This window comes from Verrucosispora sp. CNZ293 (genome assembly GCF_002754655.1).
This window is the reverse complement of record NZ_PEFR01000001.1, coordinates 3,491,622-3,549,292: the sequence shown is the minus strand read 5'-3', so window position 1 is coordinate 3,549,292 and position 57,671 is coordinate 3,491,622. Positions and strand designations below refer to the sequence as shown.

General features: G+C 71.7%; 53 protein-coding genes and 1 pseudogene (2 of these 54 cut by a window edge). 37 read left to right on the top strand and 17 right to left on the bottom strand.

Translation table 11 applies throughout. The annotated features are described in order from the left end of the window. Positions 1-898, top strand: the 3' portion of a protein-coding gene (locus CLT74_RS16040) for an acetolactate synthase (protein ID WP_099847261.1). Its footprint begins 725 nt before the window's first position; 898 of the gene's 1,623 nt are visible here — the last part of the coding sequence; the start codon falls outside the window, past its left edge; the stop codon is at positions 896-898. Positions 899-921: 23 nt separating this feature from the next. Here CLT74_RS16040 and CLT74_RS16035 read toward each other — a convergent pair whose 3' ends face one another. The 3 genes from CLT74_RS16035 to CLT74_RS16025 are packed head-to-tail and all read right to left on the bottom strand — an operon-like array spanning position 922 to position 2,054. Then, complete coding sequence (locus CLT74_RS16035; RefSeq protein ID WP_099847260.1) at positions 922-1,335, bottom strand: PLD nuclease N-terminal domain-containing protein; 414 nt, start codon at positions 1,333-1,335, stop codon at positions 922-924. A gap of 30 nt (positions 1,336-1,365) precedes the next feature. Continuing rightward, entirely contained in the window at positions 1,366-1,668 is a 303-nt protein-coding gene (locus CLT74_RS16030) for a DUF202 domain-containing protein (protein WP_099847259.1), read from the bottom strand. After that, a complete protein-coding gene (locus CLT74_RS16025; RefSeq protein ID WP_099847258.1) occupies positions 1,665-2,054 on the bottom strand; it encodes a DUF202 domain-containing protein in 390 nt (129 codons plus the stop codon). Before CLT74_RS16025 ends, CLT74_RS16030 begins: the two co-directional genes overlap by 4 nt. A gap of 41 nt (positions 2,055-2,095) precedes the next feature. On the opposite strand from CLT74_RS16025, the gene CLT74_RS16020 reads away from it, so the two are divergent. The 4 genes from CLT74_RS16020 to CLT74_RS16005 all read left to right on the top strand — a co-directional run bounded on the left by CLT74_RS16020 (position 2,096) and on the right by CLT74_RS16005 (position 5,188). Next, positions 2,096-2,893, top strand: a complete 798-nt coding sequence (locus tag CLT74_RS16020) for a GNAT family N-acetyltransferase (RefSeq protein ID WP_099847257.1) — start codon at positions 2,096-2,098, stop codon at positions 2,891-2,893. Beyond that, complete coding sequence (locus CLT74_RS16015; RefSeq protein WP_486582333.1) at positions 2,890-3,312, top strand: hypothetical protein; 423 nt, start codon at positions 2,890-2,892, stop codon at positions 3,310-3,312. Before CLT74_RS16020 ends, CLT74_RS16015 begins: the two co-directional genes overlap by 4 nt. 124 nt (positions 3,313-3,436) lie before the next feature. Further along, positions 3,437-4,216: an electron transfer flavoprotein subunit beta/FixA family protein gene (locus CLT74_RS16010; RefSeq protein ID WP_099847255.1), complete on the top strand. Its 780-nt coding sequence runs from the start codon at positions 3,437-3,439 to the stop codon at positions 4,214-4,216. Positions 4,217-4,228: 12 nt separating this feature from the next. Then, positions 4,229-5,188 (top strand): electron transfer flavoprotein subunit alpha/FixB family protein, encoded by a 960-nt coding sequence (locus tag CLT74_RS16005; RefSeq protein ID WP_099852116.1) that lies wholly within the window; start codon positions 4,229-4,231, stop codon positions 5,186-5,188. A 103-nt stretch (positions 5,189-5,291) separates the two neighbouring features. Here CLT74_RS16005 and CLT74_RS16000 read toward each other — a convergent pair whose 3' ends face one another. Continuing rightward, complete coding sequence (locus CLT74_RS16000; RefSeq protein WP_099847254.1) at positions 5,292-6,056, bottom strand: anti-sigma factor; 765 nt, start codon at positions 6,054-6,056, stop codon at positions 5,292-5,294. After that, positions 6,010-6,612, bottom strand: a complete 603-nt coding sequence (locus tag CLT74_RS15995) for a sigma-70 family RNA polymerase sigma factor (protein WP_099847253.1) — start codon at positions 6,610-6,612, stop codon at positions 6,010-6,012. The genes CLT74_RS16000 and CLT74_RS15995 overlap by 47 nt, the downstream gene beginning before the upstream one ends. Before the next feature lie 230 nt (positions 6,613-6,842). Between CLT74_RS15995 and CLT74_RS15990 the strand changes: the two genes are divergently transcribed. The 13 genes from CLT74_RS15990 (at position 6,843) to CLT74_RS15930 (ending at position 24,317) form a co-directional block, all read left to right on the top strand. Further along, positions 6,843-7,673 (top strand): DUF4397 domain-containing protein, encoded by an 831-nt coding sequence (locus CLT74_RS15990; RefSeq protein ID WP_099852112.1) that lies wholly within the window; start codon positions 6,843-6,845, stop codon positions 7,671-7,673. After that, entirely contained in the window at positions 7,670-8,320 is a 651-nt protein-coding gene (locus CLT74_RS15985; RefSeq protein WP_099847252.1) for a class F sortase, read from the top strand. Before CLT74_RS15990 ends, CLT74_RS15985 begins: the two co-directional genes overlap by 4 nt. Before the next feature lie 60 nt (positions 8,321-8,380). Further along, positions 8,381-9,556, top strand: coding sequence for a cysteine desulfurase family protein (locus CLT74_RS15980; protein ID WP_099847251.1), 1,176 nt, complete (start codon positions 8,381-8,383; stop codon positions 9,554-9,556). Between the two features lie 48 nt (positions 9,557-9,604). Further along, the gene (gene mnmA, locus CLT74_RS15975; protein WP_099852110.1) at positions 9,605-10,678 is read left to right on the top strand and encodes a tRNA 2-thiouridine(34) synthase MnmA; all 1,074 of its coding nucleotides are present in this window, start codon (positions 9,605-9,607) and stop codon (positions 10,676-10,678) included. Between the two features lie 150 nt (positions 10,679-10,828). Further along, positions 10,829-11,827: a methionine synthase gene (locus CLT74_RS15970; RefSeq protein ID WP_099847250.1), complete on the top strand. Its 999-nt coding sequence runs from the start codon at positions 10,829-10,831 to the stop codon at positions 11,825-11,827. Positions 11,828-11,863: 36 nt separating this feature from the next. Next, on the top strand, positions 11,864-12,232 hold the full coding sequence (locus tag CLT74_RS15965; RefSeq protein ID WP_199172198.1) for a VOC family protein: 369 nt from the start codon (positions 11,864-11,866) through the stop codon (positions 12,230-12,232). Positions 12,233-12,461: 229 nt separating this feature from the next. After that, positions 12,462-13,466 (top strand): ADP-ribosylglycohydrolase family protein, encoded by a 1,005-nt coding sequence (locus CLT74_RS15960; protein WP_199172197.1) that lies wholly within the window; start codon positions 12,462-12,464, stop codon positions 13,464-13,466. A 73-nt stretch (positions 13,467-13,539) separates the two neighbouring features. Continuing rightward, positions 13,540-15,690: an NAD-dependent DNA ligase LigA gene (gene ligA / locus CLT74_RS15955; protein WP_486582331.1), complete on the top strand. Its 2,151-nt coding sequence runs from the start codon at positions 13,540-13,542 to the stop codon at positions 15,688-15,690. A gap of 145 nt (positions 15,691-15,835) precedes the next feature. After that, the gene (locus CLT74_RS15950) at positions 15,836-18,274 is read left to right on the top strand and encodes an EAL domain-containing protein (RefSeq protein ID WP_099847247.1); all 2,439 of its coding nucleotides are present in this window, start codon (positions 15,836-15,838) and stop codon (positions 18,272-18,274) included. Between the two features lie 258 nt (positions 18,275-18,532). Beyond that, the gene (gene gatC / locus CLT74_RS15945) at positions 18,533-18,838 is read left to right on the top strand and encodes an Asp-tRNA(Asn)/Glu-tRNA(Gln) amidotransferase subunit GatC (RefSeq protein WP_088995614.1); all 306 of its coding nucleotides are present in this window, start codon (positions 18,533-18,535) and stop codon (positions 18,836-18,838) included. Then, entirely contained in the window at positions 18,835-20,310 is a 1,476-nt protein-coding gene (gene gatA, locus CLT74_RS15940) for an Asp-tRNA(Asn)/Glu-tRNA(Gln) amidotransferase subunit GatA (protein WP_099847246.1), read from the top strand. The genes gatC and gatA overlap by 4 nt, the downstream gene beginning before the upstream one ends. Positions 20,311-20,323: 13 nt before the next feature. Beyond that, positions 20,324-21,823 (top strand): Asp-tRNA(Asn)/Glu-tRNA(Gln) amidotransferase subunit GatB, encoded by a 1,500-nt coding sequence (gene gatB, locus CLT74_RS15935; protein WP_099847245.1) that lies wholly within the window; start codon positions 20,324-20,326, stop codon positions 21,821-21,823. A gap of 136 nt (positions 21,824-21,959) precedes the next feature. Further along, a complete protein-coding gene (locus tag CLT74_RS15930; RefSeq protein ID WP_099852105.1) occupies positions 21,960-24,317 on the top strand; it encodes a transketolase-like TK C-terminal-containing protein in 2,358 nt (785 codons plus the stop codon). Positions 24,318-24,432: 115 nt separating this feature from the next. On the opposite strand, the pseudogene CLT74_RS15925 reads toward CLT74_RS15930, so the two are convergent. Then, positions 24,433-26,042 (bottom strand): annotated as a pseudogene (locus tag CLT74_RS15925) (metallophosphoesterase family protein). A gap of 66 nt (positions 26,043-26,108) precedes the next feature. Beyond that, positions 26,109-27,332 carry a PQQ-dependent sugar dehydrogenase gene (locus CLT74_RS15920; protein WP_099847243.1) on the bottom strand — a complete coding sequence of 408 codons (1,224 nt, stop codon included), beginning with the start codon at positions 27,330-27,332 and terminating at the stop codon, positions 26,109-26,111. A 38-nt stretch (positions 27,333-27,370) separates the two neighbouring features. On the opposite strand from CLT74_RS15920, the gene CLT74_RS15915 reads away from it, so the two are divergent. Next, positions 27,371-28,297: a 2-hydroxyacid dehydrogenase gene (locus CLT74_RS15915; protein WP_099847242.1), complete on the top strand. Its 927-nt coding sequence runs from the start codon at positions 27,371-27,373 to the stop codon at positions 28,295-28,297. On the opposite strand, the gene CLT74_RS15910 is transcribed toward CLT74_RS15915, so the two are convergent. After that, the gene (locus CLT74_RS15910) at positions 28,291-28,689 is read right to left on the bottom strand and encodes a PH domain-containing protein (RefSeq protein ID WP_099852102.1); all 399 of its coding nucleotides are present in this window, start codon (positions 28,687-28,689) and stop codon (positions 28,291-28,293) included. The genes CLT74_RS15915 and CLT74_RS15910 overlap by 7 nt on opposite strands. Before the next feature lie 235 nt (positions 28,690-28,924). Between CLT74_RS15910 and CLT74_RS15905 the strand changes: the two genes are divergently transcribed. Next, positions 28,925-31,198: a bifunctional diguanylate cyclase/phosphodiesterase gene (locus tag CLT74_RS15905; RefSeq protein ID WP_099847241.1), complete on the top strand. Its 2,274-nt coding sequence runs from the start codon at positions 28,925-28,927 to the stop codon at positions 31,196-31,198. Here CLT74_RS15905 and CLT74_RS15900 read toward each other — a convergent pair. After that, positions 31,190-32,245: a LacI family DNA-binding transcriptional regulator gene (locus tag CLT74_RS15900; protein WP_099847240.1), complete on the bottom strand. Its 1,056-nt coding sequence runs from the start codon at positions 32,243-32,245 to the stop codon at positions 31,190-31,192. The genes CLT74_RS15905 and CLT74_RS15900 overlap by 9 nt on opposite strands. Positions 32,246-32,629: 384 nt before the next feature. Here CLT74_RS15900 and CLT74_RS15895 point away from each other — a divergent pair, with 384 nt between their 5' ends. The 5 genes from CLT74_RS15895 to CLT74_RS15870 all read left to right on the top strand — a co-directional run bounded on the left by CLT74_RS15895 (position 32,630) and on the right by CLT74_RS15870 (position 40,452). Continuing rightward, positions 32,630-33,907 carry an ABC transporter substrate-binding protein gene (locus CLT74_RS15895; protein WP_099847239.1) on the top strand — a complete coding sequence of 426 codons (1,278 nt, stop codon included), beginning with the start codon at positions 32,630-32,632 and terminating at the stop codon, positions 33,905-33,907. 86 nt (positions 33,908-33,993) lie between these two features. Continuing rightward, a complete protein-coding gene (locus tag CLT74_RS15890; protein ID WP_099847238.1) occupies positions 33,994-34,986 on the top strand; it encodes a carbohydrate ABC transporter permease in 993 nt (330 codons plus the stop codon). Continuing rightward, positions 34,983-35,888, top strand: coding sequence for a carbohydrate ABC transporter permease (locus CLT74_RS15885; RefSeq protein WP_099847237.1), 906 nt, complete (start codon positions 34,983-34,985; stop codon positions 35,886-35,888). The genes CLT74_RS15890 and CLT74_RS15885 overlap by 4 nt, the downstream gene beginning before the upstream one ends. A 53-nt stretch (positions 35,889-35,941) precedes the next feature. Beyond that, positions 35,942-38,350 (top strand): glycosyl hydrolase 2 galactose-binding domain-containing protein, encoded by a 2,409-nt coding sequence (locus CLT74_RS15880; RefSeq protein ID WP_099852099.1) that lies wholly within the window; start codon positions 35,942-35,944, stop codon positions 38,348-38,350. A 23-nt stretch (positions 38,351-38,373) separates the two neighbouring features. Beyond that, positions 38,374-40,452 carry a cellulase family glycosylhydrolase gene (locus CLT74_RS15870; RefSeq protein WP_143697170.1) on the top strand — a complete coding sequence of 693 codons (2,079 nt, stop codon included), beginning with the start codon at positions 38,374-38,376 and terminating at the stop codon, positions 40,450-40,452. A gap of 106 nt (positions 40,453-40,558) precedes the next feature. On the opposite strand, the gene CLT74_RS15865 is transcribed toward CLT74_RS15870, so the two are convergent. Next, a complete protein-coding gene (locus tag CLT74_RS15865) occupies positions 40,559-41,017 on the bottom strand; it encodes a DUF2690 domain-containing protein (protein WP_099847235.1) in 459 nt (152 codons plus the stop codon). Between the two features lie 139 nt (positions 41,018-41,156). On the opposite strand from CLT74_RS15865, the gene CLT74_RS15860 reads away from it, so the two are divergent. From CLT74_RS15860 to CLT74_RS15825, 8 genes are all read left to right on the top strand, one after another. After that, a complete protein-coding gene (locus CLT74_RS15860) occupies positions 41,157-42,170 on the top strand; it encodes a helix-turn-helix domain-containing protein (RefSeq protein WP_143697169.1) in 1,014 nt (337 codons plus the stop codon). 85 nt (positions 42,171-42,255) lie between these two features. After that, a complete protein-coding gene (locus CLT74_RS15855; RefSeq protein WP_099847233.1) occupies positions 42,256-43,050 on the top strand; it encodes a hypothetical protein in 795 nt (264 codons plus the stop codon). Positions 43,051-43,190: 140 nt separating this feature from the next. Next, the gene (locus CLT74_RS15850) at positions 43,191-43,529 is read left to right on the top strand and encodes a metalloregulator ArsR/SmtB family transcription factor (RefSeq protein WP_099847232.1); all 339 of its coding nucleotides are present in this window, start codon (positions 43,191-43,193) and stop codon (positions 43,527-43,529) included. 41 nt (positions 43,530-43,570) lie between these two features. Continuing rightward, positions 43,571-45,277 carry a SulP family inorganic anion transporter gene (locus CLT74_RS15845; protein WP_099852097.1) on the top strand — a complete coding sequence of 569 codons (1,707 nt, stop codon included), beginning with the start codon at positions 43,571-43,573 and terminating at the stop codon, positions 45,275-45,277. A gap of 427 nt (positions 45,278-45,704) precedes the next feature. Beyond that, on the top strand, positions 45,705-46,469 hold the full coding sequence (locus CLT74_RS15840) for an AbfB domain-containing protein (protein ID WP_143697168.1): 765 nt from the start codon (positions 45,705-45,707) through the stop codon (positions 46,467-46,469). An 89-nt stretch (positions 46,470-46,558) separates the two neighbouring features. Continuing rightward, on the top strand, positions 46,559-48,082 hold the full coding sequence (locus tag CLT74_RS15835) for an ATP-binding protein (RefSeq protein WP_099852095.1): 1,524 nt from the start codon (positions 46,559-46,561) through the stop codon (positions 48,080-48,082). Between the two features lie 104 nt (positions 48,083-48,186). Beyond that, positions 48,187-48,558, top strand: a complete 372-nt coding sequence (locus CLT74_RS15830; RefSeq protein WP_099852093.1) for a YciI family protein — start codon at positions 48,187-48,189, stop codon at positions 48,556-48,558. Then, on the top strand, positions 48,546-49,793 hold the full coding sequence (locus CLT74_RS15825) for a DUF6596 domain-containing protein (RefSeq protein ID WP_099847230.1): 1,248 nt from the start codon (positions 48,546-48,548) through the stop codon (positions 49,791-49,793). The genes CLT74_RS15830 and CLT74_RS15825 overlap by 13 nt, the downstream gene beginning before the upstream one ends. Before the next feature lie 22 nt (positions 49,794-49,815). On the opposite strand, the gene CLT74_RS15820 is transcribed toward CLT74_RS15825, so the two are convergent. From CLT74_RS15820 to CLT74_RS15800, 5 genes are all read right to left on the bottom strand, one after another. Further along, complete coding sequence (locus CLT74_RS15820) at positions 49,816-50,412, bottom strand: maleylpyruvate isomerase family mycothiol-dependent enzyme (RefSeq protein WP_099847229.1); 597 nt, start codon at positions 50,410-50,412, stop codon at positions 49,816-49,818. Further along, positions 50,409-50,846 carry an SRPBCC family protein gene (locus CLT74_RS15815; protein WP_099847228.1) on the bottom strand — a complete coding sequence of 146 codons (438 nt, stop codon included), beginning with the start codon at positions 50,844-50,846 and terminating at the stop codon, positions 50,409-50,411. Before CLT74_RS15815 ends, CLT74_RS15820 begins: the two co-directional genes overlap by 4 nt. Next, a complete protein-coding gene (locus tag CLT74_RS15810) occupies positions 50,843-51,190 on the bottom strand; it encodes a metalloregulator ArsR/SmtB family transcription factor (protein WP_099852091.1) in 348 nt (115 codons plus the stop codon). Before CLT74_RS15810 ends, CLT74_RS15815 begins: the two co-directional genes overlap by 4 nt. A gap of 93 nt (positions 51,191-51,283) precedes the next feature. Further along, a complete protein-coding gene (locus CLT74_RS15805) occupies positions 51,284-52,333 on the bottom strand; it encodes a sensor histidine kinase (protein ID WP_199172448.1) in 1,050 nt (349 codons plus the stop codon). Positions 52,334-52,388: 55 nt separating this feature from the next. Next, on the bottom strand, positions 52,389-53,084 hold the full coding sequence (locus tag CLT74_RS15800) for a response regulator transcription factor (protein ID WP_099847226.1): 696 nt from the start codon (positions 53,082-53,084) through the stop codon (positions 52,389-52,391). 163 nt (positions 53,085-53,247) lie between these two features. Here CLT74_RS15800 and CLT74_RS15795 point away from each other — a divergent pair, with 163 nt between their 5' ends. From CLT74_RS15795 to CLT74_RS15780, 4 genes are all read left to right on the top strand, one after another. Continuing rightward, positions 53,248-54,531, top strand: a complete 1,284-nt coding sequence (locus CLT74_RS15795) for a serine hydrolase domain-containing protein (protein WP_099852089.1) — start codon at positions 53,248-53,250, stop codon at positions 54,529-54,531. Between the two features lie 217 nt (positions 54,532-54,748). Next, complete coding sequence (locus CLT74_RS15790; protein WP_099847225.1) at positions 54,749-55,153, top strand: helix-turn-helix domain-containing protein; 405 nt, start codon at positions 54,749-54,751, stop codon at positions 55,151-55,153. 35 nt (positions 55,154-55,188) lie between these two features. Next, positions 55,189-55,608, top strand: coding sequence for a VOC family protein (locus tag CLT74_RS15785; RefSeq protein WP_099847224.1), 420 nt, complete (start codon positions 55,189-55,191; stop codon positions 55,606-55,608). A gap of 11 nt (positions 55,609-55,619) precedes the next feature. Further along, positions 55,620-56,276, top strand: coding sequence for a DUF998 domain-containing protein (locus CLT74_RS15780; protein ID WP_486582329.1), 657 nt, complete (start codon positions 55,620-55,622; stop codon positions 56,274-56,276). 41 nt (positions 56,277-56,317) lie between these two features. Here CLT74_RS15780 and CLT74_RS15775 read toward each other — a convergent pair whose 3' ends face one another. Beyond that, complete coding sequence (locus CLT74_RS15775; RefSeq protein WP_199172195.1) at positions 56,318-57,562, bottom strand: endonuclease/exonuclease/phosphatase family protein; 1,245 nt, start codon at positions 57,560-57,562, stop codon at positions 56,318-56,320. Between the two features lie 101 nt (positions 57,563-57,663). Next, positions 57,664-57,671, bottom strand: partial view of a DUF4037 domain-containing protein gene (locus CLT74_RS15770; protein WP_199172389.1) — the end only. 1,087 nt of this gene lie beyond the right edge of the window; 8 of the gene's 1,095 nt are visible here — the last part of the coding sequence; the start codon falls outside the window, past its right edge; the stop codon is at positions 57,664-57,666.

Genomic DNA, 57,671 nt, shown 5'->3' with positions numbered 1-57,671 from the left:
GCTGCCGCCCGAGCATCCGCTGGCCTTCGCCAAGGCACGCCGGGTGGCCCTGTCCAACGCCGACGTGGTGGTGGTGATCGGCACCCCGCTGGACTTCCGGCTCTCCTTCGGCGACTTCGGCGAGGCGCAGGTGGTGCACATCGTCGACGCGCCCAGCCAGCGCGCCGGTCACGTACAACCCGCCGCCGCCCCCGCCGGAGACCTGCGCGGCATCCTCACCGCCCTCGCCGACCACCCCGGCGACCGGGTCGACCACGACGACTGGGTCGCCCAGCTGCGGACCGCGGAGGACGCCGCGAAGGCACGCGACGCCGAGGAGATGGCGGCCGAGACCGACCCGATCCGCCCGGCCCGGATCTACGGCGAGCTGCGCAAGGTGCTCGCCCGCGACGCGGTCACCATCGGCGACGGCGGCGACTTCGTCTCCTACGCCGGGCGGTACCTGGAGCCGGCCCAGCCCGGTACCTGGCTCGACCCCGGCCCCTACGGCTGCCTCGGCACCGGCATGGGCTACGCGATGGGCGCCCGGGTCACCCACCCGGACCGGCAGGTCTGCGTGCTGATGGGCGACGGCGCGGCGGGCTTCTCGCTGATGGACGTGGAGTCACTGGTCCGGCAGAAACTGCCGGTGGTCATCGTGGTCGGCAACAACGGCATCTGGGGGCTGGAGAAGCACCCGATGCGGGCCATGTACGGCTACGACGTGGCCGCCGACCTTCAGCCCGAGCTGCGGTACGACCGGGTGGTCGGCGCGCTCGGCGGGGCGGGTGAGACGGTCGCGAAGGCCACCGAGCTGGGTCCGGCCCTGCAACGGGCCTTCGACGCCGGGGTGCCGTACCTGGTGAACGTGCTCACCGACCCGGCCGACGCGTACCCCCGTTCCTCGAACCTGGCCTGAACCGGGGCGCCCCGCCCCGGTCGTCACACCTCGGGGCGGGGTTCCTCGCGCGGCGGCTCACCCTCGCGCTTGCGCAGGTCGTCTTCGCGCTTGCGCAGGTCCTCCTCCCAGCGGCGGAAGAGTTCCTGGTCCTCCTGGCGCGAGCGCTCCTCGATCGCGCGGAGGAACTCCGGGTCGTCGTCCGGGGCGAGCGGCCGGGGACGCTCGGCCGGGCGCGCGCCCGGAGCCCAGGATGTCGACCCGCCGACGGCCTTGCGCTCCCGCCCGGCGACGAACCAGGCGATCGAGCCGACCAGCGGGAAGAAGAGGATGATCAGCAGCCAGGCGATCCGAGGGAGGTGGCGGATGCCGTCCTCCTCGGCGGAGAGGCAGCTGATCAGGGCACAGACGGCGAGGACGACCTGCACCAGGAAGAGGAGGATGTACAGCCGGGCCATGTAACCATCATTACCTACCTTGCGCAGCGGTCACAGCCCGCGCAGCACCAGCAGCGCTCCGAGGACCGCGAATCCGGCGGCGGCCAGCCCCACCAGGGCGAGGTGTCGGCCGTCGGTGCGGGACACCCCGCTGCCGGTGGCCCGCCGCCAACAGAGCGTGACGATCGCACCCCAGCCGAGGATGGCAACCGCCGCCGGCCCGGCGCCGGCCCGGCCCCCGGTGAGCGCGAGTCGGACGGTCAGCAGGGTCACCACGGTAAGCGTGAGCAGGGTGCGCCGCCAGGCGAGCCTGGTGCGTTCGGGTTGCAGACCCGGGTCGCGGACCGTGGTCATCCGCTTATCGCGCCGGCCAGCACCGCCAGCACCAGCAGCAGCGCGCCGAGGCCGACGACCAGGGCGAGTACGGCCGGGAAGCGGGAGGCGGGCAGCTCCTCGCCGAGCCGGATGGCCCGTTCGGTACGTGCCCAGTGGTCGACGGCCCGGATCGCGACCGCGCCGCCGAGCAGCAGCAGCACCACGGCGATCACCTCGCGCAGGTGGACCAGGGACAGGGTCGGCAGGAACTGTGCGGCGGCGAGCCCACCGGCGATCAACGCCAGGCCGGTACGCAGCCAGGCCAGGAACGTGCGTTCGTTGGCCAGGGAGAAGCGGTAGTCGGGGGTGGTGCCCACCGACCGCAACTCCTGCGGATCGAACCAGTTCCTGATCATCTGCCACACGCGTGTGATTATCCGGTGCCCAGCGGGAATAGTTTGGGAGCATGACGGATCTTGACGCGACCACCCTGCGCGCGGCGTACGACACCCAACTGCGGCCGGATCTGCCGGACCCGGTGCCCGACGGCGTGGTGGTGGAGTCCGACGGTCCGCTGTTCCGGGTGCTGGGCCTGGACCAGCGGGGCATGGTGACCTACCGCGACCTCGGCGGGCTGGCCGGAGCCGACCTCGACGAGCTGATCGCCCGGCAGGTGGCGGTGTCCCGCGAGCGGGGCGAGCCGGTCGAGTGGAAGCTGCACGGCCACGACCAGCCGGCCGACCTGCCGCAGCGCCTGCGCGCCGCCGGCTTCGTGCCGGAGGAGCAGGAGACCGTGGTGGTCGGCCCGGTCGCCCCGCTCGCCTCCGCACTGCCGGTGGTGCCCGAGGGCGTACGCCTGCGGGAGGTGACCGGACGGGCGGACCTGGACCGGATCGCGGAGCTGAAGACCCAGGTGTGGGGACGTGACCTGTCCGGGCTGGCCGACGCGCTGGAACGGGAGATCGCCGCCGATCCGCAGTCGGTCACGGTCGTGGTGGCCGAGGCGGGCGAGACGATGGTGAGCGCCGGTTGGGTGCGCTACCCGGCCGACAGCACGTTCGCCACCCTCTGGGGCGGCTCGACCCTGCCGCAGTGGCGGCGTAAGGGCATCTACCGTGCGTTGGTCGCCTACCGGGCCCGACTGGCCGGGCCGCGCGGTCGGACGTTGGTGCAGGTCGACGCGTCGGACGAGAGCCGGCCGGTGCTGGAGCGGCTCGGACTCGTCCCGGTCACCACCACCACGCCCTACGTCTACACTCCGTGATCATGGGCCAGCGGCTGACGGACGACGAGAAAATGACCCTGAAGACGGGCGCCTTCGGTGCGGTGCTCATGGTCTCGAACGCCGACCCGGGGGTGCTCGCGCTGTTTCGCGAGAGTTTCGCGGCCTCCGGGGCGATGGCTGACGCCAGTGGCGTGGTGAAGGAGGCGTTGACCAGCGGGCCGCTGCCGAAGCTGCCGCGCGACTCGGCGCTGGAGGTGGAGTCGGTGGTGCTGCCGGCGCTGCGTCGGGGTGTCGAGATCCTGACCGAGAAGGTCCCTGAGGACGTCCCGGTCTACCGCGCCGTGGTGCTGGCGGCGGCCGACCGTACGGCCCGCGCCCACGACGGCGTCAGCCCGGCCGAGGCCGCTGTCATCGAACGGATCAGGGGCGTGCTGGGCGCCGATGCTACTGACAGGTAACATGGGCGCCGTGGGCAACCGCACAACAGCCCATGGTTGACCGGACGGCACCGCACGCGCGAGGCTGCGCCCAGATCGGGGCGAAAAGATCACATAACCACAGCAGGAGGGTCGTCGAAGCGCGATGAACATCGTCGTACTCGTCAAGCAGGTGCCTGATTCGGGCGCGGACCGCAACCTGCGTACTGACGACAACACTGTCGACCGCGGTTCGGCGAACAACGTCATAAACGAGATGGACGAGTACGCCATCGAGGAGGCGTTGAAGATCAAGGAGGCGCACGGCGGCGAGGTGACGATCCTGACCATGGGTCCGGACCGGGCGACCGAGTCGATCCGTAAGGCGCTGTCGATGGGCCCGGACAAGGCGGTGCACGTGGTGGACGACGCCCTGCACGGTTCCTGTGCCGTCGCCACCTCGAAGGTGCTCGCCGCCGCGCTCGGGCAGCTCAACGCCGACCTGGTGCTCTGTGGCTCGGAGTCGACCGACGGACGGGTGCAGGTGATGCCGCACATGCTCGCCGAGCGGCTGGGCATCGCGGCGCTCACCGGTGCGCGCAAGCTCACCGTCGACGGGGCCACGCTGACCGTGGAGCGGCAGACAGAGGAGGGCTACGAGGTGGTCACCGCCTCGACCCCGGCCATCGTCTCCGTGTGGGACACCATCAACGAGCCCCGGTACCCGTCGTTCAAGGGCATCATGGCCGCCAAGAAGAAGCCGGTGCAGACGCTCGCCCTGACCGACCTGGGCGTCGCCGCGGACGAGGTCGGCCTCGCCGGGGCGACGAGCGCCGTCGTGGAGCACAGCAAGCGTCCGCCGCGTTCGGGTGGCGTCAAGGTCACCGATGAGGGCTCCGGCGGCACGCAGCTCGTCGAGTTCCTCGCCACCGAGAAGTTCGTGTGAGGGGTGTGGGACATGTCTGAGGTTCTCGTCGTCGTCGAAGCCACCGCGGAGTTCGGCGTCAAGAAGGTCACCCTGGAGATGCTCACCCTCGCCCGTGAGCTGGGCACCCCGTCGGCGGTGGTGCTCGGCGGCGCCGGCGCCGCCGAGGCTCTCGCGGGCAGGCTGGGCGAGTACGGCGCGGAGAAGATCTACGCGGCCGAGGGTGACGAGATCGACGGCTACCTGGTGGCACCGAAGGCCAGTGTGGTCGCCGACCTGGTCAAGCGGGTGCAGCCGGCCGCCGTGCTGCTCGCCTCCTCCCAGGAGGGCAAGGAGATCGCGGCCCGGCTGGCGGTCAAGCTGGACAACGGCATCCTGACCGACGTGGTGGCCCTGGCCGCCGACGGCACCGCCACCCAGGTGGCCTTCGCCGGGTCGACAGTCGTCAAGTCCAAGGTCACCCGGGGCCTGCCGCTGGTCACCGTCCGGCCGAACTCGGTGAACCCGACGCCCGCCGCGGCCACCCCGGCGGTCGAGCAGCTCACCGTCACCGCCACCGACAGCGACAAGCTGGCCCGGGTGGTCGACCGGGTGGCCGAGCAGAAGGGTTCCCGTCCCGAGCTCACCGAGGCCGGCGTGGTCGTCTCCGGTGGTCGCGGCGTCGGTAACGCGGACAACTTCAAGCTCGTCGAGGAGTTGGCCGACCTGCTCGGCGGTGCCGTCGGAGCATCCCGGGCGGCTGTCGACTCCGGCTTCTACCCGCACCAGTTCCAGGTGGGTCAGACCGGCAAGACGGTCTCCCCGCAGCTCTACGTGGCGTTGGGCATCTCCGGCGCGATCCAGCACCGGGCCGGCATGCAGACCTCGAAGACCATCGTCGCGGTCAACAAGGACGGCGAGGCGCCGATCTTCGAGCTGGCCGACTTCGGCGTGGTGGGCGACCTGTTCAAGATCGTCCCGCAGGCCGCCGAGGAGATCCGCAAGCGCAAGTGAGTCGTACGCGCCACGGCCGCCGTCCGGGACCCGGACGGCGGCCGTGGCGTCTGTGGCGCTAGGGAGCTGATCGGCGGGCCGGGGAGCTGAACCGGCCCGCCGATCAGCCCGTCAGGGAGCCCCTCAACAAGCTGTCACCGGAGTGGGCGGTGTTGTTGTCGAACGCCTCGGCCGAGACGTCGACGACGGAGTACCGCCCCAGGTCGACATTCGGTGGCAGCGGCAACAACACGTCGGCGCCGTCACCGAGGACACCTACCGAGAACATCTCCATGCTCTGCGGGTTGATGAGCCACACCTCGTAGTACCCCGGTACGGCCGGGAGATTCGCCACGTGCAGGTGCAACTCGCCACTGCCCAGCACCCGGGCGTCGCCCCGGGCGGCAGGCGGAGTCGAGCCGTACGCCGCCAGCGGAGCGCTTGCCACCACCGTCGGCTCGGCGGGCGTACCGTCGCGCAGCACGGCGGCGGTGCCGACCACACCGACGGTGGCCGCGGCGACCGCCGTGACCGCCGTCGTGGCGAGCCGGGACCAGCGTCCGCGCCGGGAGCGGCGCGGTGCGGGCGGGGCGTCGGTGGTGACCGGGCCGACCGGCTCGACCGGCTCCGGCCGCTGCCGGTCGGCGGTGAGCCGGGGCAGTTCCTTCGCCGCCGTGATCTCGGTCATGATGCCCTGCCAGAGGTGCTCCGGTGGGTCGGGCAGATCCCGCAGACCCTGAGTGGCGGCACCGAGACCGGCGACGTGGCGCAGGCTCTCCAGTTCGGCCCGGCAGTGCGGGCAGGCGTCGAGGTGGGTGCGGTCGGAGGTGTCGACCTCACTCTCACCGAGCGCCAGAAATACCAGCCGCTCGTGCTCCAGGTGCTGCACCGTCCACCTCCCATCTACGCTTCAGGCTTGCCATGCCCCGCCGGATGTGACTCTTCACAGTGCCCAGTGGCACTCCGGTCACCGCCGCTATCTGCTGGTGGGTCAGGTCGTCGAAGAAGGCCAATTCCAGCATGCGCCGCTGCTCGTCCGGCAACCGCGCCAACTCGTCGGCGATCACCAGCCGGTCGACCACGGTGTCCGGGTCAACGCCGGTGGGCACCGGATCGGGCAGTTGTCGTACGGTCTCGACCACCCGGTGCTCCCGCGCGGCGGACCGGAGTCGATCGATCACCTTGCGTCGGCCGATACCCAGCAGCCAGCCGACAAGCGAGCCCTTCGCCGGATCGAAGGTCTCCCGGCCGAGCCAGGCGGCGACGAACGTGGCCTGGGTCACGTCCTCCGCGTCGCTGCGGTTCACAAGCGTGCTGAGGGCCAGGTGGAGAACGGCCCGACCGTAACGGTCGTACGCCTCACGCAGCGCCTGCTCGTCGCCGGCGCGGAACCGCAGGGCCAGGTCGTCCTCAGGTGTGCCCGGTTGCTGCAGGATCCCGCTCACGGGACGGTTCGCCTGGTTGGGGGCATGCCCGACTGTAGCCCGCACCGGTGCCGTCCCCTCTGTCAGCCCAGCGTCTCCTCGGCCTCTCTTCGTCCGCGTGGTGCCCGGCGGATGCGGTTGCGACCGGAAAAAGAAAGTCGCTCCGGCCCGCATCCGGGCGGCGTCGAGCCGGCGTAACTCGGGGTGCACAGCAAGCCTGACGAAATGGCATGAACCACCAGGAGGCAGACATGCAGTTCGCGTACCTTCGCCGCTTCGCCGCGGGTGGCGCGGTCGCCGCGCTGACCTTCGTCGGCGCCGGCATCGCGACGGCGACCCCGGCGTACGCCGCCGACTCGAAGGTCTCCGTCGTGCACGGCATCCCGGACACCCCTGTCGACGTCTACGTCAACGGCGAGAAGACCCTGGAGAACTTCGAGCCCGGTGACGTGGCCGGACCGCTCGACCTGCCGGAGGGGCAGTACGACATCGCCCTGACCAAGCCGGGCGAGCCGATCGGGCAGGCCATCCTCACCGCCGACGACGCCGAGGTCCCCGGCGGGGCGAACATCAGCATCGCCGCACACCTCGACGCCGACGGCCAGCCCACGATCACCCCCTTCGTCAACGACACCGCGAAGGTGGACGCCGGCAAGGCCCGGCTGATCGTGCGGCACACCGCCGCCGCGCCCGCGGTGGACGTGCGGGCCGGTGGCAGCCCGGTCTTCGAGGGCCTGACCAACCCGAACGAGGCCAAGGGTGACGTGGACGCCGGCAGCGTCTCGGCGGACGTGGTGCTCGCCGGCACCGACACCGTGGTGATCGGTCCGGCCGACCTCAACCTGGCTGAGGGCACGGCGACGATCGTCTACGCCATCGGTTCGGCCGAGGCGGAGAACCTGGCAGTGGTGGCGCAGACCATCGAGGGTCTGCACTCGGCGCCGTCCGGCGTGCCGAGCGGCACCGGTGGTCAGGCCGACACCGGTCTCGGCACCTGGTGGTACGCCCTGGCGGGCACCGGGATCCTGCTGCTGGTCGCGGGTGGGGCGCGGGCGGCTGTCGTCCGGTCGGGTCGCCGGTGACCGTCGTCAACCGTGGGGCGCTGGCGGCTGTGGCCGCCGGCGCCGCCGCGCTCGCTGTCGCGGCCGTGGTGGCCGTGGTGTCCAGGCCGGCGGGAGACGTCGGCGCCGAGCAGGCCGCCGCGTTGGCCAGCCCCACGCCGTCGACAGCCGGACCCGCCGTGGCGGTGGTCCCGGGCGCGCTGCCCGACGACACCGATCCGGTCCGCCCGGTCCGGCTGCGGATCCCCTCGATCGGGGTCACCGCGCGGGTCGACCCGGTCGGAGTGAACGAGCGCACCAAGGAGTTCGACGTGCCGCCAAGCGTCGACCAGATCGGCTGGTACCGCTACGGGCCCGGGCTCGAGACCGACTCCGGATCGGTGGTGATCGCCGGGCACGTGGACAGTGCCGAGCAGGGCCGGGGCGCCTTCTACCGGCTGCGTGAACTCGCACCCGGTGACACCGTGACGGCCACCGGCGAGGACGGGACCGAGCGGACCTACCGGGTGGTCGCCCGCGAGGAGTACGACAAGACGAAGATTCCGCTGGAGCGCTACTTCGCCCGGGACGGGCGCCCCCGCCTGACGTTGATCACCTGTGGCGGTCCGTTCGACGCCGAGGCGCGTCGCTACCGGGACAACATCGTCGTGACCGCGTCACCGGTCTGACGTCCCGCCAGGCAATCCGGCCTGCGGTCGGCACCGGAGTGGTCGTTAGGCTGAACCGTGATGGCTTACCTGGATCATGCCGCGACCACTCCGATGCTCGACGAGGCACTGGAGGCGTACGTCGCGACCGCTCGCGAGGTCGGCAACGCGTCTAGCCTGCACGCGTCCGGTCGGCGCGCCCGTCGCCGGGTGGAGGAGTCGCGGGAGCGGGTGGCCGCCGCGTTGGGTGCCCGGCCGTCCGAGGTGATCTTCACCGGTGGCGGCACCGAGAGCGACAACCTCGCGGTGAAAGGCATCTTCTGGGCGCGCCGGGACGCCGACGCCGGGCGGCGTCGGGTGATCTCCAGTGCCGTCGAACACCACGCCGTCCTCGACGCGGTGGAGTGGCTGGACCGGCACGAGGGCGCCGAGGTGGGCTGGCTGCCCGTCGACGGGGCCGGCCGGCTGCACCCGGACGCGCTCCGCGCGGAGCTGGCCGAACACGGCGACCGGGCGGCGCTTGTCACCGCCATGTGGGCCAACAACGAGGTCGGCACCGTGCAGCGGATCGGCGAGCTGGCCGCCGTGGCCGCCGAGTACGACGTGCCGTTCCACACCGACGCCATCCAGGCGGTCGGTCAGGTGCCTGTCGACTTCGCCGCCAGCGGCGTCGCCGCGCTCACCGTCACCGGCCACAAGCTCGGCGGCCCGGTCGGGGTCGGCGCGTTGCTGCTGGGCCGGGACGTGGCGGCGGTACCGCTGCTGCACGGCGGGGGACAGGAGCGGGACGTGCGTTCCGGCACGCTCGACGCGGCCGGCATCGTCGCCTTCGCGGTCGCCGTCGAAACGACAGTCAAGGGCCAGCAGGAGTACGCGGCAGGGGTGGCCGCGCTCCGTGACGACCTGGTACGGCGGGTCCGCCAGGCGGTGCCCGAGGTGATCTTCAACGGTGACCCGACCGATCGGCTGCCCGGCAACGCGCACTTCTCGTTCCCCGGTTGCGAAGGGGACGCGCTGCTGCTCCTGCTGGACGCCCAGGGCATCGCCTGCTCGACGGGTTCGGCCTGCTCGGCCGGGGTGGCGCAGCCCTCCCACGTGCTGCTGGCGATGGGCGCGGACGACGACCGGGCCCGCTCGTCACTGCGCTTCTCCCTCGGCCACACCAGCACCACCACCGACGTCGACGCGCTCATCGCCGCACTTCCGGGGGCCGTGGAGCGGGCCCGGCGGGCGGCGGCGCCGCGTACGCCCCGCTGAGCCGGCGCCGGGCGGAGATAGGCTCGGTGGGAAGGGAGAGTGGTCCGGGTGAGGGTGTTGGCGGCGATGTCCGGCGGCGTGGATTCCGCGGTGGCGGCGGCACGGGCGGTGCAGGCCGGGCATGACGTGACTGGCGTGCACCTGGCACTGGCCCGCAACCCGCAGACCTACCGCACCGGTGCCCGGGGCTGCTGCACCCTGGAGGACTCGCGGGACGCCCGGCGGGCCGCCGACGTGCTCGGTATCCCGTTCTACGTCTGGGACATGGCCGACCGCTTCCACGCCGACGTGGTCGACGACTTCGTCGCCGAGTACGCGGCGGGGCGTACCCCCAATCCGTGCCTGCGCTGCAACGAGAAGATCAAGTTCGCCGCGGTGCTGGACCGGGCGGTGGCCCTGGGGTTCGACGCCGTGGTCACCGGGCATCACGCCCGGCTCGGCCCGGACGGCCTGCTGCGGCGCAGCGTCGACGCGGCGAAGGACCAGTCGTACGTGCTGGCCGTGCTCACCCGGGAGCAGCTGGACCGGTCGATCTTCCCGCTCGGCGACTCGACGAAGGCTCAGGTCCGGCAGGAGGCTGCCGACCGGGGCCTCGCCGTCGCCGACAAGCCGGACTCGCACGACATCTGCTTCATCGCCGACGGTGACACCCGCGGCTTCCTGGCCGAGCGGCTCGGCGAGACGCCCGGCGACGTGGTCGACGCGAGCACCGGCGCGGTGGTGGGACAGCACGCCGGTGCGTACGCGTACACCGTCGGCCAGCGGCGCGGCCTGCACCTGGACCGGCCCGCCCCGGACGGCCGGCCCCGCTACGTGCTCTCCATCACGCCGAAGACGAACACCGTCACCGTCGGCCCGGCCGAGGCGTTGGAGGTCTCCGAGGTCGCCGCCACCCGCCCGGTCTGGACCGGCGGCCCACGGCCCGACGGCCCGATCGAGTGCGAGGTCCAGCTGCGCGCCCACGGCGTCGTGGTGCCTGCCGCCGTCACCGTCGACGGCGACACCCTCCACGCCGACCTGCGCCACCCGGTGCGCGGCGTGGCCGCAGGCCAGGCCATCGTCGCCTACCGTCCCGACCCCGCCGGCGACATCGTCCTCGGCTCCGCCACCATCACCACCTGACCGGGCCGTCTGCCGCCGTTCGGCGACGGGATCGTCCACCGGATCGGTCACGTCTTGCGGCACGTCGGGCCATCCAGTAGGCGTGATCGACCGACATACCGCAAGCCGTGACCTCGGCGAGGGCAGGATCGCGGCCGGTAGGCTGCGGCGGTGGATGATTTGGGGTTGCCGTGGGGGGTGGGTGCGGCGACGGGTGTGGGGTCGTTGCCGGGGGTGGACATCGCGGAGGCGCAGCGGATCGTGCTCGGTGAGCTGCCCGGCCTGCCGCATCTGCCGGAGCTTCCGGCCCGGGGACCGGGCGCCGATCTGATCGGGCGCACCGGCGGTCTGCTTGTGGAACTGCCGATCGAGCTGTACGCGGCACGCTGGCGGGTGGCCCCGCGCCCGGGCCGCGACCTGCGCCGGGCCCGCGACCTGATGGAACGCGACCTGGATCAGCTCGCCGAGCAGGCCGAGGAGTACGCCGGCCCAGTCAAGATCCAGGCGGCTGGCCCGCTCACCCTGGCCGCCTCGATCGAGCTGCCGATCGGCGGTCGGATGCTGCGCGACCCCGGTGCAGTGCGGGACCTGACCGGTTCGCTGGCCGAAGGACTGCGCGGCCACGTCGACGCGGTGACCCGCCGGTTGCCCCGCGCGTCGGTGCTGCTCCAACTGGACGAGCCGTCCCTGCCGGCGGTGCTGGCCGGCCGGGTGCCCACCGAGAGTGGCCTCGGCGCCTACCGGGCTGTGGAGTCGGGTGACGCCCGCGCGCTGCTGGGTACGGTGGTCGAGGCGGTGGGGGTGCCGACAGTTGTGCACTGCTGCGCCCCGGACGTGCCGCTGGACCTGCTCCGCTCCACCGGCGCGATAGGTGTCGCGCTCGACCTGAGCCTGGTCACCGACCTCGACCCGCTCGGCGAGGTGCTCGACGCCGGGTTCGGGCTGCTGGCCGGTGCCGCGCCGACGACACCCACCGGTCGCGCGCCGACCTCCGCCGACCTCGCCGACCGGGTACGCACCCTCTGGGACCGCCTCGGGTTTCCGCGCCTCCGGCTCGCCGAACAGGTGGTGGTGACGCCCGCCTGTGGCCTGGCCGGGGCCGACGCGACGTACGTCCGGGCGGTCCTCGCGGCCTGCCGGGACGCCGGTCGCCGGCTGGCCGAGGCGTGAGGTTTCCGGTCGTACCCACGGGGCAGGATGCTCGTCATGATTGGACAGCTGCGTTCGACGGTGATCGACTGCCCCGACCCGCGTGCGTTGGCCGGCTTCTACTCGGAGCTGCTCGGCCTGCCGCTGCTTGAGGACAACTCCGACGGCAACGACTGGGTGGTGCTCGGCGGGCCGCCCGGCCACCAGCCCCGGCTGGCCTTCCAGCGGGCGATCGACCTGCGCCCGCCGGCCTGGCCCGATCCGGAGCGCCCCCAGCAGTTCCACCTCGACGTGACAGTGGACGACATCGAGGCGGCGGAGAAGGCGGCCCTGGCCCTGGGCGCCCGCCGGCTGCCCGGCGAGGGCGACGGCTTCCGGGTCTACGCCGACCCCGCCGGGCACCCGTTCTGCCTCTGCTGGGACTGACCGCCCGCCCGGCCGGGAGTGCCGGCAACCAGCGGGCTCGGCCGTTCGGCGCGCGTTGCCGTTCGGCGGGCTCGGCCGGCCGGCGGGCGTCGCCGGACGGCCGGGCGTGCACGGCTGGCCGCGAGGTGTCGGGAGCCGGCCAGCGGCTGACGTCGGCGGGCCGGCCGCCCGACGGTGGTGGTCCGATCAGAGGCTGCGCGGCTTGCGGGTGACGGGCATCATCGCGTTCATGATCAGTCCAGCACCTCGGCGCGCCGCCGGCTCACTCTTCGGTCTGGCCTACGGTGACGCGCTCGGCAAACCCACCGAGTTCCTCACCGTCGCCGAGATCGACAGGCGGTTCGGCCCGACCGGCCCCCGGGAGCTTGTCGGCGACCCGGCGCTGGTCACCGACGACACCCAGATGGCGTTGGCGGTGGGCTGGGCGCTGCACGACGCGCCGAGGTACACCGCCGAGGCGGTGGAGCCGCTGCTGCGCCGCCGTTTCCTGGACTGGGCGGTCAGCCCGGACAACAACCGCGCGCCGGGGATGACCTGCCTGCGGGCCTGCGCCGAACTGTCCCGGGGCCTGCCCTGGCAGCAGGCCACCCAGGCCGGGTCGAAGGGGTGCGGGGCGAACATGCGGGTCACCCCGGTCGGGTTGCTCGACGTTGATCTCGACACCCTCGCCGGGCTGGCCCAGCTCCAGGCCGGTCTCACCCACGGCCATCCGACCGGGCTGGCCGCGAGCGAGTTGACCGCGTACGCGGTCCGGCTGCTCGTCGACGACGGCGTCGCCCTGGCCGAGCTGCCCGGCCTGCTCACCGCCCGGGCCCACCAGCAACGCACGGTCTACCGGGCCGACTGGCTCGGCGAGCTGTGGCGGCGCTCGGACGCCGCCACCCCCGAGGAGTTCATCGCCCGGGGCTGGGACGAGTGCCAGCGGACGCTGACCCGGCTCGACGCGGCTCTCACCGCCCCGGACGACGGCGGTGACCCGTGCCGGTTCACCGGTGAGGGCTGGATCGCCGAGGAGGCCCTCGCGGCGGCCCTGTACTGCGCCGTCCGGCACGCCGACGACCCGGTCGACGCGCTCGCCCGGGGCGCCCGCACCGCCGGCGACTCCGACTCGATCGCCGCCCTCGCCGGTGCCTTCGTCGGCGCGGCCCACGGCATGCCGGGCTGGCCGGCCGGGTGGGCGGGCCGGATCGAGTACGCGGATCAACTCGCCGCGCTTGCCGCACCGCACGACTGACCAGGTGGCGGCACAGTTGTCCCACCCGGGGACTACCGTGCGGGGGTAGCACGATCACGGGAGGTCGACAGCGGTGTCCGGAGGCGGCAGGGTGTCCGATGAAGCGGTTCCCCAGCAGGTCGATGCGGCGCAGGAGGCCGCCGGCCCCGAGCCGACGCCGCAGGCGCGGGAGCGGCACACCACGCTCAGCCAGGAGCTGACCGAGCACCAGTACCGCTACTACGTGCTCGACGCGCCGACCATCTCCGACGCCGACTTCGACAGCCAGCTGCGTGAGCTGGAGGCGCTGGAGGCGGAGTTTCCCGCGTTGCGCACCCCTGACTCACCGACCCAGCGGGTCGGCGGCACGTTCTCCACCGACTTCACCCCGGTCGCCCACGCCGAACGGATGATGTCGCTGGACAATGCCTTCGCCGACGAGGAGCTGGCGGCCTGGGCGGAACGGGTCGAGCGGGACGCCGGCGGTCCGGCGCCCTACCTGTGCGAGCTGAAGGTCGACGGTCTGGCGATCAACCTGACCTACGAGAGCGGCCGGCTGGTCCGGGCGGCCACCCGCGGCGACGGCCGTACCGGCGAGGACGTCACCGCGAACGTGCGCAGCATCCGGGACGTGCCCGGCCGGCTGACCGACTCGGCGGAGTTCGGGCCGCCGCCCGAGTTCATCGAGGTGCGTGGCGAGATCTACTTTCCGGTCGCCGCCTTCGCCGACCTCAATGCCGGCCTGGTCGAGCAGGGCAAGGCACCCTTCGCCAACCCGCGCAACGCCGCGGCCGGCAGCCTGCGGCAGAAGGATCCACGGATCACCGCCTCCCGTCCACTGCGCCTGGTGGTGCACGGCATCGGCGCCCGGCGCGGTTTCCAGCCGACCACCCAGTCCGAGTCGTACTCGGCGTTGCGGGCCTGGGGCCTGCCCACCAGCGACCGTTGGCGGGTGGTGCCCGACCTGACCGGCGTCCGGGAGTACATCGCGCACTACGCCGCGCACCGGCACGACGTCGAGCACGAGATCGACGGTGTGGTGGTGAAGGTCGACCCGGTGCCCATCCAGGGGCGGCTGGGCTCGACAAGCCGGGCGCCACGCTGGGCGATCGCCTTCAAGTATCCGCCGGAGGAGGTCAACACCACCCTGCTCGACATCGAGGTCGAGGTCGGCCGGACCGGTCGGGTGACCCCCCGGGCGGTGCTCCAGCCGGTCCGGGTGGCCGGCTCCACAGTCGAGTACGCCACCCTGCACAACGCCCGCGAGGTCGAGCGCAAGGGGGTCCTGATCGGCGACACGGTGGTCATCCGCAAGGCCGGTGACGTGATCCCGGAGGTGCTCGGGCCGGTGGTCGACCTGCGTCCACCGGACGCCCGCGCGTTCGTCATGCCGACCACCTGCCCGGCCTGTGGCACCCCGCTCGCCCCCGCGAAGGAGGGCGACGTCGACATCCGGTGTCCCAACTCGCGTAGCTGCCCGGCGCAGTTGCGGGAGCGGGTGTTCCATCTGGCCGGGCGGGGCGCCTTCGACATCGAGGCGCTCGGCTACAAGAGCGGCGCCGCGCTGCTCGACGCGCAGATCATCACCGACGAGGGAGACCTCTTCTCGCTCGACGCCGAGCGGCTGGCCCGCGCGCCGTTCTTCGTCAACAAGGACGGCAGCCTCGGCAGCAACGCCGCCAAGCTGCTCGACAACCTCGCCACGGCCCGGGAGCGCGACCTGTGGCGGGTGCTTGTGGCCCTCTCGATCCGGCACGTCGGGCCGACCGCCGCGCAGGCGTTGGCCCGGCACTTCCGCTCGATCGAGGCTGTCGACCAGGCCACCGAGGAGGAGCTTTCCTCAGTCGACGGAGTCGGCCCGACAATCGCGGCCAGCATCCGCGAGTGGTTCGCCGTCGACTGGCACCGCGAGGTGGTCCGCAAGTGGGCCGAGGCGGGTGTCCGGATGGCCGAGGAGGCCGTGCAGGAGGGGCCACGCCCGCTGGAGGGGGTGACCGTGGTGGTGACCGGCACGCTCGGTGGTTTCTCCCGGGACCAGGCCGCCGAGGCGATCCAGTCCCGGGGTGGCAAGGTCAGCGGCTCGGTGTCGAAGAAGACGGGTTTCGTGGTGGTGGGCGACAACCCAGGGTCCAAGGCGGACAAGGCGACCAGCCTGAAGGTGCCGGTGCTCGACGAGGACGGCTTCCGGGTGTTGCTCGACGCCGGCCCCGAGGCGGCCCGGCAGGTGGCCCGCGTCGCGGAGTGACGATCTTTACGGCACTCTCCCGGATACCAACTTAATTACGACTACTACCGATTCGTGACTGTCGCGACGGGAAAGTGGGTGGTGGGGGCGTTTCATTGGGGCACGGCGCGTGAAACCACGGGCCGGTCTCGTGCCGGGAGGTGTGATGGAGTCGCCCGACCCGCGCAACCTCGTCCCGCCCGGGCGGACCGCGCAGTTCACGACGTTCGTCGCGGCCGTACTCGTGGTGGCCGCGCTGGTCTCGGCGGACGGGCTGGTGTCCCTGCCGTCGACCCTGCCCGACCTGCCGGCGGCGTTCTGGACGATGGCGGTGCTCGCCGTGGCCTGCGACGCGCGCCCCTTCCTGCCACCCGGCCGGGGGCAGTCCTCCTCGGCCGTCTTCCCCTCCACCTGCTTCACCTTCGCGATCCTGCTCGGCTGGGGGCTGGGCCCCGCGGTCGCGGTGCAGGCGGTCGCCGTGGTGGTCTCCGGGATCCGGATGCGGCACGCGCCCTGGCGGACGGCCTTCAACGCCGGGCAGTACGCCTGCTCGTTGGCGGCGGCGTACGCGGTGACCCGGCTCGGCCCGGGCGGGCTGTACGACGGTGCGACGCTCGACTGGACCGACATCGTCGCGATCGGCGGCGCCGGGGTCGCCTGGTTCGCGGTCAACTACGGGCTGGTCACCGCCGCGGTGCGGCTGCGCTTCGGGGAGCGGTGGTGGCCCAACGCGTGGCACGGCCTGCCCTTCGAGCTGCTCTCCACCGGGTCGTTGCTGCTGCTCGCGCCGGTGCTGGTCACCGCCGCCCGGGCCAGTGCCGCCCTGGTGCCGCTGGTGCTGGTACCGCTGTTCGCGGTCTACCGGATGGCTCGCCTCACGGTGGAACAGCACCAGTTGGCCGCACTCGACCCGCTCACCGGGCTGCCCAACCGCAAGGCGCTGCTCGCCGAGGTCAACGAGCAGGTGCACCGGCACGCCGAGCGCGCCGCGCGGGGGGAGCCCGGCACCCGCCTCGCCCTGCTGCTCATCGACCTGGACCGCTTCAAGAACGTCAACGACGCGCTCGGTCACGCGGTCGGCGACCGGCTGCTGGTGGAGGTGAGCGCCCGGCTGACCGACGCGGTCGCGCCGCCGCAGATGGTCGCCCGGCTCGGCGGCGACGAGTTCGCGATCGTGATGACCGGGCTCAGCGATGCGGGCGAGGCCCGCGCCCTGGCCGACCAGGTCGTGCAGGCCCTCGCCGAGCCGGTGTCGCTGGACGGGTTGCCGCTTGATGTCGGCGGTTCCATCGGCATCGCCCTGTACCCGGAACACGGCGAGGACTTCGCCACCCTGATGCGGCACGCGGACGTGGCGATGTACGACGCGAAGCACCGCAACGACACGGTCGCCGTCTACACCGCCGAATCCGACCACAACTCCGCCGAGCGACTGGGCCTGCTGGCCGACCTGCGCCGGGTGCTGGAGGTCGGTGCGTCGGGGCGGGACGACGGGTCGACGCCGGCCGGCGGGACAACCGTCCGTGGCGGGGACGGCGCGGTGCTGCCCACCTCCGCGCCCATGGAGGGGCCGAACGGTGCCCGCTGGTGGGGCCGGTGGCGCCGCCGCCCCCGGGTGGTGATCCACGATGACGAGTTGATCGCCCGGATCATCACCGGTGCGGACCCGACCCTGCGCCGCGCGGCCCGGACGGTGGGACCGGATGACGTGACCGCCGCCGACGCGGTGTGGTCCGGGGGACAGCCGGACCTCGACAGTCGTGGAACGGATCCCGCGACACCGACCACCGGCAGCCGCGTCGGTGCCGAGCCGGGCACCGACGCGGGCGAGATCATGATGTATTACCAGCCGCAGATCGCCATCGCCACCGGCGAGGTGGTCGGGGTGGAGGCGCTGCTGCGCTGGCGACACCCACGCCGGGGGATGGTCGACCCGGAGGAGCTGATCCGGGTCGCCGAGCAGAGCGCGGTGATGCGGCTGCTCACCCGCCGGGTCGTCGACGACGTGGTGGAGCAGCTCGCCAAGTGGTCGGCGGCGGGCCTCGGGCTACGGGCGGCACTCAATGTCAGCGTGCGGGACCTGCACACCTGCGACATCGCCGACCAGATCGCCGACCGGCTGGCCCGCTACGGGGTGGCCCCGGAACGGCTGCAACTGGAGATCACCGAGGGCGCGCTGATGGCCGATCCGCGCCGGGTGCTGACCACCATCACCCGGCTGCACCGGATCGGGGTGGGCATCGCGCTCGACGATTTCGGCACCGGCTACTCCTCCCTCCAGCACCTGCGTCGGCTGCCGCTGGCGGAGGTGAAGGTCGACAGGTCGTTCGTCCTCGGCATGGCCGAGGACAGCGACGACGCGGCGATCGTCCGTTCGACGATCGAGCTGGCCAAGGCGCTGGGACTGCGGGTGGTGGCCGAGGGCGTGGAGGACGAGCGGACCTGGCGGATGCTGCACGCGGCCGGCTGCGACGCCGCCCAGGGCTGGTTCTACGCCCGGCCGATGCCGGCCGAGGAACTTGTCGCCTGGCTGGCCCGGTACCGCCCGCTGCGGCCGCTCGGCGGTCACGACGAGGCGGAGGTGCCGCGCCGGCACGCCCGCTGATCCCGACGGAGCCATCCGGACCAGCCACGTCGGTCGCGCCGCAGTCAACGGTGTCGGTGCGGCCAGGATCAAGGGCGCCGGTGTGGCCGGGACCAGCGGCGTCGCTCGGGGCGGGACCGGTCTGGCCGGTGCTCGGGGAGGCGGCAACGGCCGGCCGGGCGGGAAACAATAGACTCGCTGCGGTCACCGCGCGTCGCGTACCCGGGCAGCGGTGGGCGCAGGTCAGGCAGACGCAGCACAGCCACGAAGGGGGCACCGATGGCCGCCATCTCCCGCGAGGAGGTCGCGCACCTGGCGCGACTGTCGCGGCTCGCCGTGACGGAGGAGGAGCTGGACACCTTCGCCGGTCAGCTCGACGTGATCCTCCAAGCGGTCGCGCAGGTGGGCGAGGTCGCCGCCGCGGACATCCCGCCGACCTCCCACTCGGTGCCGCTGACGAACGTGCTCCGCGAGGACGTCGTGACGCCGTGCCTGACCCCCGAGGAAGCGTTGTCGGGCGCCCCCGACGCGGAGGAGCAGCGGTTCCGCGTACCGCGGATCCTGGACGAGGATGTGGCCTCATGACCGACGTCACCGCACTGACCGCGACGCAGATCGCGGGGCTCGTCGCCACCGGCGCGGCCTCCGCGGTCGAGGTCACCCAGGCCCACCTGGACCGGATCGCCGCCGTGGACGGCCGGGTCAACGCCTTCCTGCACGTCGACACCGAGGGCGCGCTGGCCGCCGCCCGGGACATCGACGCCCGCCGGGCGGCCGGCGAGGAACTGGGGCCGCTGGCCGGCGTGCCGGTCGCGGTCAAGGACGTCCTCACCACGAAGGGTGTGCCGACCACCGTCGGCTCGAAGATCCTTGAGGGCTGGCGTCCGCCGTACGACTCGACGATCGTGGAACGGCTGCGCGCCGCCGGCACGGTGATGCTCGGCAAGACCAACATGGACGAGTTCGCGATGGGCTCCTCCACGGAATACTCCGCGTACGGGCCGAGCCGCAACCCGTGGGACACCGACCGCATCCCGGGTGGTTCCGGCGGGGGAAGCGCGGCGGCACTCGCCGCGTACGAGGCGCCACTGGCGATCGGTTCGGACACCGGCGGCTCGATCCGTCAGCCGGGCGCGGTCACCGGCACCGTCGGCGCGAAACCGACATACGGCGGCACCTCCCGGTACGGGCTGGTGGCCTTCTCGTCCTCACTGGACACTCCCGGCCCGTGCGCGCGTACCGTGCTCGACGCGGCGTTGCTGCACGCGGCGATCGGCGGGCACGACCCGCGCGACTCCACCTCCATCCCGGCACCGGTGCCGGACGTGGTGGCCGCGGCCAAGCTCGGCGCGACGGGCGACCTGAGCGGCGTACGGCTGGGCATCGTCACCGAGTTCGGCGGCGAGGGTGCGGAGCCGGGCGTGACGGCCGCCTTCAACGAGGCGGTCGCCACGTTGACCAAACTCGGCGCGGAGATCGTCGAGATCTCCTGCCCGCACTTCCGGTACGCGTTGCCGGCGTACTACCTGATCGCGCCGAGCGAGTGCTCCTCGAACCTGGCCCGCTTCGACGGCGTCCGGTTCGGGCTGCGCACCGGCGACGACGGCAACCGGTCGCTGGAGGAGGTCATGTCGCTGACCCGGGAGGCCGGCTTCGGCCCCGAGGTCAAGCGGCGCATCATGCTCGGCACGTACGCGCTCTCCTCGGGCTACTACGACGCCTACTACGGGCAGGCGCAGAAGGTGCGGACGCTCATCACCCGCGACTTCACCGCCGCGTTCGAGCGGGTCGACGCGCTGATCTCGCCGACCACCCCGTTCGTCGCCTTCCCGCTCGGCGCGCGCACCTCCGACCCGTACCAGATGTACCTGGCCGACCTGTTCACCATTCCGAGCAACCTGTACGGCGGGCCGGGCATCTCGGTGCCGTGCGGGCTCTCCGAGGGGCTGCCGGTCGGACTTCAGGTGATGGCTCCGACGCTCGCCGACGACCGGATGTACCGGGTCGCCGCCGCGTTGGAGAGCGCCGTCGGCACGTTCACCCCACCGGCACTGTGAGGCAGGAGCACAGATGACCACGACACTGCCCGCGTACGACGAGGTCGTCGCGCGCTACGAGCCGGTGATCGGCCTGGAGACCCACGTCGAGCTGGGCACGAACACCAAGATGTTCTGCGGCTGCCCGACCGACTTCGGCGGCGAGCCGAACACCCGGGTCTGCCCGGTCTGCCTGGGGCTGCCCGGCTCGCTGCCGGTGGCGAACAAGGCGGCGATCGAGGCGACCATCCGGATCGGCCTGGCGTTGAACTGCTCCATCGCGACCTGGTGCCGGTTCGCCCGGAAGAACTACTTCTACCCGGACATGCCGAAGAACTTCCAGATCAGCCAGTACGACGAGCCGCTCTGCGTCGACGGTTACCTGGACGTCGAGGTCAACGGCGAGATGGTGCGGATCGGCATCGAGCGGGTGCACCTGGAGGAGGACACCGGCAAGACGCTGCACGTCGGCGGCGCCACCGGTCGGATCCACGGCGCGACCGAGTCGCTCGTCGACTACAACCGCGCCGGCATCCCGCTCGTGGAGATCGTCACCAAGCCGATCCCGGGTACCGGTGCGCTCGCGCCCGAGGTGGCCCGCGCGTACGTCACCGAGCTGCGGGACGTGCTCCGCTCGCTCGGCGTCTCCGACGTACGCATGGAGGAGGGCTCCCTGCGCTGCGACGTGAACACCTCACTGAACCTGCCCGGCGAGGAGTGGGGCACCCGCACCGAGACCAAGAACGTCAACTCGCTGCGGTCGGTCGAGCGGGCGGTGCGCTCCGAGATGCTGCGTCAGGCAGCCGTCCTCGGCGCGGGTGGCCGGATCACCCAGGAGACCCGGCACTTCCACGAGGACACCGGGGACACCACCCCCGGCCGGTCCAAGGAGACCGCCACCGACTACCGGTACTTCCCGGAGCCGGACCTGGTGCCCCTGGCGCCGGATCCCGCCTGGGTGGCGGAGCTGAAGGCCGCCCTGCCGGAGCTGCCCCGGCTGCACCGCCGCCGGCTCCAGCAGGCGTGGGGCCTCTCCGACCTCGACATGCAGTCGGTGCTCAACGCCGGTGCGGTCGAGCTGATCGAGGCCACCGTGGCGGCCGGTGCGACACCGGCCGCGGCCCGCAAGTGGTGGCTTGGTGAGCTGTCCCGGCGGGCCAACGAGACGGGCGTGGAGCTGGCCGACATCGGGGCCACCCCGGCGCAGGTCGCCGAGCTTCAGGGCCTTGTCGACGCCGGGAAGCTCAACGACAAGCTGGCCCGTAGCGTGCTGGAGGGCGTGGTCGCCGGGGAAGGCTCCCCGACCGAGATCATGACCACCCGGGGCCTGGAGGTCGTCTCCGACACCGGCGCGCTCACCGCCGCCGTGGACGAGGCGATCGCCGCCAACCCGGCCATCGCCGACAAGGTCCGCAGCGGCAAGGTGGCCGCAGCCGGCGCCCTCGTCGGCGCGGTCATGAAGACCACCCGTGGCCAGGCCGACGCCCAAACCGTCCGCACCCTCATCCTCGAACGCCTCGGCGCCCAAGGCTGAGCCCTCTCCCACCAACCCACGTTGATCATGAGTTGGCGGCAGTTGTCGATCTTCAGACTGCCGTCAACCTCTTGATCAACGAGATGTACCACCCCTCGCGAGGGCGTCAATGGGGACGTCCTGGATGGAGTTCACCGTGGACCAGCACGATCTTGATGTTCTCGACGAGATTCAGCGGCGGGTGTTGTGGCTCGCGACGCGGATCGTGGACGCGGCCAACCATGACCGGGGTGCCGGCGACGGGGTGAAGGTCGGTGGGCACCAGGCGTCCAGCGCCTCGCTCGTCACCGCGATGACCGCACTGTGGTTCGCCCACCTGGACGCCGAGGACCGGGTCGCGGTCAAGCCGCACGCCTCCCCGGTCTTCCACGCCATCCAGTACCTGCTGGGCAACCTGGACCGGTCGTACCTGCCTCGGCTGCGGGCGCGGGGTGGCCTCCAGTCGTACCCGTCGCGCACGAAGGACCCGGACGAGGTGGACTTCTCCACCGGCTCGGTGGGGCTCGGCGCTGCAGCGCCGCTGTTCGCCGCGGTGACCCGGCGCTACGTCGACGCGCACTTCGGGGCGCGACCGCACTCCCGGTTCGTCGCCCTGATCGGGGACGCCGAGCTGGACGAGGGCAACATCTGGGAGGCCGTCGCCGACCCGGCCACCACCGGGCTCGGCAACGTGATGTGGGTGGTCGACTTCAACCGGCAGTCGCTGGACCGGGTCGTCCCCGGGGTGCGGATCGACCAGTGGCGCGGCCAGTTCGAGGCCGCCGGCTGGCACGTCGTCGAGGTCAAGTACGGCCGTCGGCTCGCCGAGGCGTACGACCGGCCGGGCGGGGCGGCGCTGCGCGACTGGATCGACGCGATGCCCAACGAGCAGTACCAGTCGCTGTTCGGGCTGACCGGCCCGGCGTTGCGCAAGCAGTTCCTGGACGGTGCCCCCGAGGGCATCGCGGCGTTGATCGCTGACGTCGCCGACGACGAACTCGGTCCGCTCGTCACCGATCTGGGCGGGCACGACCTGGCGGCGATGCTCGACGCGTACGCCCAGTGCGACGCGGTGACCGACCGGCCGAGCGTGGTGTTCGCGTACACCGTCAAGGGGTGGGGGTTGCCGATCGCCGGTAACCCGCGTAACCACTCCGCCCTGTTGACGGGCGAGCAGGTCGACGCGTTGCGCGCCGCGCAGGGGCTGACCCGGGACACCGAGTGGGACCGGCTCGACCCGGCTTCTGCGGCCGGGATCCGGGCCGGGCAGCGCCGGGAGGCACTGTCCCGCGCGCCCCGCGAGCGTGCGCTGGGGGTCACCGTGCCCCAGGCCACGAACGTACGCGCCAACAAGCCGATCTCCACCCAGGAGGTCTTCGGCCGGGTGCTTGTCGACCTGGCCCGCGATCCGCAGGTGGGCCGGTATCTCGTCACCACCGCGCCGGACGTGGCCACCTCGACAAACCTGGCCGGCTTCATCAACAAGACCGGTGTGTTCGCACCGACCGCCCAGCGCTCCTGGTCGGAGGACCGGATGCTGCGCTGGACGGAGAGCCCTGAGGGCCAGCACATCGAGCTGGGCATCTCCGAGATGAACCTGTTCCTGCTGCTCGGCCAGCTCGGCCTGGCGTGGGACCTGTCCGGGCAGCCGCTGCTGCCGGTCGGCACTGTCTACGACCCGTTCGTGCTGCGCGGGCTGGACGCCTTCCTCTACGGCACCTACTCCGGTGCCCGGTTCGTCGTCGCGGGTACCCCGTCCGGGATCACCCTCGCCCCGGAGGGCGGCGCGCACCAGTCGACGATCACCGCGAGCGTCGGTCTGGAACTGCCCGGGGTGACATTCGTCGAGCCCGCGTACGCGGCAAGCCTCGACTGGCTGCTCTGCGACGCGTTCGGGCACATCGCCGGCGCGGCCCGGCCGACGCCGACGGCGGTACCGGCCGAGGACGGGGCGTACTACTTCCGGCTCAGCACCCGGCCGGTCGACCAGGCGCCGTTCGAGGCGGCCCGGGCCCGGCTCGGTGACGCGGTGCTGCGCCGGCAGGTGCTGGCCGGTGCGTACCGGCTGGTCGACGCCCACCAGGCGTACCCGCACCTGGCCGACGCGCCGACCGTGCAACTGGCCGCCTCCGGGGCGGTGCTGCCCGAGGTGCTGTCCGCCGCGGCGGAACTTGCCGACGAGGGTGTCGCCGCCCACGTCGTCGACGTGACAAGCCTGGACCGCCTCTACCGGGCCTGGCAGCGCACCCTGCGTCAGGGCGTACGCACGGCGACCGTGCCGAGCGTGCCCGGGGCGCTGCGGTCCGCCTTCGCCGACCGGGTGCCGGTGGTGACCGTGCACGACGCCGCCTCGCACGCGATGGCCTGGCTCGGCTCGGCCGTGGCCGCGCCGGCGGTCCCGCTCGGCGTCGACGAGTTCGGCCAGTCCGGCACCGTTCACGACCTCTACGACCTGCACGACCTGCTCCCCGGCAGCATCGTCAACGCCGCCCTCGCCGCCCTCTCCCTCCGCTGACCACCCCACCCCCTTCACCCCGCCGCTCTCCCCGTCGATCATGAAGTTGTTGTCCTCGGCAAGCGCTCTCCCGGGCAACAACTTCATGATCGACGCTGGGGTCAGCGGGTGGGGGTCAGCGGGTGGGGGTGGGGGTGGGGGAGAGGGTTGGGGTGGGGGTGGGGGTGGGGTTCAGGGGGGTGGGGGTGGGGCGATGACTGTGCGTTCGAGGTTCACCTGGGTCTGGCCGGTGCCGCCCACTGTGATGTCGTCGTACGCCTGGAGTCGTCGCTCCTGGTCGAAGTAGAGGACGGTCATCGCCAGCGGGGTCGGCTCGTCGCTCTCCAGCCCGCGCAGCCCGGCGCCGCCCGTGGAGCCCTGCACCATGAGCGTGGTGGGTTGCTGGCCGGGCACCTCCGGCAGCGTGTTGACCTGCCGATCGTGGGTGTGCCCGGCGAGTACCAGCGGGCAGGTGCCGGAGAGCGGGCCGGCGGCGGCGGGGTCGTGCACCAGGGCGATGTCGACAGGCCGGGGTGAGCTGCGGACCGTTGCGGCGAGCTGCTCGCCCGTCGTGATCAACTCGTCGGCGGTGGGTTGACTCAGCCCACCGCTGGCCGGGGAGGTGCTCTTGTCCGGGGTGAAGCGGGGATCGCCGATCCCGGCGATGGTCAGTCCGGCGACGGTGGTGGTCTGGTTGTCCAGCACCACCGCGTTGGGCTGGCGGGCCACCGCGGCGGCGGTACGGCCCGAGTCGTGGTTTCCCCGGATGTAGACGTACGGCTTCTCCAGCAGGCTGATCGAGCCGACGTAGGACGCCTCCGGCTCGCTGCCCCAGTCGGTGATGTCGCCGGTGTCGATCACCACGTCGATGCCGAACTGCTCCGTCACGGTCCGGATGAGCTGCCAGGCGCTCGGGTTGAGGTGCAGATCGGAGATGTGCAGCACCCGGGTGGTGCCCGGCTCCGGCTCGTACACCGGCAGCGCCGACACCGTCGTGTACAGCTGCGTGACGTTACCGATGAGCCGCTGGAGCTGCTCGGCGTACCGGGTGTAGTCGTCGGCGATCTTGCGTACGTCGCCGACGATCGCCGGGGCGTTGACCAGCAGTCCCTCGTACCGGGGCTCCTCGATCGACTGGGGCCGGATGGTCGCCGCCGCGCTGCCCAGACTGCCGGCCGTGATCAGCAGCGCCAGGCCGCCGGCCCAGGCCGCCCGGCGGGTGTCCCGGAACACCAGCAGCGCCAGCACCAGCGTGGCCAGTACGGCGGAACCGACGGTACGCAGCCCGAGCCGCATCACCCCCTCCCGGACCTCGTCGGTCGCCGACTGGGTGGCCCGGTTGAGGCTCGCCGGGTCGTCGATCAGCGCCTCGACCCGGCTCTGGTCCAGCGCGCCCAACTCCACTGTCAGGTGGGTCGGCCCGTCGTGGCTCCTCAGCAGCAGCGAGCCCAGCGGTGGGATGTCGACGGTGGTGCCGCCGGTGGTCGCGGGTGACACGGAGAGCCGGGCGTGGAACGGCCCGATGTCGGTGCCCACGTTCCCACCCGCCACGACCCCGGCGAGCACACCGAGCAGCGCGACGGCCAGGACCGCCACGGCGACGACGAAACGGCGCAGCCCCCGGTGCCGCCCTCCGCCACCACGCGGTACGGCGGAGCGTCGCAGCTGTGGGAAGCGGCGGGGCCGACCAGTGGGCGTGTCCCCGTCCCGATCGCGGCGCGACTCGTCGTTCTGCTGACCGTCCATGCTGAGATTCTGACCTGCCCGCCGAAGGATCTTGGCAAACCTGGGATGACGCGTCGTGCGGTCGCCTCAGCTTCGCCCGGCGCCACCACCGGCGAAGACGAGACGCAGCAACCTGTCGTCCTCGGGCGCCGGCCGGCCCCGCCCGTCGTGGTTGGAGGTGCTGACCCAGAGCGATCCGTCCGGCGCGGCGGCGATCGCGCGCAGCCGCCCGTACCGCTCGGTCAGCAGGGCCTGCGGCTGACCGAGGACCGTGCCGGTCTCGGTCAGCTCGACCAGCCAGAGCCGCTGACCGCGCAGGCACGCGGTGGCGAGCATCCGCTCCGTCGCGGCCAGGCCCGAGCAGGACGCCTCGTCGGTCGACCACTGCGCGATCGGATCGACGTACCGCTCGTCGTCACCGCGCCCCTCGACCTCGGGCCAGCCGTAGTTCTTGCCCTTGGTGATCTGGTTGATCTCGTCCCAGGTGTTCTGGCCGAACTCGACGGCGTACATCCGCTCGCCGGCCCAGGCGATGCCCTGCACGTTGCGGTGACCCAGGGACCAGACCGGTGAGTCCGGGAAGGGATTTCCGGGGGCCGGCTTCCCCTCCGGGGTGATCCGCAGGATCTTGCCGCCGAGCTGCTTGACGTCCTGCGACTGATCGGTGTCCCCGGCGTCCCCGGTGCTGGCGTAGAGCTGCCCGTCGGGGCCGAACGCCAGGCCGCCGCCGTTGTGGATGCCCGCCTTGGGGATGCCGGTGAGGATCGGGGTCGGCTCCTCGCCGAGCCGCAGTCGGGCCACGCGGTTGTCCCGTTCGGCGGTGTAGTAGACGAAAACCGTCCGGTCCTGGGCGAACTCGGGTGAGACCGCGATGCCCAGCAGGCCACCCTCGCCCGAGGCGACCGCGTCGTCGATGGTCTGCACCTCGGTGACCCGTAGACCGTCGGCTGTCGACTCCGGCCCCACCTGGACGATCCGACCGCTGTCACGCTCGGTCACCAGGGCACCGCCGTCGGGCAGGAAGGCGATTCCCCACGGCACCCGCAGACCCTGGGCGAGCACGGTGGCGACGACCTCCTGGTCGCCGTTGTCCGCAGTGATCGTGGGGCTGGGCAGGTTGGGTGGCTCGCCGGCCGGGTCGGGTTCCGGATCTCCGAGGCTGCAACCACTGGCGACGAGCAGCAGCGTCGCGCAGGACGCCACGAGGGCGGCACGGACCTGACGGGCGCGGAGGTACGGGGGAGCGCTCACCCGCCCCAGAGTAGCCCGCCGGGGCCGGCCCCGTGGAAGGCGACGCGGGTCGACCCCCATCGGCTGGTCGGTCCGCCCCGACGCCTATCGTCGGCGAGGTGAAGGTATGGATCCCGCACGAGGCCGGCCACGCCCTGCTCGGCGAGCTGCCGCCGGAGGTCACCGTCGAGACGATGGCGGATCCGGCGAAGCTGCCCTCACCGACGGCAGGCGTCCGGTTCTGGGTGCCACCCTTCCTGTCCGGCGTGGACGCGGTGGGCCTGCTGCGCGAGCTGCCGGACCTGGCTGTGGTGCAGCTCCTCTCGGCCGGCGCGGACGCCTGGGTGGGACGGGTACCGGCCGGGGTCACGCTCTGCGACGCCCGTGGGGTGCACGATCCGTCCACCGCCGAGTGGGTGGTCGCCGCGATCCTCGCCCAGTTGCGGGCCTTCCCGGCGATGGCCCGGGCGCAGGCCCGGCGCCAGTGGGCGTACGACGAGGTGGCCCCCACCGACGAGCTGGCCGGCAAACGGGTGCTGATCGTCGGCGCGGGTTCGATCGGCACCGCGCTGCGGGACCGGCTGGCGCCGTTCGAGGTGGAGTTCGTGCTGGTGGCCCGGACCGCCCGGCCCGAGCAGGGCGTGCACGGCGTCGACGAGCTGCCGCGACTGTTGCCGCAGGCCGACGTCGTGGTGCTGCTGGTGCCGCTCACCGAACAGACCAGAGGGCTTGTCGACGAGACCTTCCTCGCCGCGATGCGGGACGGCGCGCTGCTGGTGAACGCCGCCCGAGGTCCGGTGGCCCGGACCGACGCCCTGGTCGCCGAGCTGGCCACCGGACGGATCTCCGCCGCGCTGGACGTGACCGAGCCCGAGCCGTTGCCCGCCGATCATCCGCTCTGGGAGCTGCCGAACGTGCTGATCACGCCGCATGTGGCCGGCTCGGTGCGGGGTCTGCTGCCCAGGGCGTACCGCCTCGTCGGTCAGCAGATCCGGCGGTTCGTGGCCGGCGAGCCGCCACGCAACGTGGTGGTGGACGGCTACTGATCCGATCCGGGTGCGTCGCGCTCCGGTACCGCGGCGTCGCGCCCGGACGCGGCCACCAGCCTCGGCAGATCCACGCCACGTACGGCCGGGAGCATGACCCACCTGCCGTCGTCGAGCTGGGCCACCGCCCGGCCGCGTGGGTCGGCCGCCAGCTCCACCACCTGGTCCCAGGGGATCCGGCGTTCTCCGGCGAGCGCCCGTACCCGTAACCCGTGCGCGTCGGCGTCGGTCCCGGCCCGCCAGGCCCAGACGGCCACCGCCAGCGGAACCGCGAGCACCGGTAGCAGGTAGGACCGGGAACTTGCCAACGGCAGGGCGCCGATGGTGGCGACGATCGCACCGGCCAGGATGGCCTGGTTGTGCCGGAATCGGGTGATGTCGGTGCGCGGCATGACCAGATGATCCCACCCGGGCCGGGCCGGGCGACGGGGGGCCGAGGTCGCGGGCGGCACCACCAGCCGGTGGGCTCGGCGGCACCCGCTCACCCGGACGCTCAGTCGCGGTGACCTGACTCACTGTCGACTGGCCGTCACTTCCCGCCCGGCGACTCGTTCATCGATGGTGGGCGGTGGACCATGTCCCATCGCCCGCGTACCGCCCCCGTGCCCCCTCACGAAGGCGAACGTCGTGCCCGTCGCGTCTGTGTTCCGTGCCGCCCCGTTCCGGGCCACCGCCCACCGTCCGATCCTGCCGGAGATCTGCGTACTCGCGGTCGCCGCCCTGCTTGTCGCCCTCGGCGCGGCCGGTCCGGTGCCCGCTCTCGCGGTGGTGGCGCTCGCCGGTGCGGCCGCCTCCACACTGGCCGGGGTACGGCTGTCCCGGCTGACCCTCGGCCCCGACTCGCCACAAGACGGCCCACCCGCCGGACGACTGGCCCGCCGTCGGGCGGCGCGTCCGCGTCGGGCTGCCGCTCTGCTGCACGCCGCGGTGGTGACCGCCGGCCTGACCGCGGCAGTGCTTCCGCTGGCCTCCACCGGATACCGACCGGCAGCCGTCGTGGCCGGGCTGGTCGGCGCCACGGCGCTGCTCGGTGGCGGTCTGGTCAGCCTCCCGCACCGGTCCCGCGCGTCGGTCCGGGCCCGGCTGCACCGCGTGATCGACCAGGCCGCGCCGGCCGCCTGCCTGGTGCTCACCGCCTGGCTGCTACTGCCGTACGCCGGGGTGACGGCTCCGGTGCGGCTGGCGGTGGCGGTGGTCCTGGGCCTGCTCGCCGTCGCCGCCCTGGCCGCGCTGACCGGGGCGGACCGCGACGGCGGTACCGCCCGCTGTCGCGGTGGAGCCGCCCTGACCCTGTTCGCCCTGGTGCTGCTGGCCGCGCTGCCGGCCGGCCCGGCCGCCGGGCGTGCGGCGCTGCTGGCCGTACCGCCACTCGTGGTCGGCGTGCTGCTGGTCGCCACCGGAGTCCGGCAGGGTGCCCAGGTCGCGCCCACTCGGCATAACTCTTTGCGCTGGCCGAGGGCGGTGCTTCCACCGGTCGCGGTGGTGTTCGCCGTCGTCCACCAGTTGCAGGCCGGCCTGCTACCCGACCGTACGGCGGTGCTGCTCGCGCTCGCCGTGGTCCCACCGCTGGTGATGCGCGAGCTGTTCGGCACCGCCTCGACGGGGCCGGACGCGCCGGCAGCCACCGACCCGACGCTGCGGCCCCCGGCGGCACCGACAGCCACCGACGCGGTTGGCCCGGCCGGTCGCGTCGCCCTGCTGCGGGCGTTGGCGGCCCGTCCCGAACCGGTCCGGGGCGCCCTGCTCGTGGTCGACCTGCACCTCACCGAGCTGCCCGGCCGGCTGGTACGCGACGACGTGGCCGCCGAGGCGGTCCGCCGAGCCCGAGCCGTGGCAGCGGACGAGGACGAGGTGTTCGACCTGGCCGGTAGCGGACTCGCGGTGGTCAGCGGGTCCGGGCCGGTGCTGGCGTACGCGTTGGGTGCCCGGCTGCTCACCGCGCTGAGTCGACCGTACGAGGTCTCGGGGGCGGTGCTGCGGTCGCGCCCCAGTGTCGGGCTGGCGGAGCTGGGGCGGGGCCGGCCGGAGGACCTGCTCCGTCAGGCGGACCTGGCCCGTCGGCGCGCGGCCCAGCTCGGTCGGGACCGGGTCGAGTGGTACGACGCCTACCTGGAGGAGCAGTTGGTCCGCCGGCTGGACCTGGAGCGGGAACTGCCCGGCGCGGTCGCCCGGGGCGAGTTGGATCTGGTCTACCAGCCGGTGCTCGGCCTGGCCGATCGGGCTCCGGTCGGTACGGAGGCGCTGCTGCGGTGGCGCAACCCGGTACTCGGCACCGTGTTTCCGGCGGAGTTGCTCCCGGTGGCCGAGGATCTCGACATCATGAGCGAGCTGGGGGTCTGGGTACTGGACCGTGCCTGCCGACAGTTGGCCGACTGGACGGTGGGTGGCCGACGGCTCTGGATGGCGGTGAACGTGACCACCCGCGAACTCACCTCACCGGATTTCGTGCCCCGGACGGCGGCGGTGCTTGAGGCGTACGGGGTGGGGCCGGACCAGTTGGTGATCGAGGTCGCCGAGCCGAAGGTGGCCGCCGAGCTGCCGACCGTGGTGGCCCGACTGGCCGGCCTGCGCTCGATGGGCATTCGCACCGCGCTTGACGACTTCCGGGCCGAGCACGCCTCTTTGGCCCAGCTCCGGCGGCTACCTATCGACCTGCTCAAGGTCGGGCCGGAGGTGGCCACGGCGAGCGGTGACCCGCACCGTCCCCTGCTGGACGTGGTGGTCACGGTGGCCGAGCGGCTGGGCCTGGAGGTGGTGGCCGAGGAACTGGAGTCGGCGCACCAGGTCGACGGGGCGCAGCGGGCCGGTTGCCGGTACGGGCAGGGTTTCGAGCTGGCCCGGCCGGCGACCGCCGAGCGGGTCGAGGCGTACTTCGAGGAGTTTCCGTCGACGTCACGCTGAGCAGCGTGGCTGCTTAACCGTTTCACCTGCTTGTGGTGGCGGCGGGCCGGTGCTGCCGCGTGGGGTCAGGTGGGGCGTCTCGTCCTCCAGCCCGACCGTCGGTGCCCCCTCGATCAGCTGGAGCAACTGGCGCGCCGCATGCCCCCCGTAGGCGGGAATGTCCCGACCCAGCGCGGTGAGCGGCGGGTGCACCAGCCGGCACAGCGGTGAATCGTCCCAGGCCACGATGGACAGGTCGGCGGGGACCGCAAGCCCCATCTCCTGCGCCACCGACAGCCCGGCGATCGCCATCACGTCGTTGTCGTAGATCATCGCGGTGGGGCGGATCCGGGAGCTGAGCAGCCGCCGGGTGGCCCGCGCGCCCTCTTCGCCCGTGTAGTCGGAGGAGGCGGTGACCGCATCGGTCAGACCGAGACGCCCGCACACCTCGGTGAACGCCTGGGTGCGGATCGCGGTGTGCTGCAACTCGGGCAGGCCGCCGACCCGGGCGATGCGCCGGTGACCCAGGGCGTAGAGGTACTCCACGGTCTCCACGAGTGCCGCCGCGTCGTTGGACCAGACACTTGGCAACCCGCCGGTACCTGTCGGACCGCCGATCACCACGGCCGGCAGGCCCAGTTCCTCAAGCACCGGCACCCGACCGTCGTCGGTTCGCAGGTCGCAGACGAGCACGCCGTCGACCCGCCGTTCGCCCCACCAGCGCCGGTAGACCGCGATCTCGGCGTTCTGATCGGCGACCACCTGGAGGGTCAGCGCGTACGACCGGGCGGACAGCTCCGCCTCGACGCCGCTGATCAGCTCCATGAAGAAGGGCTCGATGCCGAGGGTGCGGGCCGGTCGGGCGAGGATCAGGCCGATCGCGCGGGCGGTCGCGCCGGACAGGGCGCGGGCGGCGCTGCTCGGGCTGAACCCGATCTCGGCGGCGATGGCGAGGATGCGCTGCCGGGTCGCCTCGGAGACGCCCGGCTGACCGTTCAGCGCGTAGGAGACCGCGCCCTTGGAGACCCCCGCCCGCCGGGCGACGTCCGCGATCGTGGGCCGCTTCACCGGCGTACGTCCTCCTGAACCAGTTCGTCCTGCCGGCCGCGTCGGTGGCGCGGGCGGCGTTGGACACGCTACCCGTCCGCCCGCCGGTGCGGCGGTACGGGGATGCTCGCCACCTGCCTGGTGGCTGAGCTTGCTCGGTTCAGTCTACGGGAGCGGGTCGTCCGGATCTTCCCTGGTCGCGATCGGATGTGCGGATCGGTTGCGCGAAACCGCGCGGTGGCAGGCCATTTCACGTCCTCCCGTAGAGCTGAGGTTACGGAACTGGCTCGGCCTTGACCCGTCGTTGACACGGTGGGAGCCCGCCCGTACGGTGGCCTCACTTATCCGGTTCAGTCAACGTTCCTCGATCTCTGGAGCGTTTCCAATGGTCTCGGAGGATGGGTCATGAGACGGTCTACGCCTCGTTGGCTGCGGGTCGCAGCCGTAGGTCTGACGGTCGGTTCCCTGGTCGTCGCGTGCAGCGGGCGCAGCACCCAGGGCGGCGGCGACAGCGGTGGCACGGTGACGCTGACGATCAATTTCTGGGGCGACTTCGGCCTCACCGACCTGAAGGCGAAGTACGAGGCGGAGAACCAGAACGTCAAGATCGCCCTCAACTCCGGCGAGTACAACGCCCAGCACGAGGACCTGCAGAAGAAGCTGATCGCCGGCTCGGGCGCGCCCGACATCGCGGCCATCGACGAAGGCTTCATGGTCCAGTTCCGCAGCCAGGCCGACAGGTTCGTCAACCTGCTCGACTCCGGCGCCGGCAAATACGAGACGAACTACCTGCCGTGGAAGTGGAAGCAGTCCCTGTCGGCCGACGGTGCCACCCAGATCGGCCTCGGCACCGACGTCGGTGGTCTGGCCATGTGCTACCGCACCGATTTGTTCGAGGCCGCCGGCCTGCCCACCGAGCGGGACCAGGTCTCCGCGCTCTGGCCCACCTGGGACAGGTTCCTGGAGGTCGGCCAGCAGTACACCGCCAAGACCAACAAGAAGTTCGTCGACAACGCGACGAACCTGTTCAACCCGATTCTCGGTCAGCAGCCTGTCGGCTTCTACGACGAGAATGAGCAACTGCGGATGGAGGGCGGCCCGAAGGTCGCCTTCGACTACGCGGTCCGGGCCGCCGACGCCGGCCTGTCGGCAAACCTGACAAGCTTCCAGGCCGACTGGGACAAGGGCTTCACCAGCGGCTCCTTCGCTGTGCTGGCCTGTCCGGCGTGGATGCTCGGGCACATCCAGAACACCGCCCCCGGCACCAAGGGCAAGTGGGACATCGCGGCGGTGCCCGGTGGCGGCGGCAACTGGGGTGGCTCCTTCCTCACCATCCCCAAGCAGGGCAGGAACGTCGACGAGGCGTACAGGTTCGTGGAGTGGCTGATCCAGCCGGAGCAGCAGATCGAGGTCTTCAAGACGGTGGGCAACCTGCCGTCGCAGCCGGCGCTCTACGCCGACCCCGCGATCGCCGACTTCAAGAACGAGTTCTTCAACTCCGCGCCGGTCGGCCAGATCTTCCCCCGGATGGCGGAGGGCCTGACGCCGCAGTACCTGGGCAAGAAGAACGGCCCCACCCGGGTCGCCGTGGAGAACGTGATCAACAGGGTGCAGAACGGCACGCTCTCCTCGGACGCCGCCTGGGCCGAGGCGATCAAGGAAGCCGAGAAGGCCAGCAAATAACGCCATCGCGGGTGGCGCGGGTGCCTGGATGCCCGCGCCGCCCCGGCTCCGGCCTGAAGTCCCGTCGCCCCCGCACTGGAGTGCCCATGCCCACCACGCGCGCGGCCCCCGAACCGGCCATCCGCCGCCCCCGGCCCACCCCCGGCCGGTCGACGACCTGGCGCGATCGGCTGCACCGCTTCGACGTCCGGTACGTGCCGTACCTGATGATCGCGCCGTTCTTCCTGCTCTTCTTCGTCTTCGGGCTGTTCCCGATGGTCTTCAACGGCGTGGTGGCGCTACGCCACTGGCGCCTTGACGACCCGGAACTGACCGGCTGGGCGGGCTTCGACAACTTCAGCCGACTGTTCACCGACGGCGACTTCGGCAACGCCCTCTACAACACCTTCGGCATCTTCCTGCTCTCCACCGTCCCGCAGCTGCTGCTCGCGCTGGTCATCGCGTCGATGCTCAACCGTCGGCTACGGGCCCAGACCTGGTGGCGGGTCAGCGCCCTGCTGCCCTACATCACCCCGATCACCGCATCCACGCTTGTCTTCAACGTCTTCTTCTCCCGTGACCTCGGCATGGCGAACTGGGCACTGGGCCTGATCGGCATCGGCACCGAGAACCCGATCGACTGGCGGGCGGACAAACTGCACTCCTGGATCGCCATCGCAACCATGGTCAACTGGAAGTGGATCGGCTACAACGCCCTGCTCTACCTGGCCGCGATGCAGTCCATCCCGCGTGACGTGTACGAGGCGTCGGCGCTCGACGGCGCCGGCCCGTGGCGTCAGCTCTGGCGGATCACCGTGCCGATGATCCGGCCGGTGGTCATCTTCACAGTGGTGCTGTCCACGATCGGCGGGCTGCAACTGTTCACCGAACCGATGCTGTTCGACCTCAACGCACAGGCCGCCACCGGCGGTTCCGGCGGCGAGTGGCAGACCGTCGCACAGCTGATCTACAAGGTCGGCTGGAAGGACCTCAACCTCGGCTACGCCGCCGCGATGTCCTGGGCGCTGTTCCTCATCATCCTCGTGGTCGCGGCCCTGAACACGCTGTTGACCAACCGCATCTCGGGGGGACGCAAATGAGCGAACGACCTCGGCAGGCGCCGCCGGCACCTCGGGGCGGACGCGGGCGGGCGGTGCTGCTGGGCCGGGCGCCGCAGGACACCCCGGCCGGCCTCTGGACCTACCTGTTCCTGGCACTGAGCACGCTGTTCGCGGCGTTCCCGCTGTACTGGATGTTCGTCATCTCCACGAGCACCGACGAGGCGACCTCCCAACTGCCACCGGTGGTGCTCCCGGGTGACCAGTTCCTGGTCAACCTGGACGAGGTGTTCTCACTCCAGGACGTCTACTTCGCGGCCTCCCTGGTGAACAGCGTGATCGTGTCGACGGCGGTCACCGCGTCGGTGCTGTTCTTCTGCTCGTTGGCCGGCTTCGCCTTCGCCAAGCTGCGGTTCCGGGGCAGCAGAGCGCTGATGCTCTTCGTGATCCTCACCCTGACCGTGCCCAACCAGCTCGGCGTGGTCGCGCTCTACATCGTGATGGGCAGGCTGGGCTGGAACGGCACCCTGCTGGCCGTGATCGTGCCCGGTCTGGTCACCGCCTTCGGGGTGTTCTACATGCGGCAGTTCATCGTCAACACGGTGCCTGACGAACTCGTCGAGTCGGCCAGGGTGGACGGGGCCACCACCATGCGGGTCTACTGGAACATCGTGTTGCCGGCGGTGCGGCCGGCGCTTGCGGTGCTCGGCCTGCTGACCTTCGTGGCCACCTGGAACGACTTCCAGTGGCCCCTGATCACCCTGAACGGCACCGACTATCCCACCTCGATGGTGGCCATCTCCGACCTGGCCAGCGGCAACTACGTCATCTACCGGCGGGTGCTCGCCGGTGCGTTCGTGGCCACCATCCCACTGTTGATCATGCTTGTCATCGGCGGTCGGCAGATCGTCCGGGGAATCATGGAAGGCGCGGTGAAATCTTGAGCGACGCGCGGGGGACCGGTCCGATCCGGCTGGCGCTGCACGACGGGTGGACCATGCGGGCGGTGCCCGGCCAGCAGGTGCCACCCGAGGTCGACGGGGCGACGGTGCCGGCCACCCTGCCGGGCTGTGTGCACACCGACCTGCTGGCGGCCGGGCTGATCCCCGACCCGTACCTCGACGACAACGAGACCGCGCTGGCCTGGATCGGGCGCACCGACTGGGCGTACGAGACCACCTTCGACCGGCCGCCCGGCGACCACTCCCGCCTCGACCTGGTCTGCGCCGGCCTGGACACGGTCGCCACGATCACGCTCAACGGCGTCGAGGTCGGCCGCACCGAGAACATGCACCGGGGTCACCGCTTCGACGTCGGCTCGCTGCTCCGCGCCGAGGACAACAACCTGTCCGTACGCTTCGACTCCGCCTACCGGTACGCCGAGGCGCAGCGGGACCGGCTCGGTGACCGGCCCAACGCGTACCCGGAGCCGTTCCAGTTCATCCGCAAGATGGCCTGCAACTTCGGTTGGGACTGGGGACCGACGCTCGTCACCGCCGGCATCTGGCAGGAGATCGCCCTGCACGGCTGGTCGATCGCCCGACTGGCGGTGGTACGCCCACTTGTCACAGTGGACGGCGACACCGGCCGGGTGGAGGTGCACGTCGAGGTCGAACGGGCCGTCGACCGGCCGCTCACCGTACGGGCACAGGTGGCGGGCCAGCGCGCCGAGGCGACGGTCCCGCCGGGGCAACGCGCCACGGTGCTGGCGCTCACCGTCCACCGACCGGAACTCTGGTGGCCCCGGGGCCACGGCGCACCGCACCGCCACGAGCTGACGGTCACCCTGCACGATGCCGGCGGCGACCCGCTCGACGAGCGGCACCGCCGGATCGGCTTCCGGTCGGTACGCCTGGACACCACCCCCGACGAGCACGGCGCCCCGTTCGCGCTGTACGTCAACGAGGTGCCGGTCTTCGTCCGGGGCGTCAACTGGATCCCCGACGACGTCTTTCCCACCCGGGTCACCCGCCAGCGGCTGGCTCACCGCTTCGACCAGGCCGAGGCCGCAAACGTCAACCTGCTGCGTGTCTGGGGCGGCGGCCGGTACGAGTCGGAGGACTTCTACGACCTGGCCGACGAACGTGGTCTGCTGGTGCAGCAGGACTTCCTCTTCGCCTGCGCCGCGTACCCGGAGGAGGAGCCGTTCGCCACCGAGGTGGCCGCCGAGGCCGCCGAACAGGTGATCCGCCTCGCGCCGCACCCCTCGCTGGTGCTGTGGACCGGCAACAACGAGAACATCTGGGGCTGGCACGACTGGGACTGGCAGGCACCCCTGGCCGGGCGTAGCTGGGGGCGGGGCTACTACCTGGACCTGCTGCCCGGCATCCTCGCCGCGCTGGACCCGACCCGCCCGTACTGGCCGGGCAGCCCCTGGTCGGGCAGCGAGGAGGTCCACCCCAACCACCCGGCGTACGGCACCACGCACATCTGGGACGTGTGGAACACCGACGACTACGTCAGGTACCGGGAGTACCTGCCCCGGTTCGTCGCCGAGTTCGGCTATCAGGGACCACCCGCGTACGCGACGCTGCGCCGGGCGCTCTCCGACGACCCGCTCGCCCATGACTCACCCGGCATGGCGCACCACCAGAAGGCCGCCGACGGCGACCGGAAACTGCGCCGGGGACTTGACGCGCACCTGCCCGAGCCACGCGACTTCGACGACTGGCACTGGCTGACCCAGCTCAACCAGGCCCGGGCCATCGCCCTCGGGGTGGAACACTTCCGCTCCCACCGGGGCCGGTGCATGGGCACCATCCTCTGGCAGCTCAACGACTGCTGGCCGGTCACCTCCTGGGCCGCGATCGACGGCGACGGCCGCCGCAAACCCCTCTGGTACGCGCTGCGCCACGCCTACGCCGACCGGCTGCTCACCGTGCAGCCCCGCGACAGTGGGCTGGCCCTGGTCGCGGTCAACGACGGCGGACAGCCGTGGCGGGCGTCGGCCACCGCCGTCCGACTCACCCTGACCGGTGAGCCGAGGGCGAAGACCACGTTGGAACTGGACGTGCCCGCGTACTCGGCGGTGACCGTGGCGCTGCCGGACGAGCTGGCGCGGCCCGATGACGCCGCCGACGAACTGCTTGTCGCCGACACCGGCGACCCGACCGAACGGGCCTGGTGGTTCTTTGCCGAGGACCGCGACCTGCGCTGGCCGACGGCGGCCTTCGACGCGACAGTGGAACCGACCGACGACGGTCAACGGGTACGCGTCACCGCCCGCACCATCCTGCGCGACGTGACGCTGTACCCGGACCGCCTCGACCCGTCCGCCGAGGTCGACGCGGCGCTTGTCACCCTGCTCCCCGGCGAGTCGGCGACCTTCACCGTGCGGTCGGCCACGCCCCTCGATCCCACCGCCCTCACCACCCGGCCGGTGCTGCGCTGCGTCAACGACCTGTGACACCACCACCGAAAGGAAAGCCGATGAGAAGAAGACTGGTCGGCGTACTGCTGGCCGTGGCCGGCCTGCTGGCCACCATGGGTGCCGGGCCGGCGGTGGCCGGACCTCCACGGGCCCCGGCGGATGGCGTACCCCCGAGGGCCCCGGCGGTGGCCGCGTCCCCGGCCGGTGCCGCGCCCGGGGCGGTGCCGGGTGCCGGGGCGGCGGGCGGCCGGGCCCAGGGGTTCGTGGTCCGCAAGGGCGACCGGCTGTTCGTCGACGGCAAGCCGTTCCGGTTCGCCGGGACGAACAACTACTACCTGATGTACAAGTCCCGGACGATGGTCGACGACGTCTTCGCCGACGCGAAGGCCGCCGGGTTCACCGTGCTGCGGCACTGGGGGTTCCTCGACATCGGCACCCCGGGCGGCACCGACTCGGTGCACGGACCCGCCGACGGCGTCTGGTTCCAGTACTGGGACGGCGAGAAGCCCGCCGTCAACGACGGCCCGGACGGCCTCCAGCGCCTCGACTACGTGCTGTACGCGGCCCGCCAGGCCGGCATCCGGGTGGTCATCCCGCTGACCAACAACTGGCGCGACTTCGGCGGCATGGACCAGTACGTGCGCTGGCGCGGCGCCGAACACCACGATGACTTCTACACCGATCCGGTGATCCGGGGCTGGTACCGCGACTGGGTGTCGCACCTGCTCAACCGGGTCAACCCGCTGACCGGGACGGCGTACAAGGACGATCCGACAATCATGGCCTGGGAGTTGGCGAACGAGCCGCGCTGCAAGGGCTCCGGGGTCTACCCCGCGTCGCCGGAGTGCTCCACCGACACCATCACCACCTGGGCCGACGAGATGAGCCGGCACATCAAGTCGGTCGACCGTCGACACCTGGTCGGCGTCGGCGACGAGGGCTTCTTCTGCGACGGCCCCGACGCCGGGCACTGGACGGTCAACTGCGGTGAGGGTGTCGACTCGATCGCGCTGAGCCGGCTGCCCGCCGTCGACGTGCTCGGCTACCACCTGTACCCGGACCACTGGGGCACCGACGCCGACTGGAGTGTGCGCTGGATCGAGCGACACAACCGGGAGGCGAAGCGGATCGGCAAGCCGGCCGTGCTCGGCGAGTTCGGCTGGCACGACAAGGCCACCCGCAACCCGGTCTACCAGCGCTGGACCGACACGTTCATCCGCACCGGCGGCACCGGCCTGATGCACTGGATCCTCTCCGGCAGCCAGGACGACGGCACCCTCTACCCGGACTACGACGGCTACACCGTCTACTGCCCGAGCCCGGTCTGCACCACGTTGAGCAACGCGGGCGAGACCATCCGGCGGGGCTTCCGCCCGCGCCCACCGGTCGCCGACCACGACACCGCCGTCACCGAGGCCGGCACGCCTGTCACCCTCACCCCGACAAGCAACGACATCGCGTACGCGGCCACCCTGCGGCCGTCCACACTCGACCTCGATCCGGGCGTACGCGGACAGCAGCGCGCGGTCTCCGGCACCGGTGGCCGTTTCGCGCTGGCCACCGACGGGTCGGTCGAGTTCACGCCGGCCGACGGGTTCCAGGGTCGGGCCGCCGCCTCGTACACGGTCCAGGACACCGCCGGCCGGCGGTCAAACGTCGCCGAGGTGACAATCACCGTCAAGCCCGCACCGGGCGACCCGATCGTGCTGGCCTCCTGGGAGACCGGGCTGGAGGGCTGGGCACCCGGCGACTGGCAGCCCGACGCCGGCACCCTGGCGCCTACCGACACCTTCGCCACGGCCGGCGCGTACGGCCTGCAGGTCACCGCGACCGGCGGCGGTTGGTTCGGGGTGGCCCTGCCCGAACCGGTGGACCTGTCGGCGAAGGCTGTGCTCCGCTACGACCTGCGCACCTCGGCCTCGGCGGGCACCTCCACCTCGATCGCTGTGCAGACCGGTGCCGGCTGGGCCTGGTGCCAGTCGGCGTTCGGCTGGGTCGGGGAGGGCACGACCACCACCGTGGAGATCGATCTGCTGACCCAGATGTCCTGTGACGCCTCGGCCCTGGCCGACGTCCGCGGCATCCTGATCTGGGTCAGCCCCGGCGTGCACGACCTGGACCACCTGCGCGCCGAGTAGGCAGCCCCTGCGGGGGTACCGGGCCGGCGCGTGGTCCCACGACGCGCCGGCCCGGTAGCCGTACCTGCCGGTCCTGCTCGCACCGCAGGGCCGACAGCGGCAGGTGTCAGGCGCAGAGCGGGTCGCTCGTGTACCTCGTGCCGGACGCCGTCACGACCTCGCCCACCGCACAGACAGTCATGTTCTGCCCGTAGAGCTGGTCGCCGTAGTACTGGTTGCCCGTGCCGCCGTACCAGTCGGTGGTGCCGCTCGGGTTGGCCCGGGTCACCCGCACCCGGACGGTGTTGTGCGGGCTGACCCGGTTGGAGATCCGGCCCCAGTTGGTCTTGCAGGTCTCGCTCCAGCGCAGCTCCACCACGGCGAGGGTGGTCGAACCCTGCATGATGTACGCCGGGTAGGTCGTGGCGTTGCGGGCGTTCGTGGAGCAACCCGTGTCGATCGGGTCGGTGCCGTCGCAGCCGTGTCCACTACAGGGGGCGGCGCTGGCGGGGGTCGCGACCAGGAGGCTGGCGGCGATGAGGGCGCCTGCGGCAGCGGCGGCCAACCGTCGGGCGTTCCGGATCATTGTCTCTCCTGACCTCTGATGGCTGTGTCAGCCCCGGGATTCGGCTTCTCATCTCTACCGTCCGTCGACACTGATCTCTACGCTGTGTCGCGTCGGACAATGAATCCCGGTTGTGGTCAATCAATTCGAGGAGCGGCCCATGGCCCGGGCGGAACGCCCCCTGGACCCCACCGCCGACCCGCTTCAAGCGTTCGCCGCCGACCTGCGGACGCTGCGCGACCAGGCAGGCCGTCCCACCTACCAGGCCCTCGCCCGGCGGGCCCACCGGTCCGCGAGTTCGCTGTCCGAGGCGGCCGGCGGGCGGAGACTCCCGACGCTGGACACGACGCTGGCGTACGTGCGGGCGCTCGGCGGCGACGAGGCGGAGTGGACCGAGCGGTGGCGTGCGGTCGCCGGCCAGGTCACGGCGGAACAGGTACCCGTCGCCTCGACCGGTGACCGCGACGGTGGGAGCGAGGCACCGCCCGCCGCTGCGGGGCCGGTCACCGCACCGCCTGCCGCTGCGGGATCTGCTGCTGCGGGGCGGGACGGCCAGGAACCAGCCGATCCGTCCACCCCGGCAGGTGATGCCACTCCGCCACGCCCGCTCCTCCGCCCGGCTCGCCGCACCACCCCGGCGGTGGTCGCCGGGGCGCTGGTGCTGACCGGGCTCGTCGCGGTGCCCTGGCTCGCTGGAGGGTTCGGCAGGCCGGAGGCGGGACCTACCTCCTCACCTGCGGTCGCACCGACGACCCCGGCGGTGGGCGTCCGCGACGGTGCCGACCCGAAGGACGCCGGGTGCGCCGTCGATGCCGAGGTGGCCACCCTGGACAGTGCCGCCGTGCTGCTCGACGAACGGGTGGTCGGCACGGTGGAGTTGCGCTACTCGCCCGCCTGCGGAGCGAGCTGGCCCCGGTTCATGCCGGTGCCCGGCGGTGCCGATGCGATTCCCCGGCCAGCCAGCATTCAGCTCACCGTGATCGACGGTGACCAGTCGACCCGGGTGGCGGACTTCGCCATGGACTACGGCGGCATCTCCACTTTCGGCAACCTGCTGACCAGCACCCGGACCTGTGTCTGGGCCCAGGTGCAGCTTTCCGGCCAGGGCTGGGCCTCGCCCCTGGCCCGGACCGGCTGCTGGCGGGGCGCCACCCAGGTGCGACCGATCCCCTGAGCCCGCGCGCCCGGCTCACGCCGGTTGTCGCCCAGGTCGCGGTGCCGAGAGCGACGTCCACGGCGAAACGACAGGAGGAGCGGTGATGGCCTTGGGTGACGCGTTGAGCACCGTTCTGACAGCCATCCCGGAGCTTGCATCGGCCGAGCCGCCGGCCCCGTCGGATCTGCTCCAGGCGGTGGTTGACGCGGTCTTCGGCCCGGGCAGTGTGATCGCCTGGTTCGTCGGTCTGTTGATTCTCGTCGGGCTCTGGCTGAGGTTCGGGCTCGACATCTACCGCGGTGCCCGGCAGGCGGGCGAGACGATCCGGGCTGCGGTCCGGATCAGCCTCCATCACCTGAGCCGGCATCCTCGACACCGGATCGTGGCGGCCTTCGTGACAACCCTTGTCGGTCTGACCCTTCAGGCGCTCTGGGTGCTCGCCACCTTCGCGTTCGTGTGTGCCGTATCGGCGGCCGTGGGCGCAGCCGACGTGGCTGACCCCCTGCGCTGGGACCGCTTCACCGGCTCGTACACGATGACCTGCGTTCTTCTGCTGGTGGCCGCCTACGTGCTGGCCAGCGCCGGGCGGGACCGTCATCTCGCCTGGCTGGCCGTCCCTCCGGCCGTGCTGCCGATCCTCGCGGGGGCGATCGTCGCGCTGATCGCTCTGGTCGTGACGATCGCCTACCTGCTCTCGTGGTTGTTCGTGCTGGCCATGAGGCTTTTCACAGATCGGGCTGAGGGCCCCGATTTTCTTGACGACGCCGTCGGTATGTGGGGAGTGGTGGTCGTCCTCGTCCTGCTGGCGCTCGGAGGATTCCTGGCAGTGTGGATCTCGGGCATCGCGGTATCGGCGTGGCGGGGGCCGGCGCAAGAGCCGATCAGCGACCCGGATTAGGTGAGGGAGGTCCGGTCGTCCGGACCAGGAGCCGCCGCACTCCCGGGCGATCCCTGGCCGTTGAATTGAAGAATTTCGCAAGTGCTAAAGTCGTCAGGGTGTTGCCGGGGAGTGGCGACACACCGAGGGAGGAGCGTGGCGTGTCGGTGCCGCTGTACCAGGCGAAGGCGGAGCTGTTCCGCACCCTCGGGCATCCGGTCCGGATCCGGGTGCTGGAACTGCTCCAGGATGGCCCCAGACCGGTGCGCGACCTGCTGGCCGCCATCGACGTGGAGGCGTCGAACCTCTCCCAGCAGCTCGCCGTGCTGCGTCGGGCCGGCATGGTCACCTCGCACCGGGACGGCTCCCTGGTGATGTACGCGCTCAGCACGCCCGACGTCGCCGACCTGCTGGCTGCGGGACGGCGGATCCTCGGCGCGGTGCTCACCGACCGGGACGCCCTGCTCGACGAACTGCGCGCCGGCGGACCGGAACTGTGACGTCCACCGACACCAGGCCGGTCGACCCGGCCGGGCCGACCCTGTCCGCCGCCTGGCGTCGGGTCCGCGACCTGCTACCGGGCCGCGCCGACTGGCAGGCAGTGCGCCGCTCACCCCGCCGCGACCTGGTGGCCGGGCTCACCGTCGCCGTGGTCGCGCTGCCGCTGGCGCTCGCCTTCGGGGTCACCTCCGGGCTGGGTGCGGAGGCTGGCCTGATCACCGCCGTGGTCGCCGGTGCGGTGGCTGCGGTATTCGGCGGCTCGAACCTCCAGGTCTCCGGCCCGACCGGCGCGATGACGGTGGTGCTGGTGCCGGTCGTGGCGCAGTTCGGGGCGACCGGGGTGCTGATGGTCGGCGCGCTGGCCGGGCTGATCCTGATCGCCCTCGCCCGCCTCGCCCGCCTCGGCCGCTACGTCCGCTACCTGCCGGTGCCGGTGATCGAGGGTTTCACCGCCGGCATCGCCGTGGTCATCGCCCTGCAACAGGTGCCAGCCGCGCTCGGCGTCACCGACGCGCAGGGCGACCGGGTGTGGGCGGTGGCGGCCGACGCGGTCACCCGTTTCGTCGTACACCCCCGGCCGGTCGCCGTCGCGGTGGCCCTCGGTGTCGCGGCGGTGATGCTGCTCGGTGCCCGGTGGCGTCCGACGCTGCCCTTCTCGTTGCTGACGGTGGCCGCCGCCACGCTGTTCGCGGAGTTCGTGCCGGTCGACCTGGTCCGGATCGGCGCGTTGCCGCAGACGTTGCCCACGCCGTCGCTGGACTTCCTCGACCTCGGGGCGGTGGGCGTGCTGCTGCCCGCCGCGCTCGCGGTGGCGGCGCTTGCCGCGTTGGAGAGTCTGCTCTCGGCCACCGTCGCCGACGGGATGACCGTCGGCCAGCGGCACGACCCCGACCGGGAACTCTTCGGGCAGGGCCTGGCCAACCTGGCCTCGCCGCTGTTCGGTGGCATCCCGGCCACCGCGGCCATCGCCCGTACCGCGGTCAACGTGCGGGCCGGGGCGGCCTCGAAACTGGCCGCGCTCACCCACGCGGTGGCGCTGGCCGGCATCGTGCTGGCCGCCGCGCCGCTTGTCGGCCGCATCCCGCTCGCCGCCCTGGCCGGCGTCCTGCTGGCCACCACCGTACGGATGGTCGAGGCGGCGTCGCTGCGGGCACTGGCCCGAGCCACCCGGGGCGACGCGCTCGTGCTGGGGCTGACCTTCGCCGTCACCGTCATCTGGGACCTGGTGACCGCCGTGGCCGTCGGCGTCGGCGTGGCCGTCGTGGTGGCGCTGCGCGCCATCGCCCGCAGCGCGAAACTCGAACAGGTGCCGCTCGACCCCGGCGAGCACACGGCCGAGGAGCAGGCCCTGCTCGCCGAGCACATCGTCGCCTACCGGCTCGACGGGCCGCTCTTCTTCGCCGCCGCGCACAGTTTCCTGCTCCGGCTCTCCGACGTCGCCGACGTACGGGTGGTCATCCTGCGGATGTCCCGGGTCTCCACCATCGACGCCACCGGCGCCCACGTCCTCGGCGACGCCATCCGGCGGCTCCAGGGTCGCGGCATCACCGTGCTGCTCTCCGGCATCGTGCCCGGCCACGACCAGGTGCTCGACGCCCTCGGCGTGGCCGACCAGCTACGGCACGACGGACTGGTCTTCCCCGACACCCCGGCCGCCATCGCGTACGCCCGGACTCTCGCCCTGGCCCCCGCCGGTGACCGGAAGCTCGAGGGAGGCTCGGTACTGGCGCCGATCCGGCGAAGGTGAGAGTGTGTCCGCTGCGGCCCTTTGATCATGTCCGGGCAGGCGTGTGCCGCTGAGCCAGCAGGAGAGCATCATGTCCCAGAGTGGCAACGGTCGGTCACATCTGCGGATAGGCGGCTGGCTTTCCGGGGCAGGCGGGCCCGAGTCGGGTACCACCCAGCCAACACCTCATCAATCGGAAGCCGTTACGAAGCAGCATCGGGCCGCCAGGTCCCTACGACGGAACACGCCACGGCCGGTCGTCGCGCCGTCCGCCGACGCGGGTGGTGCCATCGACCCTCACCCGGTAACAGTCCCCGAGTACCGTTCCCGCGACGAAGCGCCACATGCTGCCACCGGCAGCCGGGGTCAGATCATCGGCCGGGCCACCCGACGACGCGCGCACCTGCTCGGCGGGTTCGCCCTCGTCGTCGTCACCGCGCTCGTCGGGGTGATAGCGCTGCGCGACGGGGCTCCCCAGGAGCCGATCCGCGGCGAGTTCGTCGCCGGGATGCCCCTTCCCGACGGCGCCGTGGACGACCCTGCCAACGGCTGGCCGCCCGGCATCGACGACACCGGAAACGACGAAACCGCGACGCCGGGCCTGACCGCCGACCCTGTCGTCCGGCCCGGCCTCACCCCGCGCGCCGACGCCGGCTCGACCGCCCCCGGCAGCACACCGGCGAACCCGGCCACAAACGTCCCACCACCCGCCCCGAGTGCCCCCGCACCACCACCACCCTCCGCCGCACCCGCCCGCCCGGCTGGTCCGAAGCTGGTTCCCGGTGCCCGTATCGGTCTGGAAGCCACCAGCCAGTCCGGACACCGGGTCCGACACGCCAACTTCCAGGCTCGAGTCGAACCGGTGAATGCCAGAAGCAGCGCCGGCACGAAAGCCGATGCGGCGTTCATCGTCCGTTCCGGTCTCGCCAGCGGTGACTGCGTCTCTTTCGAGTCGGTCAACTTCCCCGGCCACTACCTTCGACACTCCGAATTCCGCGTGTTCCTGCACCGTGCCGACGGCAGCGCCCTGTTCCGCGCCGACGCCACGTTCTGCCCGGTCACCGGCATCGGCGGCCGGCACACGTCACTGCGCTCGCACAACTTCCCGGACCGGTACCTGAGCCACCACCCCCACGCGCAGATGCGGATCTCCCAGATCGGTGACGGGGCAGCGTCCTCGACGGCCACCTTCCTGATCCGACCCGCCCTGTAGCCGGCCCACCGCCTTCCGCGGTGGCAGGTGCCCCTTCGCCCTGGCAGACTTCTCCTGGTCGATATCCCCGGGTGAGGGACGTGGTCCAGGTGGACGAAGAGCGGTACCAGCTCCGACCGCACGCCGACCACTTCGAGCGGTTCGGCGCGCAGATCAGCGTCGTCGACCTGGCCGGCACCCTGAGCGCGGCCCGTACCGGTGCCGTGCCGCTGCTGGACAGCACCGCCTTCCCCACGCCGGTACGCCAGGTGCGCTGCACGCTCCGTGCGCCGCACGACGGTGGTCGGCCCGGGTACCGGTTCGAAGCCGAGATCCGCACCGGCCCCGCGCATCCGCTGGCGGTCGTCACGGCCAACTCACTGCTCGGTGTGCTCGTCGGCCCGGCGGGGCTGCTGTTGGCCCGCAGGCTGGCTCGCACCCGACCCGGTGCCGAGAAAGCGCTGGCCGGGGTGGGTAGGGCCGCGGTCGCGGCGTCCCACCGCCTGGGGATTTCCGCCCCCGCCCCGCTTCCCGACGGCATGCGAGCCACCGATCCGGCCGGCATCGCGACCCTCGGCGAGGCGGCGGAGCTGGGTCTGCGTACCGATCTTCAGTGGCCCGCGACGGGCGGTCGCGGCGAACAGCGCATCACCATGCGGGTGACGATGCCCGGCGATGCCGTCACGCCGGCGAGCGTGAACGCGGCTTTCGGTGTGGTGCTCCAGGCGGTGCGGGAAATCGTCGGGGACGGCCCGGATCCCCGGCTGCTGCGCGGGCACCGGTACGTGCTGGGCCGGCCGCCGGAGGTGACCCGGCCGCTGGACCTTCCCGATTCCAACGCGGCGACCCTCGATCAGGTCGGTGGTCTCGACGAGGTGGTCACCCGATTCCGCGAGATCGCCGTGTCGTTCCGTCATCCGGAGGTGCTGGCCCGCTGGGGCGCCCGCCGACCACAGGGGATTCTGTTGTACGGTCCGGCGGGAACCGGCAAGACCATGCTGGCTCGGGCCCTGGCCAACGAGATCGGGGCAGAGTTCAGAGAGATCCGTACCCCGGAGATCCTCGACAAGTGGCTCGGTGGGTCGGAGCGCAACATCAAGCAGATCTTCCGGGAAGCCCGGCGCTGGCGGGAGCCCACCGTGCTGCTCTTCGACGAGTTCGACAGCATCATCAGCTACGCCGGGGCTGGTGGCGACGCCGCCAGCCAGGCGGTCAACGCGGTGGCCGGGATCTTCAAGCAGGAGATGAACACCCTGGTCGAGGAGAACCCGAACGTCATCGTCGTGGCCACCACCAACTTCCCGCACCGGGTGGACGCCTCACTTGTCCGTTCCGGGCGGTTCGACGTCAAGCTGGCCATTGCGGCACCCGATGAGACCGGCCGCGCCGACATCTTCGTCAAGATGCTGCGGAACCTGGTCGCCCGGCACGAGCGTCCCGGCTTCCGACTGGTCGCGGACGACATCGACGTCCAGGAGCTAGCCGCGCTCAGCGCCGGTTTCACCGGTGCCGACATCCGCGAACTGCTGCGCCGGGTCCAGTTCGCCAAGGCGATGCGGGAGGCGGTCGGCGGCGTGTCGGTGGATCCGATCACCCAGTCCGACCTCAGGGCCGCGATTGCCACACTGCGCTGAGTTCAGTCCAACGCTCTCCCTCGGCGGCGGGTGGCGATTCGGGCTTCCGTCGTTCGTCATCTTGGTGCGGGCCCCATGGCCCACTGGGAGCGAAGGAGATGACCATGCGTTACGCGCTGCTGATCCACTACCGCGAGCCGGACCAGGGCGAGCTGTCCGACGAGGTCGTCGCCGAGGCGCGGGCGGCCTTCGACGCGTACGGTCGGGCGCTTGTGTCAGCCGGGGTCCTGCTGGCGGCCGACGTGTTGCAGCCGACCGCGGCGACGACGACAGTCACCCGTAGGGACGGTGACCTGCGGGTGCAGGACGGCCCGTTCGCCGAGACGAAGGAGGCGCTGGCCGGGGTGTTCCTCCTCGATGTGCCGGACCTCGACGCCGCGATCGGTTGGGCGGAGAAGTGCCCGGCCGCGCAGTGGGGCGTGGTGGAGGTACGTCCGAGCGCGACGGCGATCGTCGACGGGGTATGGACGAGCTGACCGTCGGTGACGGAGGGTGGGCAGCCGCGGCCGTCGCGGCCCGCGACAGCTATGGACGGCTGCTCGCCCTGCTGTCCGCGTCGACAGGCGACCTCGCCGCCGCCGAGGACGCCCTGGCCGACGCCTTCGAGCGGGCCCTGCGCACCTGGCCCGACCAGGGCGTGCCGGCGTCTCCGGACGGATGGTTGCTGACCGTCGCGCGTAACCGGCTACGGGACCTGTGGAAGTCTGCGCACTGGCAGCGCACCGGGCCGCTCGACGTCCAGCGGGACGCCCCCGTACACCTCGACGATCTCGACCTGGACGCTATCCCGGACCGCCGGCTGGAACTGATGCTCGTGTGCGCGCACCCGGCGATCGAGCGCGCCGTGCACACCCCGCTCATGCTCAACACGGTGCTCGGCTTCACCGCCGACCAGGTCGGCCGGGTCTTCTCGGTGCCGACGTCGACGATGGCGACCCGCCTGGTACGCGCAAAGCGGCGCGTCAAGGCCGCGCGAATCCCGTTCCGGATCCCGGACCGCGGCGACCTGCCGGGGCGGATGGCAGCGGTGCTGGAGGCGGTGTACGGGGCGTACGTCATCGACTGGACGACGACCGGACCGGAGGCCCGGCAGGTACCCACCGAGGCCCTGCACCTGGTCGAGGTGCTGACGACGCTGATGCCCGACGACCCGGAGGCGCACGGCCTCGCCGCCCTCGTGCAGCTCTCGTCCGCGCGCCGGCCCGCCCGCCTCGACGGCCACGGGCGGTTCGTGCCGCTGGCCGAGCAGGACCCGTCGCGCTGGGATGACCGCCTGATCCACCGGGCACACGAGCACCTGCGCGCCGCGCACGGGCGCGGGCAGGTCGGCCGCTTCCAGCTTGAGGCCGCCATCCAGGCCGTGCACTGTGCCCGGCGCGAGACCGGCACCACCGACTGGCCGGTGCTGCTGGACCTGCACCGCGCGCTGCACGTGGTCGCGCCGTCGCTCGGCGGTGCGGTCGCCTGTGCGATCGCCACCGCCGAAGTCGACGGACCAGCGGCCGGGCTGGCCCGGCTCGACGAGCTGCTTACCGTCGCGGGCGACCGGGCCCGACGGTTCCAACCGGCCAGGGCCGCCCGTGCCCACCTGCTCGAACGGCTCGGCTGCAACGGGGAGGCGGCCGTCGCCTACGCCAGCGCGATCGACCTCACCCACGATCCCGCCGAGCGGGAGCACCTCCAGCACCGCCTCTCGCTCCTGCCGGGCTGAACAGTTCCCGCTGGCCTCGGTGTCAGCTGCGGGGGAGGGTGCGCCCGTCGGGCAGCGTACGACCGCTCAGCAGCGCCACGAGTGAGCCGCCGTCGGCGCGGACAAGCTCGCCCTGTCCCGCGCTCCAGGCGATGTCGGACGCCTCCAGCCGGACCGCTGTCACGTCCACCCCGAACAGGGCGCCGTTGGTGGCGGCGAGGTGGTCGAGCACGGTGGTCAACGCCTCCCGTGGTGCGACCGCGGGTCGGCCGAGCGCGATCGTCACATCCAGCGAGTGGATGACGGCGTGGCTCAGGGCACCTGCCGCGCCGCCGCCCGGCGGCTGCCACGCGTGCAGCTCCGGCGACCGAAGTTGACCGAGAAGGACGACGAGTGGCAGCGCGGCGTCCCGCGCCGCCACGGTGTCGGAGAGCACTGTGAAGTCACCGCCGGCCGTCGCCAGTTCGGCACCGAACTGCTCGTGGGTCAGCCGCACCGGCATCGTCACGTGCGCGATGACCTGGCGTACGAGCCACTTCTCGCACAGCGAGGGTGCGTCCCACGTCGCGACGGTCGCGGCGGCGAGGAGATCGGCGAGCCGCTCGTAGGTCGATGCCACCCAGGACTGCGGATCGGTCACTGTCGGTCTCCCTGCATGAGGTGAGCGAGGTGTTTCTCGAGCTTGTCGAGGGAGGTGAGGAAGCCGGCCTGCGCCTCGGGCCGACGCATGCCCTCGGGTACGTGCCGCTGATGGATGACGACCGAGGTGGTGCCGTCGCCGAGGTCGTCGAGCGTGCTTGTGGTGTGCATCCCGCTGGCCGGCTCGATCCAGGCCAGCCGTTCGGGCGGTACCACCTCGGTGAACGTGGCGACCATCCGGTGGCTGCCGTTCGTCCCCACCATCAGGGTCTCGAAGCGGCCCCCCGGCCGGAGCTCGACGATGATGCCGTCGATTGGGGTGTCCATCCCGTGCGGGCCCCAGAACCGCGCGAGTTCGGCGGGCTCGGTGAGGCAGCGCCATACCAGCTCGCGTGGTGCCCGCAGCACCCGCCGGTAGACGAACTCGTCGTTCACCGGCCCTCACCCTGTTGCAGATCGGCGAGGCGGGTTTCCAGCCGGTCCATTCGCGCCGCCCAGGTGCGTCGGCTCTGCTCGATCCACGAGACGGCGACCGCCAAAGCGGCCGGTTCGAGCCGGCACGGCCGGGTCTGCCGGTGTCGGCCCCGGCTGACCAGACCGGACCGCTCAAGGACCCCGATGTGCTGTGACACGGCCTGCATGCTCATCTCGTACCGCTCCGCCAACTCCTTGACCGTCGCCTCGCCCGCGCTGAGCCGGGCGACGATGTCCCGCCTGGTGCGGTCGCTGAGGGCGGTGAACACCGCGTCAAGCCGCTGATCCTCGGTGGTGGTCCCCATGGCCATTACTCAAGCATCTACTTTATCAAGCGTCAACTGGAGGAAGCGGGCTGCTCTGCGGGGAGCGATCGGAGTTCCGGGTTTTGCTCGTCCTCAGCGGCGGGATCTCGCTGGCGCGGCAGGCAGCCGCACCTTGACGCGGAGCCCGCCAGCGGGCCGGGGGATGAGGGTGAGGGTGCCGTCGTGCGCGTCAGTGATGCTCTTGACGATTGCCAGACCTAGGCCAACACCTGCGTGGTCGGTGCGTACGCGTTCGGTGCCGCGCCGGAACGGCTCGGCAAGCGTGGAAACCAGGCGTGGGGTGAGCTCTTCGCCGGTGTTCTCAACGGCGAGCACCACGGTCCCGGGATGGACGCTGGTCGTGACCCACACCGTGCCCCGCCCGGGTCGGTTGTGGATGATCGCGTTGTGCACAAGGTTGGTGGTCAGCTGCAGCAGGAGCGTGTGTGAGCCGACGGTGGGGGTGACGTCGCCGGAAGTCTCGATGGTGAGGCCACGTTTCTCCGCGAGGGGGAGGAGCGCTTCTGTGGCTTCCTCCGCGATCAGGGACAGGTCGAGGTGTTCGCGGGTGAAGGACCTCTGGCCGGCGCGACTGAGCAGGAGCAACGCTTCGGTGAGGTTTATCGCTCGGGCGTTGACGGTGCGGAGGCGGTCCACGAGTTCGCCGGTGTCGAGATTGTGATCGTTGCGGGCCACGTCGAGAAGTGCCTGCGTGATCGACAGTGGGGTGCGCAGTTCGTGGGAGGCGTTGGCTGCGAATCTCTGGTGTTCGGCGACGTGTGCTTCGAGCCGTTCGAGCATGGCGTCGAAGGCGTCAGCGAGTTCGCGGAACTCGTCCCGGCGGCCGGGTAGCCGGATCCGGTGGGAGAGCGAGCCGTCCGTGACCAGGCGCGTGGCGTCGGTGATGCGAGTCAGGGGAGCGAGCATCCGTCCGGCCAGAATCCACCCTCCCAGCAGACCGAACACCAGCAGGAAGGCCCACGCCGCGGCCGCCTTCGGAACGAAAGCGCGGAGGAGGTCGGACCGGTTGGGAATGAAAAGACGGAGGGGGGATCCGGGCTCCGGCGTGCTGAGCACAGCGTCGGGCACATAACGGAGAAGGAACACCCACACGACCGCGAGCAGCAGGGTCGCGGCGAGCACGAGGAATCCCGCATAGCTCAGGGTGAGTCTGAGGCGTACGCTCACACCAGGTCGCCTATCTACGGTCCGCTCCCTCACATCCGGTCCCGGGTGCGATGTCGATGCGGTAGTCGACGCCGACCACTGTGGAGATGATCCAGGGTTCGCCGAGCCTTTTGCGTAATGCCGAGACCGTGATGCGTACGGCATTGGTGAACGGGTCCGCGTTCTCATCCCACGCCCGTTCCAGCAGTTCTTCGGCGCTGACCACACCGCCTTCGGCAGCGACGAGAACCTCCAGCACGGCGAACTGCTTGCGGGTCAGCGCGACGTAGCGACCGTCGCGGTAGACCTCCCGGCGGAAAGGATCCAGTCGCAGGCCGGCGATCTCTCGCACGGGTGGTCTGCGGTGAGCGCGCCTGCGGTCGAGCGCTCGAAGTCTGAGCGCGAGTTCTCGGAGTTCGAACGGCTTGGTGAGGTAGTCGTCGGCACCGAGGCCGAACCCGGAGGCCTTGTCATCGAGCCGGCTGGCGGCGGTGAGCATGAGAATTGGCATACCGCTGCCGGACGCGACAATACTTTCGGCGATCTTGTCGCCGGAAGGGCCGGGAATGTCGCGGTCGAGGACGGCGATGTCGTAGGCGTTCATGCTCAGTAGTTCCAGAGCGGTGTCGCCGTCACCGGCGATGTCGGCGGCGATCGCCTCCAGGCGTAGACCGTCGCGGATCGCGTCTGCCAGGAAGGGCTCGTCCTCGACGATCAACACCCGCACGCCCTCGATGCTACGAACCGGCTCATGTCGTCGGCGTATCGAAAAACGCGTACGCCGCCGCAACACTCTGCCGCCTTGAGTGGAGGGACGAACCACACAAGTGGTTTCGGTCGCCTGCACACCCCTGCGGCGGCGGTTCGTCGATCAGGAAAGGACCGTGATCATGCGCTCGGACTCCGTACGTGGTGTCGACCGACGGCGGCTGCTCGGCTGGGGCGGCGTGGCGGCCGCCGGCGTGGCGGCCGGTGCGCCGCTGATGGGTGCCGAGGTCGCCCCCGCCGCCCCGGCCTCAACCGACACCGACGCACTTGCCGCGTCCGGGATGTCGGGGCACGGCCGGATCCCGCCGGAGACCCGGCCCGGCGGGGCCTACGACCGGTACGTGGCGGAGCTGGCGGCACAGGACAAGTTCTCCGGCGTGGTGCTGCTGTCCTACCGGGGCCGGACGGTGCTGTCACGCAGCTACGGCATGGCCGACAAGGAGAGGGGCATCCGCAACCACGAGGGCGTCGCGTTCAACCTCTCCTCGGCGAGCCAGCCGTTCCTGTCGATTGCGATCTTGCAGTTGGTCCAGCAGGGCGAGGTGTCGCTGTCGGACACCGTCGGCACCCACCTGGAGGGCTTGGCCACCGACATCGCCGAGCAGGTCACCATCCATCATCTGCTCACCGGCACCTCTGGAATGGACGCCCCAATGCCGGACTGGCAACGCGTCTACCACAGCCGGGACGAGGTGCACGAGTCCGGCGAACAGTGGGCCCGGCAAGCGACGCTGGTGGGGGTCCCCGGCTCGAGATCCAATGGTCACCTTCCCGGCAGCGGCGTGGGCCTGGCCATGGCCGCGCAGATCGTGGAGGCCGTGTCCGGCATGACGTTCTGGGACTACGTGCACCAGCACGTCTTCGGACGCGCCGGCATGACCGGCTCGGCGTTCTACACCAGGGAGCAGTGGCTCACCGACGAGCGCATCGCGCACCCGTACATGCGTCAGGCCGACGGCAGCCGGGTGGACGCCGTCCGCAACCTGGAGAAGGGCAGCGTGAGCCCGCCCATCCGGGGCCGGAATCCGGGCCGCAGCTTCATCGGTTACGCCTCGGGCGACGGCTTCGCCACCGCACCCGACCTGGTCCGGTTCGTGCACGCGCTGCGCGACGGCACCCTGCTCGACCGGCCCTACGCCGATTTGTTCGCCGGGGCCAAGCTCCCCGGCCCCGAACCTACGTCGTTCGAGGCGTACACCATGCCGATCTCGATCATCGGCGGCCAGTGGGTGATCGGGCGCGGCGGCGGGACCGGCGGCGGCGGTGCGAACTGGACCAGCTACCCGGACACCGGATGGGTAGGTGTCGTCCTCAGCAATTACGACGACATGCCGCTACTTGACATCTGTCTGCGGGAGGTCGAGGCCGTCACCGGCCAGCGACTCGACCCGCCGGGCGGCGGCTGACGCACGGCCACCGCCGGCCGACACGCAGCGCGCGGGCGTTGCGACAGCGTCATCTTTGGCCAGTTGTCGTTAGCGGTCGTCGTCGGTCATGTCGGGCTGGTCGATCCGGTAGATGCGCCGGGCGTAGTCCCGCGTACCTTGGTGTGCTCCGGCTCGCCGTCAAGCCGGGTGGCCACTCCGTACCCGCGCGTGGCACCGTATCCCGGGGAGGTGGCCGGTGAGCAGGGCGGTCGAGGAGACGAACCGGGCGATGCTGCGCGCTCGGGACGCCATGGACCGCGCGTACGCGCGACCGCTCGACATCCCGACGCTGGCGAAGATCGCACATGTCTCCGAGGCGCATTTCATCCGCACCTTCCGGGCCACCTTCGGTGAGACGCCGCACCGGTACCTGCAACGGCGTCGGGTGGAGCGGGCCATGTACCTGCTGCTGCACACCGGTCAGGACGTGACGGAGGTCTGCACGGCTGTCGGTTTCGGCAGCCTCGGGACGTTCAGTCGTACCTTCCGACAAATCGTCGGGGAGTCACCCACCGACTACCGCAAGCGGCGGACGGCGCCCGCCGCGCCGGTGCCGAGTTGCTTCACGAAGGCGTGGACCAGACCGAGCAGTTTTGGATAAGCAGCAGGTCAGGGCGTTGCACTAGCGTTTCGGGCATGACGATGAACGCGATCAGCCGCTCCCAGATCTACGTCCTCGACCAGGACGAGGCACTTGACTTCTACATCGGCAAGCTCGGTCTGGAGCTGAACACCGATCAGGATCTCGGCTTCATGCGCTGGCTCACGGTGAACATCCCCGGCGACCGGCAGCGGGAGATCCTGCTGGAGAAGCCCGGCCCGCCGAACCTCGACCCGGCCACCGCCGAGCAGGTCCGGGAACTGCTCACCAAGGGTGCCGCTGGCGGCTTCCTCTTCATGACCACCGACAATGCCCAGAAGACGTACGAGGAACTGGTCGCCAAGGGCGTCGACATCACCGACGAGCCGATGGAACGGCCGTACGGCATCGACTTCGGTATCCGGGACCCCTTCGGCAACCGGATCCGTATCGGCCAGATGTTCGACAAGGGCTGAGGGACGCCACGATGACCGAGGCGATAAGCGTCGACCGGATGAGCAGCCGGGCCGGCCTGGACCGGCTGCTGGTGACCGGCGGTGTGCTCGCCGGGCCGGTGTGGGTCACCGTCGCGTTGACCCAGGGGCTGACCCGGGAGGCTTTCGACTTCCGGCGGCACCCGGTAAGCGTGTTGAGCACCGGCGAGCTGGGCTGGCTCCAGATCAGCAACTTCGTCGTCGCCGGCCTGCTCTGCGTCGGCGCGGCGGCGGCCCTGCGCCGGGTCGCGCATCCCGGCCTCAGCCGGCGTGCCGGCCCGTGGCTGATCGGTCAGTACGGTGTCGGGCTGGTCCTCGCCGGTGTTTTCGTCGCCGATCCGCTCGACGGGTTTCCGGCCGGCACTCCAGCCGGTCCCGGTGAGGTCAGCTGGCACGGTCTGGCGCACTTCGCGGCGGGTGCCGTCGCGTTCTCCGCGCTCATCGGGGCCTGCCTGCTGGCCGGGCGCCGGTACGCGCGGCAGGGTGAGCGGGGCTGGGCGGCGTACAGCATCGCCACCGGGTTGTTCTTCGCGCTGGCCTGGCTGGCGTTGATCAGCTCCGGCGGGCATCCGGTCGCGATGATCGGGTTCGGTGTCGCGGTCGTCGCCGGCTGGGCCTGGGTGTCCCTCACCCTGAACCATGCGGAGTAGTCGGCGGGCCCGGCGTCGCTGGACGCCGGGCCCTTGACACCTCAGCGCCGCAGGTCGAGCCAGACCAGCCGGTGGTCGGAGGTGGGGAAGCCGCCCGGCAGGGCCGGGTCGTAGTCGCCGACCAACCGGAACAGCGGGTCGCCCGGCACCGGCCAGAAGATCCCGGTGGCGCGGACCGGCAGGCCCCGGCTCGGCAGCACGTAGTCGACCCGCAGGTTGCCGGGGGTGGTGTCGGCGAAGTCGGCGGTGTCGAAATGCGGATCGCCGCGGTGGTCGAGGTTGGCACCGCCCTGCCGCCGGGCCGCCGCGGTACCGCCGGCGCTCGCCGGCACGACCCGGTCGTTGACCCGGGGATGGTCGAGCAGCTGCTGCGCCGCGCCGGGCACGCTGTCACCGTCGTACGGGTCGGAGTTCAGGTCCCCGGCGATCACGAACGCCGCTCCCGGTCGCAGCCCGCCGCGCCGCCCGGCATCGTCGTAGATGTAGCCGCCCCGGCCGGGGGAGACGTAGTCGGCCCAGAAACGGATCTCGTCGTGGTTGCGGCGGCCGTTGCGGTCCTCCGGCCCGTCGAAGACCGGTGGTGTCGGGTGGCTGGCCAGCAGGTGCACGGTGCGGCCGGGCAGCCGGACGGGCAGGTCCCAGTGGCTCTTGGAGGACAGCCGTACGTCGGCCAGCTCCTGCCGGGAGTACCAGTCGGCCGGCGCGGGGGTGGCCGGGTCGTCGGGCAGCAGCGCCCCGGGCATGTCCCGCCAGCGGAACGTCTGGAACGTACGAACACCTGCCAGGTCGATCGGGTACGCCGAGTAGACCGCCATGCCGTACTGGCCGGGGAAGAGACCGAAGCCGTAGGCGTCGTCGGGCCCACCGACGGTCCCGTCGTTGTTGAGATCGTGTCCGGAGGGGACACCTGTGTTCGACGGGGCCGCGTAGCGGTACGGGTAGCGGATCGCCCGGGTGCCGTTGCGCGGTACGGACAGGTAGTTGTCCTGGAACAGCGCCAGCGCCCGCCCCTGCGGGTCATGGTCGAACTCGTTGATCAGCAGCACGTCCGGGCGTACCCGTTGGATCACCTCGGCGACGTTGCCGGCCTGGGTGTTGTCCCGCCGGGACAGGTCGGTGACCAGCCCGCCGGCCGTGTCCCGGTTCAGTGAGGCGTTGAAGGTCGCCACCCGCAGCGCGCCGTTCCGCTGCCCACCCGCGGCGACCGGCGAAGCCACCGCGACAGTCGTCGTCGCGGCGAGCAGCGCCGCCATGATCCCGGCGCACACCGTTCGCTTCGCACCCATCGACACCCTCCCGATTCACGATCAACGATCGCCACGCTACCGGGACCGCCATGACGCCAGGGTGAACCGTGGTCGACGATCAACTGTTGTGCCCGGTCCGGTCATGGTC

Coding starts and splice junctions, on each gene's coding strand:
- CLT74_RS16035 (WP_099847260.1), bottom strand. CDS start 1,335: ATGGCCCGGCTGTACATCCTCCTCTTCCTGGTGCAGGTCGTCCTCGCC.
- CLT74_RS16030 (WP_099847259.1), bottom strand. CDS start 1,668: ATGACCACGGTCCGCGACCCGGGTCTGCAACCCGAACGCACCAGGCTC.
- CLT74_RS16020 (WP_099847257.1), top strand. CDS start 2,096: ATGACGGATCTTGACGCGACCACCCTGCGCGCGGCGTACGACACCCAA.
- CLT74_RS16010 (WP_099847255.1), top strand. CDS start 3,437: ATGAACATCGTCGTACTCGTCAAGCAGGTGCCTGATTCGGGCGCGGAC.
- CLT74_RS16005 (WP_099852116.1), top strand. CDS start 4,229: ATGTCTGAGGTTCTCGTCGTCGTCGAAGCCACCGCGGAGTTCGGCGTC.
- CLT74_RS15990 (WP_099852112.1), top strand. CDS start 6,843: ATGCAGTTCGCGTACCTTCGCCGCTTCGCCGCGGGTGGCGCGGTCGCC.
- CLT74_RS15980 (WP_099847251.1), top strand. CDS start 8,381: ATGGCTTACCTGGATCATGCCGCGACCACTCCGATGCTCGACGAGGCA.
- CLT74_RS15965 (WP_199172198.1), top strand. CDS start 11,864: ATGATTGGACAGCTGCGTTCGACGGTGATCGACTGCCCCGACCCGCGT.
- CLT74_RS15960 (WP_199172197.1), top strand. CDS start 12,462: ATGATCAGTCCAGCACCTCGGCGCGCCGCCGGCTCACTCTTCGGTCTG.
- CLT74_RS15950 (WP_099847247.1), top strand. CDS start 15,836: ATGGAGTCGCCCGACCCGCGCAACCTCGTCCCGCCCGGGCGGACCGCG.
- gatC (WP_088995614.1), top strand. CDS start 18,533: ATGGCCGCCATCTCCCGCGAGGAGGTCGCGCACCTGGCGCGACTGTCG.
- gatA (WP_099847246.1), top strand. CDS start 18,835: ATGACCGACGTCACCGCACTGACCGCGACGCAGATCGCGGGGCTCGTC.
- gatB (WP_099847245.1), top strand. CDS start 20,324: ATGACCACGACACTGCCCGCGTACGACGAGGTCGTCGCGCGCTACGAG.
- CLT74_RS15920 (WP_099847243.1), bottom strand. CDS start 27,332: ATGGGGGTCGACCCGCGTCGCCTTCCACGGGGCCGGCCCCGGCGGGCT.
- CLT74_RS15910 (WP_099852102.1), bottom strand. CDS start 28,689: ATGCCGCGCACCGACATCACCCGATTCCGGCACAACCAGGCCATCCTG.
- CLT74_RS15895 (WP_099847239.1), top strand. CDS start 32,630: ATGAGACGGTCTACGCCTCGTTGGCTGCGGGTCGCAGCCGTAGGTCTG.
- CLT74_RS15890 (WP_099847238.1), top strand. CDS start 33,994: ATGCCCACCACGCGCGCGGCCCCCGAACCGGCCATCCGCCGCCCCCGG.
- CLT74_RS15885 (WP_099847237.1), top strand. CDS start 34,983: ATGAGCGAACGACCTCGGCAGGCGCCGCCGGCACCTCGGGGCGGACGC.
- CLT74_RS15880 (WP_099852099.1), top strand. CDS start 35,942: ATGCGGGCGGTGCCCGGCCAGCAGGTGCCACCCGAGGTCGACGGGGCG.
- CLT74_RS15870 (WP_143697170.1), top strand. CDS start 38,374: ATGAGAAGAAGACTGGTCGGCGTACTGCTGGCCGTGGCCGGCCTGCTG.
- CLT74_RS15865 (WP_099847235.1), bottom strand. CDS start 41,017: ATGATCCGGAACGCCCGACGGTTGGCCGCCGCTGCCGCAGGCGCCCTC.
- CLT74_RS15860 (WP_143697169.1), top strand. CDS start 41,157: ATGGCCCGGGCGGAACGCCCCCTGGACCCCACCGCCGACCCGCTTCAA.
- CLT74_RS15855 (WP_099847233.1), top strand. CDS start 42,256: ATGGCCTTGGGTGACGCGTTGAGCACCGTTCTGACAGCCATCCCGGAG.
- CLT74_RS15830 (WP_099852093.1), top strand. CDS start 48,187: ATGCGTTACGCGCTGCTGATCCACTACCGCGAGCCGGACCAGGGCGAG.
- CLT74_RS15825 (WP_099847230.1), top strand. CDS start 48,546: ATGGACGAGCTGACCGTCGGTGACGGAGGGTGGGCAGCCGCGGCCGTC.
- CLT74_RS15810 (WP_099852091.1), bottom strand. CDS start 51,190: ATGGGGACCACCACCGAGGATCAGCGGCTTGACGCGGTGTTCACCGCC.
- CLT74_RS15795 (WP_099852089.1), top strand. CDS start 53,248: ATGCGCTCGGACTCCGTACGTGGTGTCGACCGACGGCGGCTGCTCGGC.
- CLT74_RS15785 (WP_099847224.1), top strand. CDS start 55,189: ATGACGATGAACGCGATCAGCCGCTCCCAGATCTACGTCCTCGACCAG.
- CLT74_RS15780 (WP_486582329.1), top strand. CDS start 55,620: ATGACCGAGGCGATAAGCGTCGACCGGATGAGCAGCCGGGCCGGCCTG.
- CLT74_RS15775 (WP_199172195.1), bottom strand. CDS start 57,562: ATGGGTGCGAAGCGAACGGTGTGCGCCGGGATCATGGCGGCGCTGCTC.